At 68.5% G+C, this 57671-nt stretch carries 48 protein-coding genes, 3 rRNA genes and 1 pseudogene (1 of these 52 running past the window's edge); 12 read left to right on the top strand and 40 right to left on the bottom strand.

What is annotated here, in order from left to right; genetic code table 11:
* Positions 1–1266, bottom strand: partial view of a citramalate synthase gene (gene cimA / locus ACSDQ9_RS00260; RefSeq protein WP_435142424.1) — the 5' portion only. 318 nt of this gene lie to the left of the window's left edge; 1266 of the gene's 1584 nt are visible here — the first part of the coding sequence; its start codon is at positions 1264–1266; its stop codon lies beyond the left edge, outside the window.
* A gap of 139 nt (positions 1267–1405) precedes the next feature.
* Positions 1406–2506 carry a branched-chain amino acid aminotransferase gene (locus ACSDQ9_RS00255; protein WP_435142423.1) on the bottom strand — a complete coding sequence of 367 codons (1101 nt, stop codon included), beginning with the start codon at positions 2504–2506 and terminating at the stop codon, positions 1406–1408.
* Between the two features lie 78 nt (positions 2507–2584).
* Between ACSDQ9_RS00255 and ACSDQ9_RS00250 the strand changes: the two genes are divergently transcribed.
* The 3 genes from ACSDQ9_RS00250 (at position 2585) to ACSDQ9_RS00240 (ending at position 6240) form a co-directional block, all read left to right on the top strand.
* Positions 2585–3637: a 3-isopropylmalate dehydrogenase gene (locus tag ACSDQ9_RS00250; RefSeq protein ID WP_435142422.1), complete on the top strand. Its 1053-nt coding sequence runs from the start codon at positions 2585–2587 to the stop codon at positions 3635–3637.
* Between the two features lie 210 nt (positions 3638–3847).
* Positions 3848–4813 (top strand): alpha/beta hydrolase, encoded by a 966-nt coding sequence (locus ACSDQ9_RS00245; RefSeq protein ID WP_435142420.1) that lies wholly within the window; start codon positions 3848–3850, stop codon positions 4811–4813.
* Positions 4814–5007: 194 nt separating this feature from the next.
* Positions 5008–6240, top strand: a complete 1233-nt coding sequence (locus ACSDQ9_RS00240; protein WP_435142418.1) for a S1C family serine protease — start codon at positions 5008–5010, stop codon at positions 6238–6240.
* 90 nt (positions 6241–6330) lie between these two features.
* Here ACSDQ9_RS00240 and ACSDQ9_RS00235 read toward each other — a convergent pair whose 3' ends face one another.
* From ACSDQ9_RS00235 to ACSDQ9_RS00225, 3 genes are read right to left on the bottom strand one after another with little or no spacing between them, the layout of a single operon-like run.
* Positions 6331–7845, bottom strand: a complete 1515-nt coding sequence (locus ACSDQ9_RS00235) for a flotillin family protein (protein WP_435142416.1) — start codon at positions 7843–7845, stop codon at positions 6331–6333.
* Positions 7846–7860: 15 nt separating this feature from the next.
* On the bottom strand, positions 7861–8391 hold the full coding sequence (locus ACSDQ9_RS00230; protein ID WP_435142414.1) for a hypothetical protein: 531 nt from the start codon (positions 8389–8391) through the stop codon (positions 7861–7863).
* A 57-nt stretch (positions 8392–8448) separates the two neighbouring features.
* On the bottom strand, positions 8449–9306 hold the full coding sequence (locus ACSDQ9_RS00225) for a serine/threonine-protein kinase (RefSeq protein WP_435142412.1): 858 nt from the start codon (positions 9304–9306) through the stop codon (positions 8449–8451).
* Between the two features lie 198 nt (positions 9307–9504).
* Here ACSDQ9_RS00225 and ACSDQ9_RS00220 point away from each other — a divergent pair, with 198 nt between their 5' ends.
* On the top strand, positions 9505–9759 hold the full coding sequence (locus tag ACSDQ9_RS00220; RefSeq protein ID WP_435142758.1) for a CBS domain-containing protein: 255 nt from the start codon (positions 9505–9507) through the stop codon (positions 9757–9759).
* Between the two features lie 157 nt (positions 9760–9916).
* Here ACSDQ9_RS00220 and ilvC read toward each other — a convergent pair whose 3' ends face one another.
* The 3 genes from ilvC to ACSDQ9_RS00205 form a co-directional block, all read right to left on the bottom strand.
* Positions 9917–10948, bottom strand: a complete 1032-nt coding sequence (gene ilvC, locus ACSDQ9_RS00215) for a ketol-acid reductoisomerase (protein ID WP_435142411.1) — start codon at positions 10946–10948, stop codon at positions 9917–9919.
* A gap of 87 nt (positions 10949–11035) precedes the next feature.
* Positions 11036–11572, bottom strand: a complete 537-nt coding sequence (gene ilvN, locus ACSDQ9_RS00210) for an acetolactate synthase small subunit (RefSeq protein WP_435142409.1) — start codon at positions 11570–11572, stop codon at positions 11036–11038.
* A complete protein-coding gene (locus ACSDQ9_RS00205) occupies positions 11569–13287 on the bottom strand; it encodes an acetolactate synthase large subunit (protein WP_435142407.1) in 1719 nt (572 codons plus the stop codon). The genes ilvN and ACSDQ9_RS00205 overlap by 4 nt, the downstream gene beginning before the upstream one ends.
* 481 nt (positions 13288–13768) lie before the next feature.
* Here ACSDQ9_RS00205 and ACSDQ9_RS00200 point away from each other — a divergent pair, with 481 nt between their 5' ends.
* The 3 genes from ACSDQ9_RS00200 to ACSDQ9_RS00190 all read left to right on the top strand — a co-directional run bounded on the left by ACSDQ9_RS00200 (position 13769) and on the right by ACSDQ9_RS00190 (position 17583).
* Positions 13769–14338 (top strand): hypothetical protein, encoded by a 570-nt coding sequence (locus ACSDQ9_RS00200; protein ID WP_435142405.1) that lies wholly within the window; start codon positions 13769–13771, stop codon positions 14336–14338.
* A 169-nt stretch (positions 14339–14507) separates the two neighbouring features.
* A complete protein-coding gene (gene ilvD / locus ACSDQ9_RS00195; RefSeq protein ID WP_435142403.1) occupies positions 14508–16352 on the top strand; it encodes a dihydroxy-acid dehydratase in 1845 nt (614 codons plus the stop codon).
* Between the two features lie 172 nt (positions 16353–16524).
* Positions 16525–17583: a TerC family protein gene (locus tag ACSDQ9_RS00190; RefSeq protein ID WP_435142401.1), complete on the top strand. Its 1059-nt coding sequence runs from the start codon at positions 16525–16527 to the stop codon at positions 17581–17583.
* On the opposite strand, the gene ACSDQ9_RS00185 is transcribed toward ACSDQ9_RS00190, so the two are convergent.
* Genes ACSDQ9_RS00185 through hisH form a run of 5 tightly spaced genes read right to left on the bottom strand, consistent with a single transcriptional unit; the run spans position 17567 to position 21362 of the window.
* Positions 17567–18613 (bottom strand): sialidase family protein, encoded by a 1047-nt coding sequence (locus ACSDQ9_RS00185; RefSeq protein ID WP_435142399.1) that lies wholly within the window; start codon positions 18611–18613, stop codon positions 17567–17569. The two genes, ACSDQ9_RS00190 and ACSDQ9_RS00185, sit on opposite strands and share 17 nt — an antisense overlap.
* Before the next feature lie 7 nt (positions 18614–18620).
* Positions 18621–19004, bottom strand: a complete 384-nt coding sequence (locus tag ACSDQ9_RS00180) for an HIT family protein (protein ID WP_435142397.1) — start codon at positions 19002–19004, stop codon at positions 18621–18623.
* Positions 19001–19951, bottom strand: coding sequence for a 2-hydroxyacid dehydrogenase (locus ACSDQ9_RS00175; RefSeq protein WP_435142395.1), 951 nt, complete (start codon positions 19949–19951; stop codon positions 19001–19003). Before ACSDQ9_RS00175 ends, ACSDQ9_RS00180 begins: the two co-directional genes overlap by 4 nt.
* Positions 19948–20745, bottom strand: coding sequence for an imidazole glycerol phosphate synthase subunit HisF (gene hisF, locus ACSDQ9_RS00170; RefSeq protein ID WP_435142393.1), 798 nt, complete (start codon positions 20743–20745; stop codon positions 19948–19950). The genes ACSDQ9_RS00175 and hisF overlap by 4 nt, the downstream gene beginning before the upstream one ends.
* Positions 20742–21362, bottom strand: coding sequence for an imidazole glycerol phosphate synthase subunit HisH (hisH, locus tag ACSDQ9_RS00165; protein WP_435142391.1), 621 nt, complete (start codon positions 21360–21362; stop codon positions 20742–20744). Before hisH ends, hisF begins: the two co-directional genes overlap by 4 nt.
* A gap of 108 nt (positions 21363–21470) precedes the next feature.
* Here hisH and ACSDQ9_RS00160 point away from each other — a divergent pair, with 108 nt between their 5' ends.
* Complete coding sequence (locus ACSDQ9_RS00160) at positions 21471–22970, top strand: TldD/PmbA family protein (RefSeq protein ID WP_435142390.1); 1500 nt, start codon at positions 21471–21473, stop codon at positions 22968–22970.
* Entirely contained in the window at positions 22970–24397 is a 1428-nt protein-coding gene (locus ACSDQ9_RS00155) for a metallopeptidase TldD-related protein (protein ID WP_435142388.1), read from the top strand. The genes ACSDQ9_RS00160 and ACSDQ9_RS00155 overlap by 1 nt, the downstream gene beginning before the upstream one ends.
* Here ACSDQ9_RS00155 and ACSDQ9_RS00150 read toward each other — a convergent pair.
* The 8 genes and pseudogenes from ACSDQ9_RS00150 to ACSDQ9_RS00115 all read right to left on the bottom strand — a co-directional run bounded on the left by ACSDQ9_RS00150 (position 24391) and on the right by ACSDQ9_RS00115 (position 33547).
* Positions 24391–25578: an MFS transporter gene (locus tag ACSDQ9_RS00150; protein WP_435142386.1), complete on the bottom strand. Its 1188-nt coding sequence runs from the start codon at positions 25576–25578 to the stop codon at positions 24391–24393. The two genes, ACSDQ9_RS00155 and ACSDQ9_RS00150, sit on opposite strands and share 7 nt — an antisense overlap.
* Positions 25575–26240, bottom strand: a complete 666-nt coding sequence (locus tag ACSDQ9_RS00145) for a GntR family transcriptional regulator (protein ID WP_435142385.1) — start codon at positions 26238–26240, stop codon at positions 25575–25577. Before ACSDQ9_RS00145 ends, ACSDQ9_RS00150 begins: the two co-directional genes overlap by 4 nt.
* 201 nt (positions 26241–26441) lie before the next feature.
* Positions 26442–29231: a DEAD/DEAH box helicase gene (locus tag ACSDQ9_RS00140; protein ID WP_435142756.1), complete on the bottom strand. Its 2790-nt coding sequence runs from the start codon at positions 29229–29231 to the stop codon at positions 26442–26444.
* 8 nt (positions 29232–29239) lie between these two features.
* A complete protein-coding gene (locus tag ACSDQ9_RS00135) occupies positions 29240–30226 on the bottom strand; it encodes a diacylglycerol/lipid kinase family protein (RefSeq protein WP_435142383.1) in 987 nt (328 codons plus the stop codon).
* Between the two features lie 48 nt (positions 30227–30274).
* On the bottom strand, positions 30275–31150 hold the full coding sequence (gene tatC, locus ACSDQ9_RS00130) for a twin-arginine translocase subunit TatC (protein ID WP_435142381.1): 876 nt from the start codon (positions 31148–31150) through the stop codon (positions 30275–30277).
* Positions 31151–31266: 116 nt separating this feature from the next.
* Positions 31267–31473: pseudogene (gene tatA, locus ACSDQ9_RS00125) on the bottom strand (twin-arginine translocase TatA/TatE family subunit); the annotation flags it as partial.
* Between the two features lie 131 nt (positions 31474–31604).
* Positions 31605–32549, bottom strand: coding sequence for a helix-turn-helix transcriptional regulator (locus ACSDQ9_RS00120; protein WP_435142379.1), 945 nt, complete (start codon positions 32547–32549; stop codon positions 31605–31607).
* The gene (locus ACSDQ9_RS00115) at positions 32546–33547 is read right to left on the bottom strand and encodes a helix-turn-helix transcriptional regulator (protein WP_435142377.1); all 1002 of its coding nucleotides are present in this window, start codon (positions 33545–33547) and stop codon (positions 32546–32548) included. Before ACSDQ9_RS00115 ends, ACSDQ9_RS00120 begins: the two co-directional genes overlap by 4 nt.
* Positions 33548–33596: 49 nt before the next feature.
* Between ACSDQ9_RS00115 and gluQRS the strand changes: the two genes are divergently transcribed.
* A complete protein-coding gene (gene gluQRS, locus ACSDQ9_RS00110; protein ID WP_435142376.1) occupies positions 33597–34457 on the top strand; it encodes a tRNA glutamyl-Q(34) synthetase GluQRS in 861 nt (286 codons plus the stop codon).
* A gap of 50 nt (positions 34458–34507) precedes the next feature.
* On the opposite strand, the gene ACSDQ9_RS00105 is transcribed toward gluQRS, so the two are convergent.
* From ACSDQ9_RS00105 to ACSDQ9_RS00060, 10 genes are all read right to left on the bottom strand, one after another.
* Positions 34508–35563 (bottom strand): FKBP-type peptidyl-prolyl cis-trans isomerase, encoded by a 1056-nt coding sequence (locus ACSDQ9_RS00105; RefSeq protein WP_435142375.1) that lies wholly within the window; start codon positions 35561–35563, stop codon positions 34508–34510.
* 58 nt (positions 35564–35621) lie between these two features.
* A complete protein-coding gene (locus ACSDQ9_RS00100) occupies positions 35622–37082 on the bottom strand; it encodes a proteasome accessory factor PafA2 family protein (RefSeq protein ID WP_435142373.1) in 1461 nt (486 codons plus the stop codon).
* A 9-nt stretch (positions 37083–37091) separates the two neighbouring features.
* Positions 37092–37874, bottom strand: a complete 783-nt coding sequence (locus tag ACSDQ9_RS00095; protein WP_435142371.1) for a pseudouridine synthase — start codon at positions 37872–37874, stop codon at positions 37092–37094.
* On the bottom strand, positions 37867–38529 hold the full coding sequence (gene scpB, locus ACSDQ9_RS00090; RefSeq protein ID WP_435142369.1) for an SMC-Scp complex subunit ScpB: 663 nt from the start codon (positions 38527–38529) through the stop codon (positions 37867–37869). The genes ACSDQ9_RS00095 and scpB overlap by 8 nt, the downstream gene beginning before the upstream one ends.
* Positions 38526–39368 carry a segregation and condensation protein A gene (locus tag ACSDQ9_RS00085; RefSeq protein ID WP_435142367.1) on the bottom strand — a complete coding sequence of 281 codons (843 nt, stop codon included), beginning with the start codon at positions 39366–39368 and terminating at the stop codon, positions 38526–38528. Before ACSDQ9_RS00085 ends, scpB begins: the two co-directional genes overlap by 4 nt.
* The gene (locus ACSDQ9_RS00080) at positions 39365–39718 is read right to left on the bottom strand and encodes a hypothetical protein (RefSeq protein WP_435142366.1); all 354 of its coding nucleotides are present in this window, start codon (positions 39716–39718) and stop codon (positions 39365–39367) included. The genes ACSDQ9_RS00085 and ACSDQ9_RS00080 overlap by 4 nt, the downstream gene beginning before the upstream one ends.
* Positions 39703–40620, bottom strand: a complete 918-nt coding sequence (locus ACSDQ9_RS00075) for a ParA family protein (RefSeq protein ID WP_435142365.1) — start codon at positions 40618–40620, stop codon at positions 39703–39705. Before ACSDQ9_RS00075 ends, ACSDQ9_RS00080 begins: the two co-directional genes overlap by 16 nt.
* 102 nt (positions 40621–40722) lie before the next feature.
* Complete coding sequence (gene xerD, locus ACSDQ9_RS00070; protein WP_435142363.1) at positions 40723–41643, bottom strand: site-specific tyrosine recombinase XerD; 921 nt, start codon at positions 41641–41643, stop codon at positions 40723–40725.
* Between the two features lie 37 nt (positions 41644–41680).
* Positions 41681–42334: an NUDIX domain-containing protein gene (locus ACSDQ9_RS00065; protein ID WP_435142361.1), complete on the bottom strand. Its 654-nt coding sequence runs from the start codon at positions 42332–42334 to the stop codon at positions 41681–41683.
* Positions 42331–44034: a CTP synthase gene (locus ACSDQ9_RS00060; protein WP_435142360.1), complete on the bottom strand. Its 1704-nt coding sequence runs from the start codon at positions 44032–44034 to the stop codon at positions 42331–42333. The genes ACSDQ9_RS00065 and ACSDQ9_RS00060 overlap by 4 nt, the downstream gene beginning before the upstream one ends.
* Positions 44035–44201: 167 nt before the next feature.
* Between ACSDQ9_RS00060 and ACSDQ9_RS00055 the strand changes: the two genes are divergently transcribed.
* Positions 44202–45263 (top strand): ATP-dependent DNA ligase, encoded by a 1062-nt coding sequence (locus ACSDQ9_RS00055; RefSeq protein WP_435142359.1) that lies wholly within the window; start codon positions 44202–44204, stop codon positions 45261–45263.
* Positions 45264–45314: 51 nt separating this feature from the next.
* Here ACSDQ9_RS00055 and recN read toward each other — a convergent pair whose 3' ends face one another.
* The 9 genes from recN to ACSDQ9_RS00010 all read right to left on the bottom strand — a co-directional run bounded on the left by recN (position 45315) and on the right by ACSDQ9_RS00010 (position 57401).
* Entirely contained in the window at positions 45315–47000 is a 1686-nt protein-coding gene (gene recN, locus ACSDQ9_RS00050) for a DNA repair protein RecN (protein WP_435142357.1), read from the bottom strand.
* Positions 47000–47911, bottom strand: a complete 912-nt coding sequence (locus ACSDQ9_RS00045; RefSeq protein WP_435142754.1) for an NAD kinase — start codon at positions 47909–47911, stop codon at positions 47000–47002. The genes recN and ACSDQ9_RS00045 overlap by 1 nt, the downstream gene beginning before the upstream one ends.
* A 20-nt stretch (positions 47912–47931) precedes the next feature.
* Complete coding sequence (locus ACSDQ9_RS00040; protein ID WP_435142355.1) at positions 47932–48678, bottom strand: TlyA family RNA methyltransferase; 747 nt, start codon at positions 48676–48678, stop codon at positions 47932–47934.
* Positions 48675–48878 (bottom strand): hypothetical protein, encoded by a 204-nt coding sequence (locus ACSDQ9_RS00035; protein WP_435142354.1) that lies wholly within the window; start codon positions 48876–48878, stop codon positions 48675–48677. Before ACSDQ9_RS00035 ends, ACSDQ9_RS00040 begins: the two co-directional genes overlap by 4 nt.
* Entirely contained in the window at positions 48875–49870 is a 996-nt protein-coding gene (locus ACSDQ9_RS00030) for an HAD-IIA family hydrolase (RefSeq protein WP_435142353.1), read from the bottom strand. The genes ACSDQ9_RS00035 and ACSDQ9_RS00030 overlap by 4 nt, the downstream gene beginning before the upstream one ends.
* Positions 49867–51615, bottom strand: a complete 1749-nt coding sequence (locus tag ACSDQ9_RS00025) for a tetratricopeptide repeat protein (RefSeq protein WP_435142351.1) — start codon at positions 51613–51615, stop codon at positions 49867–49869. Before ACSDQ9_RS00025 ends, ACSDQ9_RS00030 begins: the two co-directional genes overlap by 4 nt.
* Before the next feature lie 589 nt (positions 51616–52204).
* A 5S ribosomal RNA gene (gene rrf, locus ACSDQ9_RS00020) occupies positions 52205–52321 on the bottom strand.
* Between the two features lie 109 nt (positions 52322–52430).
* Positions 52431–55529: ribosomal RNA gene (locus ACSDQ9_RS00015) — 23S ribosomal RNA — on the bottom strand.
* 356 nt (positions 55530–55885) lie between these two features.
* Positions 55886–57401 (bottom strand): 16S ribosomal RNA (locus ACSDQ9_RS00010).
* Together the 16S, 23S and 5S rRNA genes form the textbook arrangement of a ribosomal RNA operon.
* Positions 57402–57426: 25 nt before the next feature.
* Here ACSDQ9_RS00010 and ACSDQ9_RS00005 point away from each other — a divergent pair.
* The coding region (locus ACSDQ9_RS00005) for a hypothetical protein (RefSeq protein ID WP_435142350.1) at positions 57427–57671 on the top strand (245 nt) is incomplete at its 3' end.

Below are 57671 nucleotides of genomic sequence, written 5' to 3'. Positions count from 1 at the left end.
GGACGAGTCGCCGGGCGTGTTCAGGGCGGCGTGCCGAGTGGCGACCTCCCAGGCACCCACCTCGAAGGGCTTGTCGAGCGTGCCGAGGATGTCGCGCATCAGCAGCTCGAAGCTGGCGTCGGAGGCCTCGTAGGAGTAGCCGTTGGCCTCACGGTCCTTGACCACCTCGGCCACCCGGGCGGCGGTGTCACGGTCGGGCAGGTCGAAGCCCAACTGCTCGGCCTTGATCTGAATGTTGGCGCGACCCGACATGTCTGAGATCAGCATGCGCATGTCGTTGCCGACCAGGGCGGGGTCGATGTGCTGGTACAGGTTGGGGTCGACGCGGATCGCCGACGCGTGCAACCCCGCCTTGTGGGCGAAGGACGAGTGGCCCACGTAGGGCTGGCGGGCATGCGGAGCCTGGTTGGCGATCTCGGCGATCGCGTGGCTGATGTGGGTGAGCGACTCGAGCCCTCGTCCGCCCAGGGGCTCCCAGCCGTACTTGAGCTGCAGGTTCGCCACCACGGTGGTGAGGTCGGCGTTGCCGGTGCGCTCGCCGTAGCCGTTGATGGTGCCCTGCACGTGCATGGCACCGGCCTCGACGGCGGCCATCGAGTTGGCCACCGCGCAGCCCGTGTCGTTGTGGCAGTGGATGCCCAGGTCGACGCCGATCGCGGCCGCCGACGAGACCACGTCACCCATCCAGCTGGGTAGCATGCCGCCGTTGGTGTCGCAGAGCACGACCACCTCGGCCCCCGCCTCGGCGGCGGCCCGCACGACCTCGAGCGAGTAGGCCTCGTTGCGGCGGAAGCCGTCGAAGAAGTGCTCGCAGTCGACGAAGACGCGCTTGCCCTCGTTGACCAGGTGCGAGACGGTGTCGCGCACCATGGCCAGGTTCTCGTCCAACGTGGTGCGCAGGGCCTGCTCGACGTGGCGATCGTGCGACTTGGCGACCAGGCAGATGTGCGAGGTCTGGGCGTCGCGCAGGGCGGCCACCAGCGGGTCGTCCGCGGCCTTGCCACCCGGCCGACGCGTCGATCCGAAGGCCACCAGGGTGGCCGAGCGCAGGTTCAGCTGTTCGGCGGCTGCCGCGAAGAAGGCGGTGTCGTTCGGGTTGGCGCCGGGCCAGCCGCCCTCGATGTGGGTGACCCCCAGCTCGTCGAGCAGGGCGGCGATGCGCAGCTTGTCCGACACCGTGAGCCGCAGGCCCTCCTGCTGGGCGCCGTCGCGCAGCGTGGTGTCGTAGATGTGCAGGCTCTCGGGGGCGACGGGGGTGAGCGTCACTGGTCAACTCCTGTGCGGGACTCCGAAGCCCCAGGGGATCCGGGGCAGGGTTCCATCGTGAGACCTGTGCAGGACGACGCGTGCGCGGTTCCACGCTTCGATACGGAACCGTAGGTTGGCGGCTCGCGGCCTGCCCCACTCAGGCCAGCCGGTGCAACCAGCCGTGGGTGTCGGCGGCTCGTCCGTACTGGATGTCGACCAGCCGCTGACGGATCCGCAGCGACACCGAGTCTGCACCCGGCTCGCCCACCTCGACCTGGTCGTGCTCCGAGCGGATCGCGCGGATGGGGGTGATCACGGCGGCCGTGCCGCAGGCGAAGATCTCGGTGAAGGCGCCCGACTCGACCCCCTTCACCACCTCGACCCAGCTGACCGGGCGCTCCACGGGGGTGAGGCCGAGGTCGGCGCCCACCTGCAGCACCGACGACCGAGTGACTCCCTCGAGGATCGTGCCGGAGGTCTCGGGGGTGATCAGCTCGCCGTTGCTGCTGACCAGCACGATGTTCATGCCGCCGAGTTCCTCGAGCCACTTGTGCTGGACGGCGTCGAGGAAGAGCACCTGGGAGCACCCGTGCTCGGCAGCCTTCGTCTGGGCCTGCAGCGAGGCCGCGTAGTTGCCGCCACACTTGGCCGCACCGGTGCCGCCGGGAGCGGCGCGCGAGAACTCGTCCTCGAGCCAGATGTCGACGGGCTTCACGCCGCTGGTGAAGTACGGCCCGACGGGCGAGGCGATCACCAGGTGGGTGACCTGCTTGGCCGCGCGCACGCCCAGGTATGCCTCGCGCGCGAACATGAACGGACGAAGGTACAGGCTCTGCTCGGCCTGACCCGAGGCGGGGTCACCGGGATGCGGCACCCACCGTTCGTCCAGACGGACGAGGGCCTCGATCGACGCGATGAAGTCCTCGGCCGGCAGGGTCGGCAATTGCAGCCGGGTGGCCGACCGGGCGTAGCGGGCGGCGTTGGCCTCGGGCCGGAAGGTCCACACCGAGCCGTCGGCGTGCCGGTAGGCCTTCATGCCCTCGAAGATCTCCTGGGCGTAGTGCAGCACCGCCGCGGCGGGGTCGAGCTGGAGCGGCCCGTACGGCACCACGGCCGGGTCGTGCCAGCCCTGGTCGGCGGACCACTCGATGCGAGCCATGTGATCGGTGAAGTAGACCCCGAAGCCGGGATCGGCGTGCACCTCGGCGATGCGGGCGGCATCGGTGAACGTGGCATCGGCGGGCAGCGTGAACTCCATGGACGCAACTTATCCGCTCCCCGCCCGGGTGGTGGAATCGGCGCCGGGCTTGCCGTGACGCTGGTTACAGTCACCGCCATGACAGCAACCATCGCCGTGATCGGCGGAGACTACATCGGCCCGGAGGTGACGGCCGAGGCGCTCAAGGTGCTGAAGGCCACCGTCGGGGAGTCCACCTTCTCGTTCGTCGACTACGACCTGGGCGCCGAGGCCTGGAAGCGCACCGGCGAGGTGCTGCCCGACTCGGCCCTCGAGGAGCTCAAGCAGGTCGATGCGATCGTGCTCGGCGCTGTCGGTGCGCACCCCGGCGACCAGCAGATTCCCTCGGGACTGCTCGAGCGCGGGCTGCTGCTGAAGCTGCGCTTCGCGCTCGACCACGCGGTCAACCTGCGCCCCTCGAAGCTGTACCCCGGCGTGCCGTCGCCGCTCGCCGACTCGGTGATCGCCGGCAAGACCGTCGACTTCGTCGTCGTGCGTGAGGGCACCGAGGGGTTGTACTGCGGCAACGGTGGCGCCGTGCGCGTGGGCACCCCCCAGGAACTGGCCACCGAGGTGAGCGTCAACACCGCCTTCGGGGTCGAGCGGGTCGTCCGCGACGCCTTCGAGCGCGCCACCCGCCGCCGCAACCACGTCACCCTGCTGCACAAGCACAACGTGCTGGTGAACGCCGGCAAGCTCTGGAACCGCGTGTTCACCGAGGTCGCCGCCGAGTACCCGCAGGTCGAGACCGACTACCAGCACATCGACGCCGCCATGATCCACCTGACGACCAACCCCTCGCGGTTCGACGTCATCGTCACCGACAACCTGTTCGGCGACATCGTCACCGACCTGGCGGGAGCGGTCACCGGCGGCATCGGTCTGGCGGCCAGCGCCAACATCAATCCGACGCGCGAGTACCCCTCGATGTTCGAGCCCGTGCACGGCTCGGCGCCCGACATCGCCGGCACCGGCAAGGCCGACCCGACGGCCGCGATCTCGTCGATGGCCCTGCTGCTCGACCACCTCGGGCGCGCCGACGACGCCGCCCGGATCGTGGCGGCCGTCGAGACCGACATCGCGGGGCGCGCCGGCAAGCAGCGGGTCACGCAGCAGATCGGCGACGACATCGCCGCCCTGGTGGCCGGCTGAGGCGGGGTTGCCGCGGTCCACGGCACCGCGCCCTGTCGTTTCCGCGTTGCGCGTGCCGTGCCGTGGCGAAAAGTGTGTGAAATGCGCACCCGAAACGGGGTTCGTTCCCCAGATGGGACTCGAACCCCCGTTCGGGTGCGCATTTCGCACACCTGGGAGCAGAGGTCAGCGCCAACCCCGGTGACCGCTCGGGAGATCTAGGCTGGCCCCATGCCTTTGGACGAACTGTTCGCCGCCCGCGTCGCCGAAGCCGAGGCCCTCGGCGCCGATGCCAGCCAGGCCGACATCGATGCGGTGATGGCGCGCCCCTACGGCGCCCGCGAGTCCGACGAGGTCGTGGTGCACCACCAGACGGTGGCAGGCCCGCACGGTGAGATTCCCGTGCGCATCTACCGCGCCACACCCACCGACGCGGCCTCGACCACCGGAGCGCCCGGACTGGTCTGGTGTCACGGCGGCGCCTTCATGCACGGCGATCTCGACATGCCGGAGGCCGACGAGGTCAGTCGGGGCATCGCCTCACGCACGCAGGGAGTCGTGGTCTCGGTCGACTACCGCCTGACCGGGGCACCCACCCCGCCCGCCGCACCGCCGCTGCCCGAACAGATCTCAAACCAGTACCCGGTGGCCCATGACGACGTGCACGCCGTCTGGTCGTGGGTGGTCGAGCACGCGGCCGACCTGGGCATCGACCCGGCTCGGTTGGCCATCGGTGGCGCATCGGCGGGGGCGAACCTGATCGCGGGGGTGGTCGTCCGGTTGCGCGACGAGGGCGGCCCACTCCCCCACGTCTGGCTGCCCATCTACCCCGTCGTGCACGCGCGACCCGTGCCCCTCTCGGACGACCTGGCCGCCGACCTCGGGGTGTTCTCCTCGGGCTTCGACGACGGCACTCTCGGTTTCATCGGCGCGGTCTACGGCGCCACCCCGGACGACCCCTACGGCTACATCGGCGAGCGGGACGATCTGGGCGGTCTGCCCCGGTGCCTGATCGTGAATGACCAGTACGACGAACTGCGCGCCTCGGGTGAACGCCTCGCCGAGCAGCTCGTGGCGGCCGGCGTGGACGTGGTGATGCTGACCGCGGTCGGCATGAAGCACGGCCACCTGAATCTGGTCGGTCACCCCAGGACGAAGCAGACGTTGGACGACATGGCGGCCGCCATCCTCAGCTGAGCGGCGCCTCGCCCGGCAGCCCGAGGTCTCGACACAGTCGCTTCGCTCCCTACTCGACCGACGGCATGACGGCATGCCGGCACCACCCCACGTCACAGGCGACCTGTGGGTGGCTCACAGGAAGCACACAGTCCCGGGGAGTTGATTCGTCGGTGAGAGGCAGACCGCCCCACACCGAACCCCCGGAGGTTGTGATGAGCACCCAGCAGTACCCCAACTACGTGGCCATCCCCCAGCAGCACCAGCCGGTGCAGCCGCCGGTGAAGAAGCGCCGAGGGGTCGCCTCGTTCATGGCGGTCGCCGTGCTGGCCGCCGGTATCGGGGGTGGCACCGCCTGGACGGCGGATCGCTACCTGACGCCCTCGTCCGCCACCTCGATCACCCAGGTCGCCGGCACCTCCAGCACCGTGACCAAGGTGGTGCAGGGCAACTCGTCCAACCCCGACTGGTCGCAGACCGCCGCTGCCGCGTCGACGTCGGTCGTGTCGATCACCGTGACGAGCGGACGATCGGGCGCCGAGGGCACAGGCGTCATCTGGGACGCCTCGGGTCACATCGTCACCAACAACCATGTCGTGTCGGGGCTGGGCACCGGCGCGACCATCACGGTGCAGTTCGGCAACGCCACCTACGACGCCACCGTGGTGGGCACCGACGCGTCGTCCGACCTGGCCGTCATCAAGATCGCCTCGCTGCCGAAGGGTGCGCAGCCGATCACGGTGGCCGACTCCGACAAGGTCACGGTCGGGCAGGCGGTGATGGCGATCGGCAACCCGCTGGGCCTCAGCGACACCGTCACCACGGGCATCGTTTCCGCGCTGAATCGTCCGGTCGTCACCAGCGGTGAGTCGACCACGCCGGGCTCGCAGGCCGACCCCGTCTACACCAACGCGATCCAGACCTCGGCGCCCATCAACCCGGGCAACTCCGGTGGCGCGCTGGTGAACGCCAATGGCGAACTGGTCGGCATCAACTCCGCGATCGCCACGTTGTCGAGCAGTTCGGCCTCGAGCCAGTCCGGCAGCATCGGCATCGGGTTCGCGATCCCGTCCAACGACGTCGCGCAGGTGGTGAAGCAGTTGATCGCCACGGGTTCGGCCGACCACGCCTACCTGGGGCTGTCGTCCACGGACGGTTCCGCGACCGCCGCCGGGGTGACGCTGGAGGGCGCGCGCGTCACCTCCGTGGCCAGCGGCACTCCCGCCGCCGACGCCGGACTGCAGGCCGGTGACGTGATCACGGCCGTCAACCAGGTGGCCGTGACGTCGTCCGACTCGTTGGTGGCGCAGATTCGCTCGGCCGCGGTCGGCGAAAAGGTCACCCTGACGGTGGTGCGCAACGGCGCCACCAGCACCCTCACCGCGACCCTGGTGGCCGCCCCCAAGACCGAGAGCACCGGCAGCCAACCGCAGGTCGGGGGCCGCTGACAGGTGCTCTCGTCCACGTGACACTCGCAGGAAAACGTCCGACCCCCATGAATCTTCATGGGGGTCGGACGTTTGCGTGCGAGTCTGCGGTCAGGCCTGGGGCTCGTCCGCCTTCTGGCTGGCGACCACGGCGTCGTCGGAGTACTTCGAGAGCAGCTTCGACAGGTCGACACCGGTGGTGTTCTTGATCAGCTCCATGGTCTGCACCACGTTGTTGGTCACCTGCTTCGGCACGGCTCCCGCGCCGTCGGTCGAGATCACCGTCAGCTTGTCGATGCCGGCCATCGGGGCGGCGACCTTCTCGGCGACCTGCGGCAGCACCTCGACGAGCATCTGCAGCACGGCGGCCTCGTTGTAGCGGGCGAAGGCGTCGGCGCGCTTGTTCATCGCGGCGGCCTCGGCCTCACCGACGGCCAACACGCTGGCGGCCTGCGCCTCACCCTCGGCGCGCACGGCGTCGGCCTCTGCGATACGGCGGGCCTTCTCGGCCTCACCGCGACGGGCACCCTCGATCGCCTCGGCCTCGGCCAGTGCGGCACGGCGGGACTTGTCGCCCTCACCGGTCAGGCGAGCGGTCTCGGCCTCGGCCTCGGCATTGGCGATCGCGGTGGCCTTGCTGGCGGCGGCCTGCGAGATCGAGGCAGCGCGACGGGCCTCGGCCTCGGTCTCGATGCGGTACCGCTCGGCGTCGGCCGGCTTGCGCACCTCGGTGTCGAGCTGGCGCTCCTTCAGCGCTGCCTGCCGGACAGCCACCTTCTCCTGCTCGGTGAGGATGGCCTGGTCGCGGTCGGCCTGGGCCAGCGGACCCGACGCGGCGGCGCGCGCCTGGGCGGCATCGGTCTCGGCCTTGATCTCGGACTGCTTCAGCGCCAGCTCACGCTGGGCGATGGCGATCTGCTGCTCGGCGGCGATGCGGGCCTGCTCGGCCTCCTGCCGCGCCGCCGACTCTGCGATGGCCGCGACCTGCTGCACCTTGGCGGCCTCGGGTCGTCCGAGGTCGGAGAGGTAGGTGCCGTCGTCGGTGATGTCCTGGATCTGGAAGGTGTCGAGCACCAGTCCCTGGCCGGTGAGGGACGATTCGGACTCATCTGCGACGCGCTGGGCGAAGGCCGCCCGGTCTCGAATGATCTGCTCGACGGTCAGCGGGCCGACGATGGAACGCAGCGAACCCGCGAGGGTCTCCTGGGTGAACGTCTCGATCTCGTCCTGCTGGGAGAGGAAGCGCTGGGCCGCGGCGCGGATGGAGTCCTCGTTGCCGCCCACCTTCACGATGGCGACACCGTCGAGGTTCAGCTTGATGCCCTGGCCGGAGACGGCGCCCCGAATCTGCACCATGATGCGACGGCTCGACAGGTCGAGGGTGTGCAGGCGCTGGACGAAGGGCCACACGAACACGCCACCACCCATCACGACCTTCTGGCCCGACAGGTCGGTCGACAGGGTGCCGGTCTCGGGGTTGCGCACCTCCTTGCCCTTGCGGCCGGTGACGATGAAGGCCTCGTTGGGGCCGGCCACGCGGTAGCGGCTGACGATCAGCAGCGCGGCGATGATGACCACCACCACCGCTGCTGCGATGCCGATGGCCAAGGGTGAGATGTCGGGCATGGGGACTCCTGTCCGTCAGGGGTTGTCGTGCGGGGCTGGGGCGTCGAGTTCGCGGGTGGAACGCACCTCGACGGCCGTCGCTGAAAGGACGCCGGCGACCCACACCGGCGTTCCCTGCGGCAGCGCCTCGTCGGAGCGAGCGTTGTACTTCAGCGGGTGACCGGCGGCGTTGACGCGCACCTCGCCGTATCCACCCGCGGGGATGTCGGAGATCACGGTGGCACTCAGGCCGACCAGCGATGACGTGTTCAGCGACCCTGTCGGGTCGGGGCGGCCGAGGGCCCGGGTCAGTCGTCCGAGCGCATAACCGACGACGAGACCGGCGACGATGCCGACCATGGTCGCGAGCCAGAGGCGGCCCGTGGCGGCGTGCACGCCCCAACCGACAAAACCGAAGACCCCCAGGAAGGCAGCGAGGGCGGCCGTCGACACGAGGTCGGAGTCGAGCAGTCCACCGAGGTGATCGCCGATGTGGAAGAAGTCGCCCAGCACCAGCGAGAGCACGAGAATCGCGGCGCCGACCACGCCCACCACCAAGAACACCATCTGACTGCCTTCCGCTGTCCCGAGGCTATCGGGTGGGCGGCTCAGAACCCAGCCAGCTCAAGACCCACCCAAGTCCGGCCCGATCCAGTCGGTCAGCAGCTCGGCGGCGGTGGCGTGACGCCCCGCCCGGTTGGCGCTGCGGGCGCGATGGCACACGTCGAATCGCCGCTGGTCGGCCTCCCAGTCCCCGCGGGCCTTGGTGTCGCTGTCGCCCAGCAACGCGTGCGCCAGCGAGCCCAGCGTGAACACGGTGGTGCGTTCGTCCAGTGCGGCGCCCAGGGTGAACTCCTCGGGGGCCATGAACCTGGTCGACCCCCACATGCGGCCCATGGTGTTGGTCAGGGGTGCACGTTGATACATGTCGACGTCACACAGCACCAGGCGGGCCGGGTCGGCTCCGAGGTCGACCATCACGCTGCCGTCGTAGAGATCGACGCACTGCCAGCCACGGTCGGCCGCCTGCACGTGGAACTCGATGATGCGGGTCACCAGGTCGACGCGTTGCGCCACCGGCAGGGCGCGGACCTCGGCGGCTCGTCCGTACTGTCGCCCGAGCGGCACCGCGTCGGTCCAGTCGAAGACGAGCAGGTGGCCGGGCTCACCGTCGGGGGTCAGCCCCGCGTCACGCCGCTCCCTCAACCGGACGAGGCTCGGGTGCGCCAACGCCTCGAAGACCTCCCCGGCATGGCGGAGGCGGGCCACGGCGTCGGCGATCGTCCCCTCGTACTCGGTGGTGGCGGCCCCGGCGTACTTGCCGAAGAGCCGCTCCCCGGTCGAAGTGGTCACCCCCAGACACAGGTTGCCCGAGTCCTGCTCGTCGAAGACGGCGAACACGGTGCCCAGGTCGGCGACCCACGACAGGTCGCAGGGCTGGCGCAGGCGCACGGGACAACCGTCGAGGTGGTGCACGATCACTCGGTCACGCTAGCCGAGACGTGCTGGCCGAGGCACCCGATGGCCGAGCCCCCGCCAGCCGAACCCCTCCGCAGACTCGCACGAAAACGTGCGACCCCCAGGAAAATTCCTGGGGGCCGCACGTTTTGGTGCCGGTTTGCCCGGCAGCCAGCAACTGAGGCGCGCCTCGCGGGTTAGGGTCGAAACAGCAGAACCGATCTGGTCGTCAAGGGGCTCGCCGCCGGGCTCGACGTCGACAAGGAGACCGTCGAGGAATGCTGCAGCCACCACCTCGTGTCGGTGGCACCCGATGCCTCGTCCGACGAGGTCGCCCAGGCTCTGGCCGGCAACCAACTGCGCCGACTGCTGGTGGTCGAGGGCGACCAGGTCGTGGGCATCATCAGTCAGGCCGACCTGGCACGCCAGTTGTCGAACGCGGCGACCGGAGACGTGGTCGAGGCCATCAGTCGCTGACCGTCGTCGCTCGCCACAGACTCACACGAAAACGTGCGACCCCCAGGAATCTTCCTGGGGGTCGCACGTTTTGGTGCCGGTTTGTGCCGAATGCGGCGTGGCGCCCGACGGCGATGCTCTGCGGGCTGCTGGGACCAAGCCCCACCCGCAGCTGGGATCAGCGGGCGGCGGTGCCCTCGGTGTAGTCCGAGTCGGACGACTTGACCCACGCCATCAGCTTGCGCAGTTCACGACCGGTCTCCTCGATCGGGTGCTTCTCGCCGGCCTCACGGAACGCCTTGAACTCGGGAGCGCCCGCGTCCTGGTCGTCGATGAAGCGCTTCGCGAAGGCGCCGTTCTGCACGTCGGTCAGCACGGCCTTCATGTTCTCCTTGACCCGGGCGTCGATGACGCGGGGGCCCGAGACGTAGTCACCGAACTCGGCGGTGTCCGAGACCGACCAGCGCTGCTTGGCGATGCCGCCCTCGTACATCAGGTCGACGATCAGCTTGAGCTCGTGCAGGCACTCGAAGTAGGCCACCTCGGGCTGGTACCCGGCCTCGACGAGGGTCTCGAACCCGGCCTGCACCAGCGCGGAGGCGCCACCACACAGCACCGCCTGCTCGCCGAACAGGTCGGTCTCGGTCTCCTCGGTGAAGGTGGTCTCGATGCCACCCGCGCGCAGGCCACCGATGGCCCGGGCGTACGCCAGCGCGAGCTCGAGGGCCTTGCCCGACTCGTTCTTCTCGACGGCGACCAGCACGGGCACGCCTCGTCCGTCGGCGTACTCGCGGCGCACCAGGTGGCCGGGGCCCTTGGGGGCAACCATGCAGACGTCGACGCCCTCGGGAGCCTCGATGTATCCGAAGCGGATGTTGAAGCCGTGGGCGAAGAACAGGGCGTCACCCTTGGCCAGGTTGGGGGCGATCTCTTCGGCGTAGACCTTGCGCTGCACCTGGTCGGGAACGAGGATCATCACCAGGTCGGCCTCCTCGACGGCCTCGGCGACGCTCACCACGCGCAGGCCGGCAGCCTCCGCCTTATCGCGCGACTTCGAGCCCTCGGCCAGGCCGACGCGCACGTCGACGCCCGAGTCGCGCAGGTTGAGCGCGTGGGCGTGGCCCTGCGAGCCGTAGCCGATCACGGCGACGTGACGGTTCTGGATGAGCGACAGGTCGGCATCGGCGTCGTAGTACATCTTTGCTGCCATGGCAGTGGTTCTCCTCGTGATGTGTGGTTCGTAGATTGTTGCGTGTGAACGGGCGGACGAGGGCCCTCGTCCGCGATCAGGACTCGATCAGCCCTGCTGTTCCTTGTCGCGGCGGATGTCGGAACGGGTGCGATCGGTCATGGCGCGGGAGCCGCGACCCAGGGCCACGTGACCCGAGGTGACGATCTCGAGCACGCCGAAGGGTTCGAGCATCGCCAGCAGTGCCTGGATCTTCTCGTGCGAGCCCGTGGCCTCGATGGTGAGTGACTCGTGGCTGACGTCGACCGCCTTGCCGCGGAACAGGTTGACGGTGTCGACGATCTTGGATCGGTTGTCGATGTCGGAGCGCACCTTCACCAGCACCAGCTGGCGCAGCACCGAGGCCTCGTCGAGTTCGAGCACCTTGTGCACCTCGATGAGCTTGTTGAGCTGCTTGACGATCTGCTCGAGCACGAGCGGGTCCTCAACCTCGGCCACCACCGTCATGCGCGACAGCTCGGGCTTCTCGGTCTGGCCGACGGTGAGCGACTCGATGTTGAAGCCGCGACGCGAGAACAGTCCGGCGATGCGGGCGAGAACGCCCGGCTTGTTGTGAACCAGGACCGAGAGCGTGTGCGAGCTCACAGGACCTCCTCCTCCCAGTCGGGCGCGAGGTCGCGCGCGATCTTGATCTCGTCGTTGCTGGTGCCGGCGGCCACCATCGGCCACACCATGGCGTCCTTGTTGACCACGAACTCGACGACCACGGGGCGGTCATTGATGGCCATGGCCTGATTGATCACGTCGTCGACCTGGTCGGGGGTCTCGGCGCGCAGCCCCACGCACCCCATCGCCTCGGCCAGCTTCACGAAGTCGGGCACCCGCTGGCTGTGCAGTTCGGTGTTCGAGTAGCGCGACTCGTAGAACAGGGTCTGCCACTGGCGCACCATGCCGAGCACCTGGTTGTTGATGACCGCGATCTTGACCGGGATGTCGTTGAGCGCGCAGGTCACCAGTTCCTGGTTGGTCATCTGGAAACAGCCGTCACCGTCGATGCCCCAGACCACCTGGTCGGGGTTGCCGACCTTGGCGCCCATCGCCGCCGGCACGCAGTAGCCCATCGTCCCGGCGCCGCCGGAGTTCAGCCACCTGTCGGGCCGCTCGAAGGGCAACAACTGTGCCGACCACATCTGATGCTGGCCGACGCCGGCGGCCCAGATCGTGTCGGGGCCGGCGATGTCGCCCAGCCGCTTGATCACGTACTGCGGGCTCAGTTCGCCCGTCTCGGGCAGCTCGTAGGCCACGGGGTAGCGCTTCTTCAGGCCCGTGACGTAGGTGACCCATTCCGAGATGTCGGCACAGTCGACCTTGCTGATCTGCTCGTTGAGCTCCTTGAGCACGTTCTTGGCGTCGCCCACGATCGGCACGTCGGCGACCCGGTTCTTCGAGATCTCGGCGGGGTCGATGTCGGCGTGGATGACCTTGGCCTCGGGGGCGAACGTGTCGAGCCGTCCCGTCACCCGGTCGTCGAACCGGGCACCGATGGTGATCAGCAGGTCGGATCGCTGCAACGCACCCACCGCCGAGACAGTGCCGTGCATGCCGGGCATGCCCATTGCCAGTTCGTGGCTGTCAGGGAAGGCACCCCGGGCCATCAGGGTGGTCACCACCGGAATACCGGTCTTCTCGACGAATGCCTTCAGTTCGGACGACGCCTCGGCCCTCACCACACCGCCACCGATGTAGAGCACCGGCCGCTTGGCATCGGCGATCAACTTGACGGCCTGGCGAATCTGCAACACGTGCGGCTTGACCGTGGGCCGGTAGCTGGGGATCTTGACCGCACCCGGCCACACGAACGGCGCCGAGTTCTGCAGGGCATCCTTGGCGATGTCGACCAACACGGGGCCCGGACGACCCGAGGCCGCGATGTGGAAGGCCTCCTTGAGGGCCTGCGGAATGTCCTCGACGCGTGTGACCAGGAAGTTGTGCTTGGTGATCGGCATGGTGATGCCGCGGATGTCTGCCTCCTGGAAGGCATCGGTGCCGATGAAGGCCGAGTGCACCTGACCGGTGATGGCCACGATCGGCACGGAGTCCATGTAGGCGTCGGCCAGTGGCGTGACCAGGTTGGTGGCCCCGGGGCCGGAGGTGGCCATGCACACCCCGACCCGTCCGGTGGAGGCGGCGTAGCCCTCGGCGGCGTGACCGGCACCCTGCTCGTGACGAACGAGGATGTGGCGCACCTTGGAGTCGTAGAGCGGGTCGTAGGCCGGCAGGATCGCGCCGCCGGGGATGCCGAAGATTACGTCGACATCGAGCTTCTCGAGCGAAGCCACCAGCGCCTGCGCGCCGGTCATCTCAGGTGTGTGGTCACCTGCCATGGTGTCTCCCTTTCCTCGGTGCCCGTCGGTGGGCGGGGTGTCGGTGGCCCGGATGGGCCGGTGTGCGTGGATCGTCCCTGACAACAAAAAACCCCCGCTGCCTCCTGGGGCATACGAGGGTGCGCTGAGTCGACTGCTGGTCGGTTCAGCGCTGGTGGAGTACGAGGATCGTGCGCACGGGTTCACCATACCCCGGCGTCCGGTGGCCGGTGGGTTCCCCTCTCGCATCGTGGACGAGGACGTCTGCCCGACCTACAGCGAGGCGAGCCAGCGAGGCGAGGTGGCTGACATCCGCGTCCCCTCCATGATGCCGCGCACCCGCGAGCCGCAATTCAGGGGGGTCGCCCATTTCAGCGTTCAATCACCGCCGTAGCGTTCATCTTGCTACGACACGACGTCGTAGCAAGGGCTGGGACGAAACCCCAGCTCGTCCGCAGATGTTCGAAAGGTCCCTCCCATGAAGCCCACCAAGATCGTCGGAATCATCTCCTTCGTCGCTGGCCTGGTCATGATCGTCGCCGGAGCTGTCACCTGGGGTGTCGTCACCTCGCAGCTCAAGGACGAGCGCATCACCGTCGCTGCCGACGCCGCCCCCGTCATGGGCATCAAGGTCGCTGGCAAGAACGTGGCTGGCCCGATCACCGCCTTCGGTCAGGCCGAGATCATCAAGCACCACGCCACCGCCGGCAGCGACGGCAAGACCTACGCCGAGCTCGGTGCCCTGCAGACCCAGGCCAAGAACAAGGCCAAGGAGCTGGGAGTCGACGACCTCACCAGCACCGACGCCGACGTGGTCGCCAAGATCGAGGCCAGCCCCGAGCTGACCCAGCTGAAGGCTGACCTGGCCAAGTACACCGGCCAGCGCACCACTCAGATGAACGGCGCCTTCCTGCGCACCTCGCTGTTCAGCTCGGTGATCACCTACGGCGTGGCCGCCTTCGTGGTCGGCATGGGCCTCATGAACCTGGTCTACGGCTGGGGCTTCTTCTCGGTGGCCAACCGCAAGGAGCGCGTCGCCGCCGAGTGAGGCGGCTCACCCCACCCCGACACGGGCGGCCCGGAGAGATCCGGGCCGCCCGTTCTGCGTTCTCGTTCGGGGTCCCAGCGCCGAGCTCGGCGGCTCCCAGTGCGGACGAGCCGGGCCCGCCCTCGCCCGACGGCCTAGTCTGGACGGGAGCACTTCTCTGGAGGAACTGATGCCCGAACTGCGTTCCAAGACCACCACCCACGGCCGCAACATGGCCGGCGCCCGCGCGCTGTGGCGTGCCACCGGCATGGGTGACAGCGACTTCGGCAAGCCGATCGTGGCGATCGCGAACTCCTTCACCCAGTTCGTGCCCGGGCACGTGCACCTCAAGGACATGGGGCAGCTCGTCGCCGGTGCCGTCGCCGAGGCCGGGGGCGTCGGCAAGGAGTTCAACACCATCGCCGTCGACGACGGCATCGCCATGGGCCACGCCGGCATGCTCTACTCGCTGCCGTCGCGCGAGATCATCGCCGATGCCGTCGAGTTCATGGTCAACGCGCACTGCGCCGACGCCCTGGTGTGCATCTCGAACTGCGACAAGATCACCCCCGGCATGCTGCTGGCGGCGCTCCGGCTGAACATCCCCACAGTGTTCGTCTCGGGCGGCCCGATGGAGGCCGGCACGGCGGTCATCGACCCCACCACCCAGACCGCGCAGACCCGGCTCGACCTGATCGACGCGATGGTCAAGGCCGTCGACCAGACCGTGCCCGACAACCAGCTCGACACCATCGAGGCGAATGCCTGCCCCACCTGTGGATCGTGCTCCGGCATGTTCACCGCCAACTCGATGAACTGCCTGACCGAGGTGCTGGGTCTGTCGTTGCCGGGCAACGGCTCGACCCTGGCCACTGCTGCCCAGCGCAAGGGCTTGTTCGAGAACGCGGGACGACTGGTCGTCGATCTGGCCAAGCGATACTACGACGGTGACGACGATTCGGTGCTGCCCCGCTCGATCGCCAGCAAGGCCGCGTTCGAGAACGCGATGACCGTCGACATCGCCATGGGCGGCTCGACCAACACCGTGCTGCACCTGCTCGCCGCCGCCCACGAGGCCGGGGTCGACTTCACCCAGCCCGACATCGACCACCTGTCGCGGCACACGCCCTGCATCTGCAAGGTGGCGCCGAACACGCACAACTACTACATGGAAGACGTGCACCGGGCCGGCGGCATCCCCGCCATCATGGGCGAACTCTTCCGCGGTGGCCTGCTGAACAACGACGTGCACGCCGTGCACTCCCCCAGCCTGCAGGCCTGGATGGACGACTGGGACCTGCGCGGGGGCAAGGCCTCTGATGACGCGATGGACCTGTGGTACGCCGCCCCCGGTGGCGTCCGGACGACCCAGGCCTTCTCGTCGACCAACCGCTGGTCGAGTCTGGACACCGACTCCGAGTCCGGCTGCATTCGCTCGGTGGAGCACGCCTACACCGCCGACGGTGGCCTGGCCGTGCTCTACGGCAACCTGGCCGAGGACGGCTGCATCGTCAAAACCGCTGGCGTGCCCGAGGACCAGTGGGTCTTCCGGGGCACCGCCAAGGTCTCCGAGTCGCAGGACGAGGCCGTCGAGCAGATCCTGGGCGGCAAGATCGTGGCCGGTGACGTGGTCGTCGTGCGTTACGAGGGACCCAAGGGCGGGCCCGGCATGCAGGAGATGCTCTACCCCACCTCGTACCTCAAGGGTGTCGGTCTGGGCCCGAAGTGTGCCCTGATCACCGACGGACGATTCTCGGGTGGCTCGTCCGGGTTGTCGCTCGGGCACATCTCGCCCGAGGCGGCCGCCGGGGGCACCATCGGCCTGGTCGAGGACGGGGACATCATCGAGATCTCCATCCCCGACCGACGCATTCACCTGGACGTGCCCGACGACGTGCTGGCCGAGCGCCGCGCGCGCCGCCAGGCGACGGGCTGGAAGCCCGCCAACCGCCAGCGCGAGGTCTCGCAGGCGCTGAAGATCTTCGCGAAGTTCGCCCAGTCGGCCGACAAGGGGGCCGCCCGCGTCGTCGACTGACACGCTCGCGCGATTTCGCGGTTCTCGGGGCCGTCGGTTACCGTGATACCCGAGGGGAGTACTTCACCAAGCCTCCGCCGGTCACTACGGATGGTCATCCATCTTCGGCGCGAGCACCCGAGACCCTCGGGTGAAGGAGACCTCAGACCCATCGAGATCTGAGGACATTCCCATGCCCCCTGCACTGCTGCCCCTCGAGGGCCTGACCAGCATCGGTTCCCCCGCCCTGTGGGGCTGGACGATCGCCGGCATCATCGCCCTGTTCGCCCTCGACTTCCTGATCACCCGCAAGCCACACGAGGTCTCCATGAAGGAGGCCATCGGCTGGTCGGTGTTCTACGTCGCCCTGCCGCTGCTCTTCGGCGTGTTCCTGTGGACCCGCTACGGCGGCGGCACCGGACTGGACTACTACACCGGCTACCTGGTCGAGAAGTCGTTGTCGGTCGACAACCTGTTCGTCTTCATGATGATCCTCGCCGGCTTTGCGGTGCCGAAGGCCCTGCAGCAGCGCGTGCTGCTGATCGGTGTCGCTGGGGCTCTGGTGCTGCGCGCCATCTTCATCGCCGTCGGCGCCACCCTGATCCAGTCGTTCGCGATCACGTTCCTGTTCTTCGGCCTGATCCTGGTGGCGACCGCCGTCAAGGTCTGGCGCGACGCCCAACAGGGCCACCAGGACACCGACGTCTCCCAGATGGCCGTGGTCAAGCTGATCAACCGGTTCTGGCCCGTCGCCGCTGACTACCACGGCACCAGGATGACGATCTCCGAGGGCGGACGCCGCGTGCTCACCCCGCTGGCCGTGGTCACGCTGGCCATTCTCGGCACCGACATCTTGTTCGCCATCGACTCCGTGCCCGCCGTCTACGGCATCACCGGCGACCCGTACCTGGTGTTCGCCACCAACGCCTTCGCCCTGCTGGGGCTGCGGGCGCTGTACTTCGTGCTGGAAGGTGTGCTGTCGAAGCTGGTGCACCTCAGCTACGGGCTCGCGATCATCCTCGCCTTCATCGGCGTCAAGCTCGTGCTCCACTGGGCCCACGGCGTGTGGCCCGGGGTGCCCACGGTGCCGACCACCTGGTCGCTGGTCGTGATCGTGGGGGTGCTCGCGATCACCACCATCACCAGCCTGATCGCCTCGCGCGGATCGTCCGAACCTCTCCCGCTCGAGGGCCAGCACGACAGGTCTGGGAACGACGAGCCCGACCATGACGAGGTCAGCGTCGAACGGTGACCATCCGCAGGTCGTCGCAGTGGCCGCCCTCCCAGACGATCAGCAGCGATCCGTCGGGGAGCGCGGCGGCCACCGAGTAGGCCGCCGGATCATCGGTGACGGTCACCGGCTCCGACCAGGTGACCCCATCGTCGTCGGAGAACCTCAGCACGATGCCGACGCGCCGGTTGGGGTGCTTCACCAGCGTGCTGACCACGGTCTCGCCCCACAAGGCCAGGCCACCGTTGCACGCCGGGTCGCTCAGTGCTTGGTCGGGCAGCGCCGGCGAGAAGGTCGTTCCACCGTCGGACGAACGGGCCGTCCGGCGCAGCGGCGTGGCTCGTGAGTGCAGCAGCACCTCGCCCGACGCGAGCCCGAGCAGCTTCGTCTCGTCGCAGTCGGGCCCGACCCGCTCACCGAGGGTCCAGGTGTCACCGTGGTCGTCGGAGATCGCGGCGGCGGTGAAGTGCTCGCCGGTTTCGGCGCTGCGCATCACCAGGGGCTGCAGGAGTCGTCCGTCGTGCGGTCCCCCCGTGACCACCGCCCCGTTGCCGGACGAGGCGAACATGCCCCCGATGTCGGCAGGCTTGAGCGCGCGGGTCAGCTCCCGATGGGTCCAGGTGAGTCCCTCGTCGTCGGAGGTCGAGCACCACAGTTCCTGCCCGCGACCGTCGGGGCCAGCTTCGGCGTCCCAGAAACTGCGATCGCCGGCGCCGACGTACCAGCAGAAGACACGCCCGGTCGCGGGGTCGACCGTGAGGCTGGGGTCGCCGTAGCCGCGCGGGTGACCGTCATCCGCCCGGTCGACGTGTGGCCTGACCAGGCGCGGTTCGCTCCATCCGTGCCCGAGGTCGTCGCTGTGGCGCACCACGATGTCGATGGGTCCGGGCAGGTCGTGGTTGTGGCTGGGGCGAACGTCGTGCGCCAGCAGGATGCGCCCCGAGGCCAGCACGGCCACCGCTGGGATGCGCACGCGGGGGTGGGGGTCGGCCGACCCGGGGTGCGGGTCGCCCGCGCGAACGATCACGGTCTCCTCGGAGAGCTGCAGCATGGTGTCTTCAGGTGGTGAGCCGGGTCCTGATCTCTTCGGCATCCGCCGCGGGTGCCGAACCGGGAGCGTAGCGCGGCACCAGGTGCACGTGCAGGTGGAAGACCTCCTGGCCCGCCGCGGCCCCCGAGTTGATCTGGGCGTTGATCCCGCTGGCTGCGAGGCGCTCGGTGATCGTGCGGGCGACCGCGGTGACCGCCTCCGCGATCAGCGGCAGACCCGCCGGCTCACTGGTGAGATCGTCGGTGTGAACGACCGGCACCACCAGCGTGTGGCCGGGCGACTTCGGTGACAGGTCGAGGAAGGCGACGGCCCGCTCGTCGCGGTACACCTCCCGGGCGGGAATCTCGCCCGAGACGATGCGGCAGAACAAGCAGTCGCTGGCCGCGGTCACGCCCTGGCCTCTCGCACGACGTTCTCGAGCGGTTCGCCGGCGGCCCAGCGGGCGATCTGCGCGCGCAGCAAGTGGTCGCGACGAGGGTTGAAGGCGTTGGTGTAGCCGCCCACGTGGGGGCTGATCAGCACGTTCGGGGACGACCACAGCGGGTGGTCGGCGGGCAACGGCTCGGGGTCGGTCACGTCGAGGGCCGCGTGCAGTCGACCGGACGAGACCTCGGCCACGAGAGCGTCGGTGTCGATGATGGCCCCTCGTCCGACATTGACGACCATCGCCCCGTCGGGCAGGTGAGCCAGCATGGCGGCGTCGAACAGCCCGCGGGTGTCGTCGGTGAGCGGCAGGATGATGATGGCGACGTCGGTCTCGGCGAGCACCTGCGGCAGGTTCTCGATGGGCTCGACGCCGTCGCGGGCCGAGCGGGCCACCTTGCGGATCACGGTGGGTTCGAACGGCGCCACCCGTGCCTCGATGGCCTTGCCGATGTGCCCGTACCCGATGATCGTCACCCGGCGGTAGGCCAGGCCGGTGGCCCACTCCCCCTGCCAGGTGCCGGTGGTCTGGTTGCGGGCGTAGTCGTCGAGGTGGCGAGCGTGGGCGAGGGTGAGGGCCACGGCCAACTCGGCGGTGGCGGAGTCGTGCACACCGGCCGCGTTGCACAGGGGCACGCCCACCGGCAGCTCGGGCACGTTGTCGTAGCCGGCGCTCTGCATCTGCACCACCTCGAGGGCGGTCAGCTCGTCCGGTCGGTGGATCACGCCGCCGCCCGACATGTACGGCACCACGAGGAAGTTCACCTCCGACAGCGGCCCGGGTGGGGTGTCGGCGTCGGTGTAGGCGCGGTAGGTGACGCCGTCGTGCACACCGAGGATGCGGGTCGCCTCCTCGGCCTCGTAGGGAACCCAGGCAATGCGGGAGGGGGCGACTGCGGCGGTGGGCTGACTCATGCGGTGACTCCTTCGAGGTGGGGGCGGCGGACCTCGATGCCCGCGGCCGCGAGGTCGTCCTTCAAGGTGGGAATGGGTACCTGGCCCGAGTGGAAGACCGAGGCGGCCAGCGCGGCGTCGACATCGGCCTCGCGGAAGACGTCGACGAAGTGGCCGATGGCCCCGGCGCCGCCCGAGGCGACCAGGGGCACGTGGCAGACCGAACGTGCGGCGGTGAGTTGCTCGAGGTCATAGCCCGACTTCACACCGTCGGAGCCCATGCAGTTGAGCACGATCTCACCGGCACCCAGCTGCTGCACCCGGGTGATCCAGTCGAGCGTCGTGGTCTCGAGCGCGCGGGTGGCGTCGGGGTTTCCGGTGAACTGGCGGATGCGCCACTGGCCGTCGGGGTCGCGCAGGGAGTCGACGCCCACCACCACGCACTGCACCCCGAAGGCCTCGGCCAGTTCGGTGATCAGCTCGGGGCGCTGGGTGGCGGGGGTGTTGATCGAGATCTTGTCGGCTCCGGCGTGCAACACGGCCCGCGCCTGGTCGACGGACGAGATGCCGCCCGCGACGCAGAAGGGAATGTCGATGGCGCGGGCCACCCGGCGCACCCAGTCGATGTCGACCGCACGCCCTTGCGGGGAGGCGGTGATGTCGTAGAAGACCAGTTCGTCGGCGCCCTCGACGCGGTAGCGGTCGGCCAGCTCGACGATGTCGCCCATGTCGACGTGGTCGCGGAACTGGGTGCCCTTCACGACGCGCCCGTCGCGCACGTCGAGGCAGGGAATGATGCGGCGGGCCACGCTCATGCGGCCACCTCCTCGAGCAGGGTCGGCGCCAGGAAGTTGGCGAGCAGCCGCGATCCGACGCCGGCGGACTTCTCGGGGTGGAACTGACAACCCCACACGTCACCGCGGCGGACGACGGCGGCGAACCGCGTGCCGTGCTCGGAGGCGGCCAGCGTGTCGTCGCTCACCGCGGCCGCATACGAGTGGACGAAGTAGGCCCGCTCCCCCGTCGACAGACCCGCCAGGATCGGGTCGTCGGCCAGCAGCTCGAGGGTGTTCCAGCCCATGTGGGGAATGCGCACGTGCTCGCTGCCGGGCAGCTTGGCGACCACCCCGGGCAGGAAGCCGAGCAGGTCGACGCCACCATCTTCTTCGGAGTGCTCGAACAGCAGCTGGGCGCCCACACAGACCCCGAGCATCGGCACCCTCACCTCGCGGAGCACGCCGATCAGGTCGAGTTCGCGCAGGCGCGTCATTGCGGCCCCGGCGGCACCGACCCCGGGCAGGATCACCCGGTCGGCAGCAAGGATCTCGGCGGGGTCGGCGGTCAGCCGGGCCGTGCCACCGAGGCGTTCCACGGCGTCGGCGACCGAACCGATGTTCGTGCCACCGGAGTCAACGAGAGCGACTTGCACCATGGGGTCAGCCTAGCCAGCGCGGGCTGGTCGTCCGTCTGGTGCCCACCTCGGCGATGACCGCCACAAAGGTGCGGAAGTGAACCCCGGCCGCCCACTAGGTTGGTGCCCATGACCGAGCTCGACCCCACGTTCACCTCGCTCCCCCTCGACGCGCTGGCCGATGCCGCTCTCACCCGGGCCAAGGAGTTGGGTGCCAGCCACGCCGACGTGCGCATCGAACGCCACCGCACCGCCATCACTCGTCTGCGTGACGCCCGCCTGACCGGGTCGAGTGATTCGGTCGATCTGGGCCTGAGCATCAGGGTCATCCACCGCGGCTCGTGGGGATTCGCCGCCGGGATCACGCTCACCACCGAGGCCGCGCGCACCCTGGCCGAGCAGGCCGTGGCCATCGCCCAGGTGAGCGCGCCGCTCAACCCGCGCGAGGTCGACCTCGCCGACGAACCCGTGCACACGGGCACGTGGATCTCGGCCTACGACGTCAATCCGTTCGACGTGCCCGAGCGCGAGCGCCTCGCCCGCCTGCTCGAACTCTCGGAGGCGCTCGGTGGTCAGGCCGGAGTCAGCCACACCCAGTCGTCGCTGATGGCGGTGCAGGAGAACACCTTCTTCGCCAATCTGGCGGGCACCCGCACCCGCCAGCAGCGGGTGCGGGTGCACCCGGAGTTCACCGCCACCAACGTGTCCGATTCCGGCTTCTCGTCGATGCGGACGATCGCACCCCCCGCTGGCCGCGGCTGGGAATACCTCACCGGCACCGGATGGGACTTCGACGCCGAGATCGCCGGCATGGGTGAGCACCTGGCCGCCAACGTGCGCGCCGCGTCGGTGAAGGCCGGGCCGACCGACCTGGTGATCGACCCCAGCAACCTGTTCCTGACGATCCACGAATCGGTCGCCCACGGCACCGAGCTCGACCGGGCGCTGGGCTACGAGGCCGCCTACGCCGGCACCTCGTTCGCCACCTTCGACCAGTTGGGCACACTCCAATACGGCTCCGAGGTGATGAACGTCACCGGTGACCGGATCACCGAGCACGGGCTCGCGACCGTCGGCTGGGACGACGAGGGTGTGGCCGCCCAGTCCTTCGACATCATCCGCGACGGGGTGCTCGTCGGGTACCAGCTCAACCGGCAGATGGCGCTCGAGAAGGGCCTGGGACGATCCAACGGCTGCGCGTTCGCCGACTCGGCCGGGCACATTCCCCTGCAACGCATGCCCAACGTCTCGCTGCAGCCGGGCACCGACAACCTCAGCCTCGACGACCTGATCGGCCGGGTCGAGAACGGGCTCTACGTGGTCGGCGACAAGTCCTGGTCGATCGACATGCAGCGGTTCAACTTCCAGTTCACGGGGCAGCGCTTCCTGGTGATCAAGAACGGCAAGCTGACCGGCGAACAGGTGCGAGACGCCGCCTACCAGGGAACCACGACCGAGTTCTGGGGTTCGATGGAGGCCGTCGGCGGCCCCGACACCTACCTGCTGGCCGGGGCCTTCAACTGCGGCAAGGGCCAACCCGGCCAGGTCGCCGCCGTTTCCCACGGCGCGCCAGCCTGCCTCTTCCGAGGCGTCAACGTGCTGAACACCGTCGAGGAAGGACAGGCCTGATGACCACCACTCCCGCTCCCACCCCGTCGGACTGGATCGAGCAGGCCCTGACCGCCGCCGCGGACCTGCCCGGAGCCGAGGCCGGCTGCGTGGTGATCGTCCGCGAGACCACCAGCGCCAACCTGCGCTGGGCCAACAACGCGCTCACCACCAACGGCCAGATGCACACCCGCACCGCCCAAGTGGTGGCCCTGGCGAACCTCGCCGCCGGTGGCGTGGCCTCGGGCTGCCTCGACGCGCCGGTCACCTCGGCCGACGAGGTGGTCGCGCTCGTCCGCCGGGCCGCCGATCTGGCCGCCTCGGGCACCCCGGACGACGACGCCGCACCCCTGTTCGACGGCGGCCGCGATGACGACTTCACCGCTGCGGCCGCCCCTGGCGGCATCGCGGCGTTCACCGAGCTCGCCTCGGGGTTGGGTCGCTCGTTCGACGAGGCCGGCGACCATCACCTCTTCTTCGGCTTCGCCGAGCACGCCGTCACCACGGTCTGGCTGGGCAGCACCGCAGGCACGCGCCGGCGTGCGGTCGAGCGCATGGGTCGACTCGAACTGAACGCCAAGCACCCCGACCTGATCGGGTCGGCCTGGGTCGGACGAGCAACCCCCGACTTCACCGACATCGACATCGCGGCCCTGACGGCCGAGGTGCTGGAGCGACTGAGCTGGTGCGAGAACCGCATCGACCTTCCCGCCGGCCGCTACGAGACTATCCTGCCCGGCGGCGCCCTGGCAGATCTGCTGATCTACGCCTACTGGACGATGTCGGGCCGCGATGCCCGCGAGGGCAGCACCGTGTTCTCGGCGCCCGACGGCACCACCCGGGTCGGGGAACAGCTGGCGACGTTGCCGATCTCGATGTGGTCCGACCCGGCCGCGGCCAGGCTCGAGCGGGCCCCGTTCGCGATCACGGGCTCGTCCGAGGCTGGTCTGATGTCGGTGCACGACAACGGCGTGCCGGTCGGTCGGCAGACGTGGTTGGACGAGGGCCGACTGGCGACGCTGATCGAGACCAGGGCCGAGCTGGCCGCCACGGGTGCCGCGGGTGAGGATCGTCCGCTGCCGTGGCCGACCGACAACCTGATCGTCGACGCTGGCGGCACCGCGACCCTGGACGAGCTGGTGGCCTCGACCCAGCGGGGACTGCTGCTCACCTGCCTGTGGTACATCCGGGAGGTCGATCCCGAGACGCTGCTGCTCACCGGGCTGACCCGCGACGGCGTCTACCTCGTCGAGGACGGCAAGGTGACCGGCATGGTGAACAACTTCCGATGGAACGAGTCGCCGGTCGACCTATTGCGGCGCATCACCGAGGTGGGCGTGTCGGAACAGGTGCTCTGCCGTGAGTGGAATGACTGGTTCACGCTCACGCAGATGCCGCCGGTGAGGGTGCCGGGGTTCAACATGTCGACGGTCTCGAAGGCCTACTGAGGGGTCGAAGGCCCGCTGACCAGCAGCCAACACCCGCCGCAGACCACCGCGACGACCGCCAGCGAGGCCCCGTAGCCGACCCACGGCAGCAGGGCCGCCAGCAGGGTGGGCAGCAGGAACCCCGCGTAGGCCAGTGCGTAGTAGACCCCGGTCAAGCCCGCCAGATCGGTGGGTCCGGCGATGCGTTGGACGATGGTCAACCCCGCCACGACCGTGATGCCATAGGCGACCCCGAGAATCACGGCCACCGCGAGCGCGAAGGTCGGGCTGGCGATCACCGCCGCCACCACGGCCAGCACCATGCCCACCGTCATCAGCCCGAGCCCCACCAACAGAGCGCGCCCGCTGGTGGCCCGCTCGATGCGCCACACCGACGGCTGCACCAGCGCCCCTGAGCCCAGCGTCAGCACCGTCAGCACGGTGGCGTACAGGGTGTTCCACTGCCCCAGCTCCGACGACACGATCGCCGGCATGATCGCGTAGGCCACCCCGGCAGCCCCGAAGACCCACGGAGCCGCCGGCACCACCACCGTGGTGAACGTGCGATGCCCGGCGGCAGGCACGCGCAGGTCGCGCCACCAGGCCCCACTGGCCCGCCGTTGAGTGGAGAGGCTCTCGGGCGCCCTCACCACCCCGGCGATCGACACAACGCACAGTCCGAGGTGCACGAGGAACGGCAATCGGGTGGGGTCGGGAGCCCACTGCGCCAGGACGCCGGTGACCAGCGCCCCCAGGGTGAACCCGACCGTGAGGGTCAACGAGGGACGACGGGCCCCCGCGCCCACGCCGGCATCGTGCTCGAAGGGCGGGCTGGAGAGTTCCTTCATCCAGCTCGATCCGACGCTCATCGCCACGCCGACACCGACACCGGCGAGTGCCCGACCCAGGCAGAGCACCAGGAACGAGTGCAGTCCGACCGCCAGCAGCAGGTTCCCGACGGCGCTGGCCACCAGTCCCGCCAGCATGACGGGCCGTCGTCCGTGCTGGTCCGACAGGCTGGCCGCGACCAGCAGGCCAGGAATCAGCCCGAAGACGTAGGTGCCCAGAAGCAGGTTGGCCTGCCACGGGGCGTAGTGGCCGACCTGCTCGTAGAGGTGCAGCAGCGGTGTGAAGTGGTTGCCGCCCCAGGCCATCATGAACGCCGCCGGCGCGACGAACACCCACGGCTTCGGACGGCTCACCGGGCCTGTCCAGCCAGGCCGTGCCCGAAGGCGACGTGGCGCTCCAGCAACGTCTCGAAGGCGGACGAGTCGCCCGCCGCGACCAGCTCGGCGAGTCGCGCGTGCTCATCGCAGAAGACGGTGGCGGCACGGGGATTCCCGGTGACGGCGTGGTGGATCAGGCGGGCGAACCGCGGGCCCAGCGTCGCCATCAACTCGTCGACCACGGCATTGCCGCCCGCGCCGATGATGCCCAGATGGAAGGTCACGTCGAGGTCGGCGAAGGTCGAGATGTCGCCGCGCTCGAGGGCCTCGCGCTGGGCCGCCACCACCTCTGCCAGGCGGGTAACGAGGGCGGGGCGTTCGTCCGCCACGGTCTCGACGGCTCGGCACTCGACCATCACCCGCACGTCGAGCAGGTCCCGGCGCTCCTCGGGTGTGACGGTTGTCACGAGCGCCCCCTTCTTGGGCACGAGGCGAACCAGTCCCCAGCGAGACAACTGCACCATCGCCTCCCGCGCAGGAGTGCGGCTGGCCCCCCAGGGTTCGGCGATGCCGGCCTCGGTCACCCATTCCCCCGCACCCAGGCGGCCGTCGACGATCCGTTCGGCGGTGGCGGCGGCGATGCGGGCGGCGACCGGGCCGGTGTCGGGGGTCGCGTGCCAGGGCAGGAAGGAGTTCACGTGCTCATGCTAGCTGATGTATGCATCTACGCATACATCTATCCAGCCGGCCAACCCAAACACCGACCCCCGAACGCGACTTGGCTTCAGTTGTCGCACATGGCTTCGCTCCAGAACCGAAGCCAAGTGCCGCAACTGAAGCCAAGTCGGCTGGAGGTGGGCATGAGGGGCTGGCCAGGCGGGGGCGCGACTGAGGAAGCCTCAGTCCTCGTCGGGGTCGAACTCGATGACCCCGCGACGCATCAACTCCACGATCTGACGCGCCCGTCGGCGAACCTCGCCCGGGCCGGCAGCGTCGGCCACCTGTCCGGCCATGTCGATCACCTGCCGCACCCAGCGGACGAAGTCACCCGCCGGCAGGCCCGTGGCCTCGAGCACGTCGCCGAGCTCGGCCCCTCTGGCCCACGCATGCGCAGCCTCGGCAAAGCCGATGTCGGGGTCCTTGGCCCGGTCGAGCCGGTTGTCACGCTCCACCAACGAGACCCGACGCCAGACCTCCCGCACCCGGTGCTGGGCTGCCTCCGAGGCACGATCGGGCATCCGGGCAACCTTCGTGGCCTCCCGCCGTGACTCATACACCAGGGACGAGAGCACCGCGGCCAGCTGCGGCGCATCCAGATCGTCGAACACCGAGTCGCGCAGGCATTCCGCGGTCACCAGGTCGAGCTCGGAATAGATGCGCGCCAGCCGCTTGCCGTCGGCCGTGACCACGTCGGGGTCGTCCGCATCGAGGTAGCCCAGCGACGTGAGCACGGTGCAGATGCGGTCGAACTTCGCGGCAATGGTCGCCGTTCGCCTTGCGATCCGCGCCTCCGACGTGGCGAGATCGCGTTCCAGCCGCAGCGCCTGTTCGGCGTGGCGGGCGTGGGCCTCCCGCTCGGGGCACCCGTGGCAGGGGTGCTCCTTGAGCCGCAGCCGCAGCACGGCGATCTCCGCGGCGATCTCCTCGTCCCGCTCCGGCCGCACGCGCGGCGGCGGCACCGGCTCGAGCGTGCGCACCCGGTCGAGCAGCGCTGAGGCCAGCGCCTTGCGAGCCGAGGCGACGCGCGGGTCGAACTTCTTCGGGATCCGCACCTTGCCGACCGCGGTCGTGGGCTGCGGGAAGTCCTTGAGCGAGAGCCGGGTGAGCTCTCGTCCCTCGGTCATCACCAGCGGCGTCGGGTCGGACCCCTTGGCGCGCCCCGGGTCGACCACCACGGCCCAACCGGCGTGTCGCCCACCCGTGACCCAGATCAGGTCGCCGGACTCCAGCCGGAAGAGCGAGTCGACCGACTCGGCGCGCAGGTCGGTCTTCCGATTCCGCGCCGACTCGGATTCCAGCTGCCCGATCTGGTCGCGGATGCGCGCGTACTCCAGGAAGTCCCCCCGCTCGCAGGCCGCCGCCTCGAGGTGAGAGGTGATCTGCTGCTGGGTGCGCTCGACCTCGCGGGCGATCCCGACGACGTTGCGGTCGGTCTGGAACTGGGCGAAGCTCTGTTCGAGCAGCACCCTGGCCTTGGCCCGTCCGAGTCGACCCACCATGTTGACGGCCATGTTGTAGGTCGGCGAGAACGACGACCGCAGCGGGTACGTGCGCCGCGAGGCCAGACCGGCGACCGCCCGGGGGTCGAGCCCCGGCTGCCAGAGCACCACGGCATGGCCCTCGACATCGATGCCGCGGCGTCCGGCTCGTCCGGTCAACTGGGTGTACTCCCCCGGCGTGATGTCGACGTGGGCCTGTCCGTTGTACTTGACCAGCTTTTCGAGGACGACGGTGCGCGCCGGCATGTTGATGCCCAGGGCCAGGGTCTCGGTGGCGAAGACGACCTTGATCAGCCCGGCCGCGAATCCCTCCTCGACCACCGCCTTGAAGGCGGGCAGGATGCCGGCGTGGTGCGCCGCGATTCCCCGCGACAAGGCCTCGGCGAAGACGTCGAACTCCAGCGCCCGCAGGTCGTCGGCGGGCATGCCGCCCACGTGCCGCTCGCAGATCTCGCGCAGTTGTCGGGCCTCGCGCGCGCTGGTCAGCCGCACGTTCGAGTGCAGCAGCTGCCGCACTGCCGTGTCGCAGCCCTGTCTGGAGAAGATGAAACAGATGGCCGGCAACAGGTCGGCCGCCGCGAGCGCCTCGACCATGCCGTCGCGCCGGGGGGTGAGCCGGCGTTGCGAGTCGGACGAATGCCGCCCATGGGCCGCGCCACCGTAGGAGCCTGAGCCATAACCGGCCTGGCGTTTGCCCTTGCCGGAGCGGCCTCGAGGGCGACGGGAGTCGTCCCTGACGGCGCGCGCCTCCTGCTTGGAGACCGACAGCAGCTCGGGGTTGACCTCCGGCGGTCGGGCCGACGGCAGGGCCACCGCGGTGGGGGCGTCACCGTCGAACAGGTCGTGCAGGCGACGGCCCACCATCACGTGCTGGTACAGCGGCACCGGGCGACGCTCCGACAGCACCACGTCGACCCGCCCGCGCACTTCGTCGAGCCAGTCGCCGAACTCCTCGGCGTTCGAGACGGTCGCCGACAGCGACACCACCTGCACCGAGGGAGCCAGCCCGAGAATGACCTCTTCCCACACCGCTCCGCGGAAACGGTCGGCCAGGTAGTGCACCTCGTCCATCACCACATAGCCAAGGTTGGCCAGGGTGGGCGAGTCGGCGTAGATCATGTTGCGCAGCACCTCGGTGGTCATCACGACCACCTGCGCCTCGCCATTGATGCTGGTGTCGCCCGTGAGCAGGCCGACCCGCTCGGAGCCGTAGCGATCCTCGAGATCGTGGAACTTCTGGTTCGACAGCGCCTTGATCGGGGTGGTGTAGAAGCATTTGGTGCCGCGCTGCACCGCGCAGAACACCGCGAACTCCCCCACCACCGTCTTGCCCGCGCCGGTGGGTGCGGCGACCAGCACCCCGGCGCCCGCCTCCACCCGGGCGCACGCCTCGAGCTGGTACTCGTCCAGCTCGAAGTCGTAGTCGGCCACGAACTGGCTCAGCAGCGGCCCCCTGGCCACCTCGACCATGGGTTCTCTCACGCCCGTCTCCCCCCTGCGGAACCATCGGACGACGTGCCCGGCACGATCAGCCGGAGAGCCCCCTGCACGCTGCGCACGGCGACCGGGGTGCGCCCCAGCAGTTCGCCGTCACCGTCGGCGATCATCGAGGGCTCCGTGCGGATGCGCACCGACCGCGCCCGCAGCGTCTCGACGGCCGGGTGCTTGACGAAGCCGCCGTCATACATGCGCGGCAGCAACCTCAACAGCAGGCCCCGCGAGACGGGGTGCACGATGGTGACGTCGAGTTCGCCGTCGTGCAGGTCGGCGCGCGGCGCCACCTTCATGCCGCCACCGAAGTAGGCCCCGTTGCAGACGGTGGCGAACATCGCATCGAGAGTGCGGTGTTCGCCGTCGATCTCTAGCTCGTAGGCGATCGGCGAGAACCGCGCCAGTTCGCGCAGCGCGGTCACCCCGTAGGTGAGCCCTCCCAGCTTCAACGCGCTGTTCGACGCCCCCTGGCTGACCACCGCCTCGTAACCGGTGCACACCGAGCAGCCCACCCAGCGGCGCTCGGCCCGGTCGACCAGGTCGCCGGTGACCTCGTTGAGGTCGATGCTGTCGATGTGACGGGCGACGATGGTCTGGATCGCCCCCCGCAGGCTCACCGGCAGGCCGGCCGAGCGGCAGAAGTCGTTGCCGGTGCCCGCGGGAATGATGCCCAACGGCACGTCGCTGGTCGCGGCCGCGTTGACGCCCAGATGCGCCATGCCATCACCACCCATCACCACCAGGGTGTCGTGGGAGGGCCTTCCGTCGGACGAGGGCCGCGCCGCCGAGACGGCCTGGATCGTCCGCAGACGGGCATCGTCGAAACTGGTGGCCTGGTGCACGCGCAGGTGCATGTCGGGCAGGGCGGCGAGCAGCGACGCGCACACCTTGGGCAACACCCGCCCGGCGCGCCCGCGGCCCGCCTTCGGGTTCACCACCAAGGTGATCGTCGGGCCGTCGTAGCGGTTGAACACAGCTGAGATTGTTCCAGCATTTCCGGTGGCAGCGCGCCACCGGTGCGGTCAGTCGATCGAGATCTTCGACTCGTCGAGCACGACCTCGCCGGAGGCGGCGGCCTTCTCGGCGCGACGCCGGTCGTTCACCGTGCAGATGCCCACGCTGACGAAGAACATTGCGACCATCGGGATCGACAGGGCCAGCATCGAGAACGGGTCGACCGACGGGGTCGCGATGGCCCCGAACAGGAAGCAGCCGAAGATCGACAGGTTGCGGTACTTGTTCAGGGTGGCGGCCTTGAGCACACCCAGCATGTTCAGTGCGACCACGACGACCGGCAGCAGGAAGCTCAACCCGAAGACCAACAGCATGCGCATCAGGAAGGCCAGGAACTCCGAGAGCTCGTTCAGGTTCTGCACGCCAGCCGGGTTGAAGTTCATCAGCACGGCGAAACCCTTGGGGCTGATCCAGTAACCGAGGGCGACACCCGCCAGGAACAGCGGGATGGCCGCGCCCAGGAAGCGCACGGCGTACTTCTTCTCGTTGGCCAGCAGGCCAGGCAGGATGAACGCCCACAACTGGTAGAGCCAGATGGGGCAGCTGAGGATCAGGCCGGCGACGCCGCCGATCTTCAGCATGAGCATGAATCCGCCGGTGATGCCCTCGACGGTGAAGGACACGTTCGCGGCGTTCTCGGGATGGGCTGCCTTGTAGATGCGCTCGGCCTCGAAGGCGGGCTGCAGCATGAAGGCGAACAGGTACTTGTAGAAGGCCATCGACAGGCCCATCAGCACCACCACGCCGATGCCCGAGATCATCACGCGATAGCGGAACTCCTTGAGGTGGTCGACCAGCGCCATGGTGCCGTCCTCCGTCTTGGGAGGAGGCGTGAGCCAGCCAAGGTTGAGCTTGGGCTTCTTGGGCTCCGTGGTGGTCGTCATGGCGCGGTCGACGTCTCGTCAGGGAATCAGAACGGTCAGTTCTGCTTCGGCTGCTCGACCACCTCGGCGTCGACCACGGGGGCCTGCTGGGTGGTGGGAGCCTGGGTGGTGGGGGGCGTCACGACCTGATTGGCGGGGTCGAGCTCGGCCTTCTCGGATTCCTTCTTCTTGTCGGCGTCCCGCAGCCCCTGGGTCTCTTCCTTGAACTCCCGGATCGCGCGGCCGGTTCCCTTGCCGATGCCTGCGAGGCGGCTGCCACCGAACAGCAACAGGGCCACCACGAGGATGATCAGCAGTTCGGGCCATCCCAGTCCAAAGGGCATGTCAGTCTCTCTTCTTCCGGTGCGGCGGAGGCTCCGCTGCACTCTTGGTTCATGCTACGTCGGGGGAACAACGGCCGCTCCCCCGGCACGCCTGCACGTTACACGGGTGTGACCAACGCGACGACCGCCGTTCAGCCGATCGCGTCGTAGAGGTCGAGCCCGGTCCGCGCCGTCTCGCGCGCAGCCACGGCCGCCTCGGGCGGGTCGACGACCTCCACACCGTTACCCAACTGCAACAGTCGCAGGGCAAGCCAGCCCTCGTCCACCACCTGGAAGGTGGCCCGCACGCGGCCGTCGTCCAAGGCGGTGACGTCGTCGACGGGGTCGTACTCGGTCACCCACCGCGCCCGAGGGGCCAAGGTCAGGGTGACCTGGTGGCCCTGGTCGGCCGAGAACCAGCCCGACCCGAGCTCCGGCAACGGCCCGTGCTCGCCGATCGGTTCGTCCCGGGTGACCACCTCGACGATGCGGTCGAGCCGGTAGGTGCGCCAGTCGTCCCGATCGATCGAGAACCCACGCAGGTAGGCGAAACCGTCGCGCACGACCACCTCGACCGGATCGACCTCGGGAGTGCTGGTGGCGCCGCGACTGAGCCCGTCATAGCTCAGGCTGACGCGTCGTCCGGCCGCGATCGCGTCGGCCAGGGCCGCCCGAATCTGGTCGGAACCCGACGAGAGCTGCACCGCCACCGCCCCGGACCCGCCCGAGACGGCCTCCATCTTCGCCAGCGTGCTGGCTACCACGGCCTGCTGTTCCGTCGGGACGATCGGCTGCAGGGCGACCAGGGCGACCCGCAGGGCCATCGCCTCACCCTGGTGGAAGCGCTGCGGGCGGCGCACGTCCTGACCGTTGAGCACGACGATCGGCTCGCCCTCCTCGATGGCCTCCATGTTGAAGTCGAACTGCTGGCCCGGCTGATTGTTGGGCCCGCAGAACCAGAGCACCTTCAGGTCCCTGATGATCTGGGCCTCGGTGGTGCCGTAGTGCTCGGCCACTTCGGCAGCCGTCACCCCGGGGTTGGCCTGCACGTAGGGCACGAGGGTCAGCAGCCGCCCCAGCTGGTCGGTGGATTTCATCGGACGACCTCCCGCTCGGTCTGGTGGGTGCCCGGTTCGACCCCGGCATCGGCGAGGGCGCGCAGGTGGTCGACCACGGCCCGGCGAAGGTCGGCCGGTTGCAGCACCACCGCATGCGCGCACACCGAGGCGGCCTCCCCCACCATGTCGCTGTGCCGGTTGTAGGGCACCCGCCAGCACGCGAACCCTGCGGGCAGCGGCACCGGCGACTCGACCCGCTGCCCACGGCGGGTGAACCTGGGCGCGTGGCCCTCGCGGACCGCCAGCAGGGCCACATCCGTGTCTTCGCCCGGCGCCAGCGAGGCCAGCGCCTGCTGGGGGTCGTGGTCGGCCGGCACCGTGTAGGCCTCGGGGCGGCCCACGGCCTTCGGCGGCGAGGAGATGCGCGCCACCTTGAAGCAGCGGGTGGCCCCCCGGGTCTGGTCGTGGCCGATCAGGTACCAGGACCCGTTGCGGTACGGCAGAGACCAGCCCTCGACCCGGCGCGGCTCCGCGCCGCCGCGGTAGGTGAACTCGACCACCTGGCGGCTGGTGACGGCGTCGAACAACGCCTCAAAACTGGGCTCGCGCGCGCCGAGCACCGGCCGGAACGGCAGGCCCGACGTGCCCGGCTCGATGCGGGCCCCGGCGGCGCGCAGCTTGGCCAGCGCCATCACCGTGGGGCCCGAGGCACCGGTCTCGTCCCACACGTGGGCGGCCACGCCGAGCACGGCGGCCTCCTCCTCGGTGAACTCCACCGGTGGCAGCTCGTAGTCGGAGCGCTCCATCAGGTAGCTGTCGGGGGTCGACCACTCGTCGGTGCCCTTCAGGGTGCGAATCTCGATGCCGAGGGCCCGCAGGTCGTCCTTGTCTCGCTCGAAGGTGCGTTCCAGGCCGCTGCCGCTCAACTCGGCGTAGCCGTCGACCCCGGCGAAGATCTCGCGCTTGGTCAGCGGTCGCCCGCTCGACAGCAACAGGAACGCCAGGTTGACCAGCCGTTCCGACTTCTTCGCCGACATGCTCCCGAGCCTCCGTACGCGTGCGTGACCTGCACGAGACACTACCGGGGTGAGTGGTCGATTCGCGCCCAGCCCCACCGCCGAGTTGCACCTGGGCAATGTGCGCACGGCCGTGTTGTCGCAGCGGTTCGCGGACGAGGCCGGTCTCCAGCACCTGATTCGCGTGGAAGACCTCGACCAGCAGCGGGTGGCGGCGGCCCGCGGTGTGGCCGAGCGGCAGTTGGCCGACCTGGCGGCGTTCGGGGTGCGCTCCGATGCCGACGTGGTGTGGCAGTCCGATCGCCTCGACCTCTACCGGGACGCGCTCGCGCGGGTGGAGACCTATCCCTGCTTCTGCAGCCGACGCGACATCGCCGAGGCGTCCCAGGCCCCCCATGACGGCTTCCGCGCCTACCCGGGAACCTGCTCGCGCCTCACCGAGGCCGAGCGCGCCTGGCGGGCCCGGGATCGTCCGGCGGCCCTGCGCGTGCGAGCCGACGGGGCCACGCACACCGTGCACGACCGGTTCGCGGGGGCCGTGACCGGCATCGTCGACGACTTCGTGGTGGAGCGCAACGACGGCACGCCCGCCTACAACCTGGCCGTGGTGGTCGACGACGGGCTGCAGGGCGTCACCCAGGTGACCCGCGGCCGCGACCTGCTCGACTCGGCGCCCAGGCAGGCGTGGCTGGCAACCCGGCTGGGGTTCGCTCAGCCCAGCTACGTGCACGTGGGGCTCGCGGTCAACGCCGACGGGCGTCGGCTCGCGAAGCGCGACGGGGCGGTGACGCTGGGGCAGCTCGTCGAGACCGGACGAGCGCCGGATCGCCCCGCCGCCGTCGAGCTGGTGCGCGGCTGGATCGAACCGACCCTGGCCGATCCGGCCGCGGACTGGACGGTGCTACCCCAGGTGAGCTCCCCCCAGACCTGACCGGCTCACTGGCAATCGGCTCACTGGCAGTCGGCTCACTGGCAGTCGGCTCACTGGGAGGCTGATGCGAACAGGATGTCGATCACGTAGACCAGCGTGGCCCCGGCGGGCACCGACGGGGTGGCGTTGCCCTTGGGGTAGGCGTCGGCCGGCACGGCAACCACCATCACCCGCGAGCCGACGGTCTTGCCGACCAGTTGGCTCTTCCAGGCGGGGATCAGGCTCGACAGCGGGCCCGAGGCGGCGCCGGTCGACCAGGTCTGGGCGACGACGTCGCCGGTGTCCCAGTTGACGCAGGTGTACTGCACCTGCACGGCGTCGGTGGCGGCGACGGCTCGACCGGCGCCCTTGATGAGCACGGCGCTGGTGGTCTTGTCGGGCTTGGCGGCCGAGCCGATGGTGATCGTGGGGGCCTTGTCGCCATTGTCGGTGACGGTGGGGAACCCGGCGGGGGCGGTGGCGGTGCCGGTCACCTTCGCCAACGACGTGCCGAGGATGTCGACGACGAAGACCAGCGCGTCGCCCTTCTCGATGCCGATGTCGGGGTTGCCGTCGGCGTAGCCGTCCTTGGAGGGCATCAGGATGAGCACCCGGTCGCCGACCTTCTTGCCCTCGAGGCCCTTCTGGAAGCCGGCCACGACCTGCCCCAGCGAGAACGAGGCGGCCGCGCCCTTGCTGAACGACTCGTCGAAGCTCTTGCCGGTGCGGGCATTCAGGCCGACGTAGTGCACCTCGACCAGGCCGTCCTTGGCGACGGTGGCGCCCGTGCCCGCCACCAACGCCTTCGACTGGGTCTCGGCCGAGGTCAGCGGCCACGGCGCGAGCACGGCGGGCAGCTTGCCGAAGGCTCCGTTGACCTTGATGGCGTCGAGATTGGCCAGCACCGTGGGCTTCACGGTTGGCGTGGCGCTCGCCGAGCCCGTCGGGGTGGAGCTCGCGGAACCGGTCGGCACGACGGAGGCGCCACTGGGAGCCGGGTCGGCGGACGAGTCGGAACAGCCCGCCAACGCCCCGGCGGCGGCGGCCAGCGAGGACAGCCCCACGGTTCGCCGGGAGATGAGGCTGCGTCGGACGGTCGAGGAGGCAGTCAGTTCGGGTCGGTGCACCCGGCCAGCGTACCGGGCCGGATCGCCCGCCCCGTAACGCGGGGCGTTCGGGTGTGGCTCAGGAGATCGTGAACGTCGAGGAGCGTCCGGCGCGCGGTTCGCTCGCCATGCGGTCGATCAGTCGCTCGACTCGTGGGTCCTCGGCCGCCAGCGGATCGGGGCAGATCACGTTGCCCTGGTCGAGGTCACGGCAGTTGAAGCTCATCCAGTCGACGGTGTGGCTGCGCTCATGACGCTGGGCCGCGCTGATCAGCGCACCCCGCAGGTGGGCCCGGGTGGTCGAGGGCGGACGATCCACCGCCGCGTCGATGACGCCGGCCTCGACCCGGGTGGCGACCTGCCCGGCCTCCTCGAGTCGCCCGAACAGCCCCTGCCCGGGCCGAATGTCGTGGAAGGCGAGGTCGAGCTGGGCCGACCGCGCGGGGTCGGGGGCGCCGCCCCGGCGTTGGCGATCGCGGGTCAGCAGGCGCAGCTTGATGGCCCAGTCGATGTCGTGGTGGATCAGGTCGAGGCGACCGTCGGCCACGGCCGTGATCACCCGACGCCAGTCGTCGACGGCGCGGACGAGCCAGGCCTCGTCCGCGGTGTACCGCTCGGCAACCGCCAGACAGTCCTCGAGCAGGGCGAGGGGGCTGGCGGTGCCGCCGTCGGCGAGGTCGAGGCTCACCCGGCCGGTCAGGTCGCGGGCGGTGTCACGGATGGCCTGGCCGGGATCGGCCAGGGCGAGCGACGCGAAGTGGTGACCCTCTTCGACGGCGCGCACCATCAGTTCGGTGGCGGCGACCCGCAGCGCCAGCGTCGGCTGCGCGAGGTTCGAGTCGCCGACGATCACGTGCAGCCGACGGTGCACCTGCGGATCGGCATGCGGTTCGTCCCGGGTGTTGATCATCGGGCGCGACCGGGTGGTGGTCGACGACAACGGGTCCCACATGTGGGCGGCCCGTTGACTCAGCCAGAACTCGCCGGCCGCCTCACCCGAGCGGACGAAGGTACCCGCCCCGCACAGCAACTGGCGCACCACCAGGAACGGGGTCAGTGCGGCCGAGAACGCCCGCAGGGTGGTGTCGCGCCGCACCTGGTAGTTCTCGTGGCTGCCGTAGGAGTTGCCGTGCGAATCAAGGTTGTTCTTGAACAACCGCACCCGGCCGACCACGCCCTCAGCTGCCATCATCGCGAGCGCCCGGTCGGCCAACCGGTTCATCACGGCATCGCCGGCCCGGTCGTGGGCCACCAGGTCGTCGATCCGGTCGCACTCGGCGGTGGCGTACTCGGGATGCGACCCGACGTCGAGATACATCCGCCCGCCGTTGCGCAGGAACACGTTGGTGGTGGCGTTCACCGTCGTCACCGGCCGGAACAGCTGCCGGGCGGCCTCGTCGGCCCCCAGCCGTCGCCAGCCAGCGAGCTCGGCGGTGGGTGCCTGCTGTACCTCGACCTGCAGGCCGTACTCGGTCTCGAGCCCGCGCACGCGCCGCGGCATGAAGCCGCAGCCCGTCGTGTTCGGCTCAGCCGACCCCATGCACGACCCTCACATCTCGACGAGGTCGAGCAGCCCACCGAGTTCGTCGCGGCTCAGGTCACGCATCTCACCCTGCCGCAGGCTGCCCAGACGCACGGGCCCGATGGCCTGACGCGAGAGCTTGATCACCGGGTGACCCACCGAATCCATCATGCGGCGCACGATGCGGTTGCGACCCTCGTGCAGGGTGATCGCCACCAGCGACCGCGACTCGGCGCGACTGACCAGCTTCACCCGATCGGGCTTGACCGGGCCGTCGTCCAGCCGCAGCCCCTTCTCGAGGCGGCGCAGCACCTTGTTGTCGAGCAGTCCCTCGACCTCGGCGAGATAGGTCTTGGGCACGTGGTACTTCGGGTGCGCCATGCGGTGGGCGAACTCACCGTCGTTGGTCAGCAGGATGAGGCCCTCGGTGTCGGTGTCGAGTCGGCCGACGTGGAACAGCCGCTCGTGGCGACGCTTCTCGCCCAGGTAGTCACTCAGGGACGGGCGGCCCTCGGGGTCGTCCATCGTCGAGACGACGCCGCGCGGCTTGTTGAACACCAGGTATTGGTGCCGCCGGGGCGGTGGGATGCGGGCTCCGTCGACGCGAATGGTGTCGCGTTCGGGATTGACGCGGGTGCCGAGCTCGACCACCACCTGCCCGTTGACCTCGACGCGCCCGTCGCTGATCAGCTCCTCGGAGGCGCGCCGGGAGGCGATGCCGGCCTGGGCGAGCACCTTCTGCAGGCGGATCTCCTGCTCGGTCTCGTCCGGCTCCCCGGCCGTGTCGATCGGCGGGTCTGTCTCAGTCATCACTGTCTCCCGTGGGGGTCTCAAGGGTGTCGGCACCAGTGTCCTCGGGGTACACCGCTCGCGCCAACTCCTCCTCCAACGCGCTGGCGTCGGGCAGGTGCGGTGCCAGTTCCGGCAGGTCGGCCAACGACTCCAGCCCCATGCGTTCGGCGAAGTGGTCGGTGGTGGTGAGCAGTCCCGCACCGCGCTGCCCCGACTCGCCGGTCGGGGCGGCCTCGGCGACCAGTCCCCGGGCGAGCAGGGTGCGCACGACCCCGTCGACGTTCACCCCACGGACGGCCGAGACCCGGGAGCGCGCGATGGGTTGCAGGTAGGCGATCACGGCCAGCGTCTCGAGAGCGGCCTGCGAGAGCCGCGAATGCTGCCCCTCGAGCACCCAGGCGCTGATCAGGTCGGCATGCTCGGCGCGGGTCCAGAACCGCCAGCCCCCGGCCAGCCGACGCAGGTCGATCCCCCGCCGGTGCTCGTCGTAGAAGGCGGCGATCTCGAGCAGGGTGCGTTCGACGTCGTCGACGGGTGCCTGGGTGGCCTCGGCGAGTTCGGTCGCGGTCATGGCCTCGGTGGCCATCAGCAGCAGCGCCTCGAGGGCGCCGGTCAGGCCTTCACTCTTCTGGGCCTCACCGTCGTGGGCTCCGGGGTCGGTGGTCTCGCTCATGGCGTCTCCTCGGTCGCGGGCGGCTGGTCGAACTCGTCGGAGATCTCGAGGGTGGATTCCTCGTCCCCCGTCCAGCGGATGGTCAACTCCCCCAGCGCGGTCAACTGCTCGAAGGCGATCACGTGCTCGCGGAACAACTCCAGGAGCGACAGGAATCTGGCGACCGTGGTCAGCCGGTCGGCGTCGGCGACCAGTTCCCGGAAGGTCAGCACCCTCTTGGCACGCAATCGGGCGACGACCAACTGGGCCTGCTCCTGCACGCTGACGGTGTTCTGGTGCAGGTGTTCGAGCCCGACCGTGGCGGCTGGCACGGGGGTGAGGGCGCGGGCGGCGGCCTCGGCGAGTCGCTCAGGGCTGGGTAACGTCACCTCGGGCAGCAGGGCGGCGAAGCGCGGCTCCAATCCACCCGGACGAGCGAACCGTCGCGCCTGCTCCCCCAGCCGGTCTGCGAACAGGGCCGAGACGATCTTGAACGCCCGGTACTGCAGGAGTCGGGCGAACAGCAGGTCGCGGGCCTCGAGCAGGGCCAGGTCTTCCTCGTCGTCGACCTCACCCTGGGGCAGCAGGCGCGCGGCCTTGAGGTCGAGCAGGGTGGCGGCCACCAGCAGGAACGAGCTGGTCTGCTCCAGATCCCATCCCTTGCCGCCCGCCTTGACGTGGGCGATGAACTCATCGGTGACCCTCGACAGGGCGACCTCGGTGACGTCGAGCTTGTGCTTGCTGATCAACTGCAGCAGCAGGTCGAAGGGCCCCTCGAAGTTGTCCAGGTGCAGCGTGAAACCACCGGTGCTGAGGGTCTCGTCGGCGACCGGCTGCCCGACTGCCGCTGCGGGGCTCATTCGCCGGCCAGTCGCCTGACCAGCTCGGAGTCGGCGCCGTCGGCGGCGAGGCCACTCAGGGCCATGGCGATGGCGGTGCGCACCAGCTTGCCGCGGTCGGCCACCACGCCCTGCGCACGCAGGTCGAGCCGCGCCCGCTCGAGGGCGATCAGTTCGTCCGATGACACGTAGACGGTGATCTTCTCGTCGTGGCGCACGCGCCCCGTCGCTGCCGGAGCGGCCCCGGTGGGCCCGGTGGGCTCGGTGGGCTGGGACGGTTCCGCGTCCGGTGTGGTGCGCGACCGACGGGGTCGTGGGTCGGTGGGGCGGAACAGTTCGTTCGCCCCGGGCAGGTTCACGCGCCGGGGCATCGGGCGAGCACCTCGCGGGCCAGGGAACGGTAGGCCGTCGCGCCGGGCGACGACGAGGCATAGGTGGTGATCGGTTCGCCGGCGACGGTGGTCTCGGGGAACTTCACGGTGCGCCGGATGACGGTGTGGAAGACCTTGTCGCCGAAGGCGTCGACGACGCGCTCGAGCACCTCGCGACTGTGCAGGGTGCGGGCGTCGTACATGGTGCCGACGATGCCCAGGATGTCGAGGTCGGGGTTGAGGCGGTCCTGCACCTTGCCGATGGTGTCGGTCAGCAGGGCCACGCCGCGCAGCGCGAAGAACTCACACTCCAGCGGAATGATGGCCTTGTCGGAGGCGGTCAGCGCGTTCACGGTGAGCAGACCCAGCGACGGCGCGCAGTCGATGAGAATGATGTCGTAGTCGGGCTTGGCCTTCTCGAGCACCCGCAGCAGGGTCTGCTCGCGGGCCACCTCACTGACCAGCTGCACCTCGGCCGCCGACAGGTCGATGTTCGACGGCAGAATGTCGAGACCCTCGACGGTGGTGGGCTGAATGACGTCATGAATGTCGAGCCGGCGAGACATCAACAGGTTGTAGATGCTGGTCTCGAGCGTGTGCGGGTTGACCCCGAGCCCCACCGACAACGATCCCTGCGGGTCGAAGTCGACCAGCAGCACCCGACGACCGGTCTCGACGAGCGCCGCGCCCAGATTGATGGTGGTGGTGGTCTTGCCGACCCCGCCCTTCTGGTTGGTCATGGCGATCACCAGCGCCTGCCCGCCGGCACGCTCGGGAGCGCTCACCTCGGGCAGGGTTGGCCAGGGACGACCCGTGGGCCCCATCTCGCCGGCCGACACCTGCTCGGACTCGAGCCCGGTCGTCGGCTGCTGGACGGTGAACAACGCTTCGGAGTCGCTCAACCTCGTCACCTCTCTGTCAGACGTCAGTGGGGCCCGCCGGCCGGTGGCACCTCGGGACCTGATCAGCGCGAGCCTAGCCGTGATGAGGCGCGCTCGCTCGGCTCAGCCGCGCGGATGCGCCGTCCGGTGCACCTCGCGCAGGTGGTCGACGGTGACCATCGTGTAGATCTGCGTGGTCGTCACCGAGGCGTGGCCGAGCAGTTCCTGCACCACCCGCACGTCGGCTCCCCCGTCGAGCAGATGGGTGGCGAAGGAGTGGCGCAGCGAGTGCGGGCTCACCTCGATGCCCAGTTTCGCGGACGAGGCGTGTCGCTGTAGCACGGCCCACGCAGACTGGCGCGACACCCTCGCTCCCCGGCTGTTCAGCAGCAACGCCGGGCTGGGCGTCGCCGCTTTCGCCGACCAGACCGGACGACCCCGCACCAGCCACGCCTCGACGGCCCGGCGGGCGTACTGCCCCAGCGGCACCACCCGTTCCTTGCTGCCCTTGCCGAACAGGCGCAGCCCGTTGGCGGGGTCGGCGAGGGTGCGCTGCACGTCGTCGACGTCGAGTCCGCACACCTCCGAGATGCGCGCCCCGGTGCCGTAGAGCAGCTCGAGCAGGGCGGCATCGCGCAGGCCGTCGACCTCGGCGGTGTCGGGCTGGTCGAGCAGGCGCTGCACCTGGTCGATGGTCAGCGCCTTGGGCAGGCGTCGTCCCAGCCGCGGCGGCGCGACGTCGGCGGCCGGGTTGTCGGTGGTGATGCCGTCGGCGACCCCGAACGCGTGCAGCGTGCGGACGGCGACCACGGATCGTCCGACCGAGGCGGGCGCCAACGGCTGACGGCCGCCGTGCCCGTCGGCCAGGGCGCGGGCGAACTCGCTGACATCAGTCGCAGTGATCTCGTCGGGAGCCGCGATACCGCGCTCGGCGAGGAAGGTCAGATACCGCTCGAGGTCGCGGCGGTAGCTGGTGAGGGTGTTGGCCGACAGGCCCCGCTCGACCCGCAGGTGGTCGAGGTACCCCCGCACGAACCGGGTCAACGCGGGGCTCGCCTCGCGGGCTGGGACAGGCGTGGGCTCAGGCGCGCTCACGGTGCTGCCCGGCATGGATCGCCCGCACCGGCCACGGGCTGTCGGCGTCACGGAGCTCTCGTCCGGTCGCGCGGGCGGCGGCCAGCGCCATCACGCCGGCCACCAGCAGCGGCGACTGCAGCCGACCGGCGAGCACGCCGTCGACCACGTCGTCGAACGCCTCCCACCCGGGAGTCATGTGGGCCTCCTCGTCGGCGAGCACGAACCCGTCGGGACGAGGCGCCTCCCGCAGGTCGGTCGCCAGGAACACCCGCGCCGACTCCTCCGAGCCGCCGGGGCTGGTGGCCACGTCGACCAGCACGCGCCAGGTGTCGGCCGCCAGACCCACCTCTTCGGCCAGTTCACGCTGGGCGGCGAGCAGCGGGGGCTCGTCCGCCACATCGAGCAGCCCGGCGGGTGGTTCGACCAGCACCATGCCGACCGGATGGCGGTACTGGCGCACGACGGCGATCCGGTCGCGGTCGTCGACGGCGATGATGCCGACGGCCCCGGGGTGGGTGAGGTACTGCCTGCGGAAGGGTTCGCCGCCGTCGGGGGCGGCCAGCTCGTCCTCGACGAACGTGCACACCCGCCCCCGTCCGAGCACGCGGTGGCCCGTGACGGGCCACGCCTCGGCGCGGTCGGCGAGGGGCTCGCTCATGCCTGCTCAGTGGTGTCGGGAGCCTGCTCGTCGGTGCTGTCGCCGTGGTCGCCCGGCTCCTGATCGACGGGCAGCCGCTCGGCCAGCTTGCGCTTGAGAGCCGCCTCGACCAGTCCCTGGAACAGGGGGTGCGGACGAGTGGGCCGCGACTTCAGCTCGGGGTGGGCCTGGGTGGCCACGTAGAACGGGTGCACCGACGTGGGCAACTCGACGAACTCCACGAGGTTGCGGTCGGGCGACAGTCCGGAGAACACCAGCCCGGCGGCCTCCAGCTGCTCGCGGTAGGCGTTGTTCACCTCGTAGCGGTGGCGGTGGCGCTCCTCGACCCGGCTCTTCCCGTACAACCGCGAGACCAGCGATCCGCGCTTCAGCTCGGCCGGGTACGACCCCAGGCGCATCGAGCCGCCCAGGTCACCCCCGCCATCGACGATCGACTGCTGCTCGGCCATGGTGGCGATGACAGGGTGTTCGGTGGCCGGATCGAACTCGCTGGAGGCGGCGTCGGCGATGCCGGCCACGTTGCGGGCGGCCTCGATCACCATGCACTGCAGACCCAGGCAGAGCCCCAGCGTCGGAATCTGGTTCTCGCGAGCGAACTTCAGTGCGCCCAGCTTGCCCTCGACGCCGCGGATGCCGAAACCTCCGGGCACGCAGACGCCGTCGACGTCGCCCAGCTGGGCCTCGGCCCCCTCGGGGGTCTCGCAGGTGTCGGAGGCGACCCAGCGCACGTTCACCTTGGCACGGTTGCCGAAGCCGCCGGCGCGCAGGGCCTCGGTGACCGACAGGTAGGCATCGGGCAGGTCGATGTACTTGCCGACCAGGGCGATGGTGACCTCGTCGGTCGGGTGGTGCACCCGGTCCAGCAGATCGTCCCAACGCTTCCAGTCGACGTCGCGGAAGCTGAGGTCGAGGCGGCGCACCAGGTAGGCATCGAGCCCCTCGTCGTGCAGCACCCGCGGAATGTTGTAGATCGAGGGGGCGTCAATGCAGGCGACCACGGCCTCTTCGTCGACGTCGCAGCTCATGGCGATCTTGCGCTTGATGCCCTCGCCGAGCTCGCGATTGGCGCGGCACACGATGGCGTCGGGCTGGATGCCCACCTGGCGCAACGCCGCCACCGAGTGCTGGGTGGGCTTGGTCTTCATCTCCCCCGACGGACCGATGTAGGGCACCAACGAGACGTGCAGGTAGAAGACGTTCTCGCGACCGATCTCGTGACGCACCACGCGGGCCGCCTCAAGGAAGGGCAGCGACTCGATGTCACCGACCGTGCCACCGATCTCGTGGATGACCACGTCGACGCCCTTGCCGCCCATGGCGAGCATCGAGTCCTTGATCTCGTTGGTGATGTGCGGAATCACCTGCACCGTGTCGCCCAGGTAGTCACCGCGACGCTCCTTGGCGATCACCGACGAGTACACCTTGCCGGTGGTGACGTTGGCGTCGGCGGTCAGGTTGACGTCGAGGAAGCGCTCGTAGTGGCCGATGTCGAGGTCGGTCTCGGCGCCGTCCTCGGTGACGAACACCTCGCCGTGCTGGAAGGGGTTCATGGTGCCCGGATCGACGTTGAGGTACGGATCCAGCTTCTGCATGGTGACCTTCAGACCACGCGCCACGAGCAGGCTGCCCAGGCTGGAGGCCGTCAATCCCTTGCCGAGCGAAGACACCACTCCGCCGGTCACGAACACGTGCTTGGTCATTTTCGCGCTGCCCACGGACTCCCATCTTAGGGTGCAAACGCTCCCGCGCCGACCAATCGGGGCGCACTCGCCTGCCGCTGTCGGCGGGTGTGGGTTTGCTCACACCGCACGACCGCCCGGTCGTCCGGGACGACACGCCGGTCGCCGGGCCTGCCATGATGGGGGGCATGCGACTGGCCATCGACCTGCCCATCGCGCCGATGCTGGCGCGGCTGATCGATGACATCCCGCCCGCGGACTCGGTTCTGGGTGGATACGCGTACGAACCCAAGTGGGACGGATTCCGCTGCATCATCCTGCGCGACGGCGACCAGATCGAACTGATCAGCCGCATGAACAAGCAACTGACTCGCTACTTCCCCGAGGTGGTCGAACGGGTGCGGGTCAGCCTGCCCGAGCGGTGTGTCGTCGATGCCGAGATCATCGTCCGCACCGGGCCCGCCGGCCGGCAGCGACTCGACTGGGACGCCCTGTCGGCGCGCGTGCACCCGGCGCTGAAGCGCATTCATCGGTTGAGCCGCTCGACCCCCGCCGAGTTGGTCTGTTTCGACCTGTTGGCCCTGGACGACGCCAGTCTGCTCGACCTGCCCTACGACACCCGCCGCGAGCTGCTCGAGGGCCTGTTCGGTGGCGTCGACCCGGCCGAGGGTGTGCACCTCACCACGGTCACCCATGACGCCGAACTGGCGCGCGAGTGGTTCCACACCTTCGAGGGCGCGGGGCTGGACGGCGTGATGGTGAAGCAGCGTCAGGGCGTCTACGAACCCGGACGACGCAGCATGCTCAAGGTGAAGCACGCCCGCACCGCCGAGGCCGTCGTGGTGGGCTATCGGCGCCACGCCCGCGGTCACGGGGTCGGTTCGCTGCTGCTCGGCATGTACGACGAGCGCGGTGAACTGGTCAACGTGGGTGGCATCGGCGCCCTCTCCGACCGGATGCGAGAGGTGCTCGCGGACGAACTCGATCCGCTGCGGGCGCCCGAGGGTGAGGGGCTCATCCTGCCGCCCAGCAATGCCCGCAACCGGCTCGGCCCCTGGGACCACGGTGCCTTCATCGCGCTGCGCCCCGAGTTGGTCGTCGAGGTCTCGTTCGACCAGTTGGAGGGACGACGGTTCCGTCACGCCGTCACGCTGGTGCGCTTCCGCCCCGATCGCGAACCGCGCTCGTGCACGCTCGACCAGGTCGACGTGGCCTCGGCCTACGACCTGGGGCATCTGCTGGGCAGCTGACGACTGGTCTTCTGAGCCGACGATGTCTGCGGGTGATGTCAGCGGGCAATGTCAGCGTGCGGCCTCGGCCAGCAGGTCGCGGGCGTGGGCCAGGGCCGAGGAGGCCTCCTCGAGACCACCCATCATGCGGGCCAGTTCGCGCAGGCGCTGGTCGCCGGTGACCTCGGCAACGTCGGAGCTGGTCACCTGACCGTCCGAGGCCTTGCGCACCACCAGGTGTCGGTCAGCGAAGGCTGCCACCTGCGCCAGATGGGTGACGACGACGACCTGTGAGCGGGTGGCGAGGGCTGCGAGTCGTCGTCCGATCTCGAGCCCCACGGCGCCACCGACGCCCGCGTCGACCTCGTCGAAGACGAAGGTGTGGCCGGCCTCGTCCGAGGCCAGCACCACCTCGAGGGCCAGCCGCACGCGGGAGAGTTCACCGCCCGAGGCCGTTCTGGCGAGCGGAGCGAGGGCCGACCCGGGGTTGGCCGAGAAGGTCAGCTGCACCTGGTCGCGGCCGTGGGCGTGCAGGTCGGCGGTCTCGATGATCTCGAAGCAGAGTCGGGCGTGCGGCATGGCCAGGGCCGCCAGCTCGGTCTGCACGAGGTCGGCGAGGGTGGTGGCCCGTGCGCGGCGGGCGGCCGTGAGGCGGGCGGCCCGTTCGTCCAACTGGTCGGTGAGGGTGGCAATCCGCTCGGTGAGCTCGGCCGCGCGACCGTCGGAGTCCTCGAGCCCGAGCAGTCGGATCGCCTGCTGGCGCGACCACTCGATCACCTCGTCGACCGTCGAGCCGTACTTGCGGGTCAGCCGGGCCAGGTCGGCCTGGCGCGCGACGACGCGTTCCAGTTCGGCGGGGTCGGCCTGCAGGTCGGCCAGATAGCCCGAGACGTCGGCGGCCAACTCGTTGAGCGCACCGGCCACCTCGACGCCGCGGGCGAACAGGTCGGCGGCCGCCGGGTCGAGATCGGCCAACTGGGCGAGACCCTTGCGGGCCTCACCGGTCAGCGCGACGGCCGCCGGTTGGTCGTCGGAGTACTCGTCACCCGACAGCGCCAGCTGCACCCGGTGGGCGAGGGCACGCAGGTCGTCAGTGGCCTGCAGCCGCTGGAACTGGGCGGCCAGCGCCACATCCTCCCCCGCTTGCGGCGCCACCTGTTCGATCTCGTCGAGCCCGAATCGCAACAGGTCGGCCTCGCGGGCCCGCTCCTGGGCGTGGGTGGTGAGTTCGGTGAGTTCGGTCTGCAGGGCCCGTCGCTCGGCGAACAGGCGCTGGTGCTCGGCGAGGGCGCGCAGGTGGTCGCCACCGCAGGCCCGGTCGAGTACCTCGCGTTGCCGGTCGGACGAGCCGAGCCTGACCTGTTCCGACTGGCCGTGAATGGTGGCGAGCTCCGCGGTCACCTCCGCCAACGCGGCCACCGTTGACTGGGCGCCGCCGAGGAAGGCCCGGGATCGTCCCTGCTCGGTGATCTGGCGGGCCACCAGCAGTTCATCCCCGTCGAGCTCGGCGCCGACCTCGTCGAGTCGGGCCGCGTCGAGTGTGTCGCCGGGCACGAAGCGGCCCTCGACCACGGCGCGCGGCGACCCCCGACGCACCAGCCCCGCGTCGCCGCGACCACCCAGCAGCAGGCCGAGCCCGGTGGTGACCATGGTCTTGCCGGCGCCGGTCTCACCGGTGAGAGCGGTCAGTCCCGGGGCGAGCTCGAGGGTGGCGTCGTCGATCACCCCCAGCGCGCTCAGGTGCAGCTCGCGCAACATCAGTCGGCGTCCGATGAGGTCTCGATGGGGGCGTCCTTCATGTTGCGCCAGCCCTCGACCCGTAGCCCGAACTTGCGCACGAGTCGGTCGGCGAAGGGCTGTTCCGAGAGGCGGGCGATCAACAGGTCATCGGGGCCGCGCACCACCGCGACGCGGTTGCCCGGCGCGATGTCGGCGGAGCGGCGCCCGTCGCACCAGACGACCGCCGTCGAGTTGAGTTGGGGCATCAAGGTGAGGTCGACGTGTGCGCGCGGGCTGATCACCAGGGGCCGGGCGAACAGGGCGTGGGCCGAGAGCGGCACCACGATCAGCGCCTCCACGTCGGGCCACATCACCGGCCCCCCGGCCGAGAAGGCATAGGCAGTCGATCCGGTGGGAGTGCTGACGAGCACGCCGTCGCAGCCCCATTGGGAGAGCCGGCGACCGTCGATGGTGGCCAGCACCTCGACCATGCGCTCGCGGGAGGCCTTCTCGAGCGAGACCTCGTTGACGGCGAAGGACTGCCACAGCTCGCGGTCGTCCTCCCCGAAGACGGTCACCTGCAGGGTGACACGCTCCTCGACCTCGTAGTGCCGCTCGACCACCTGCTGGGCCAGCGAGGTGACGTCCGAGGGTTCGAGTTCGGCCAGGAAGCCCACATGCCCCAGGTTGACTCCCAGCAGCGGCACGTGGCGGGGCAGGGCCCACTCGCCGGCGCGGAGGATCGTCCCGTCGCCCCCGAACACGACGACGACCTCGGCCTCGTCGGGCTCGGGTCGGTCGGCGAGGCGCGCACGGGCCTCATCCGACAGCGAGTCGAGCAGAATCCCGAGGTGATCGGCGGGCACCCAGACGTCGACGTCGCCGGCATGGGTGGCCTCGATGAACTCGGCGGCCATGGTGGGCGCGTCCGGATGGGTCGGGTGCACCATCACCACCAGCGTGCGCTGCGTCACGTTGTCTCCTCGCCGCTCGAGTGGGAGTCGTGGCTCCACCTTAGCCAGAACTCCTGATTGCCGTTCTCACCCGTGAGCGGGCTGGCAAACGGGTCGCTCACACGCCACCCGAGCGAGCGGACGAGGTCGCCGACCTGGGCGACGGCATCGGCGGCCGCCCGCGGATCCTTGACCACACCGCGGTGGTCGAGGCCTCGCCTGCCCACCTCGAACTGCGGTTTGACCAGCACCAGCGCCTGCCCGCCCGGGTGCAGCACCGAGAGCAACGGTTCGGCGAGCAGGGTGACGCTGATGAAGCTGACGTCGCAGACCACCAGGTCGACCGGTTCGCCGAGGGTGTCGGGGCGAAGGTCGCGCAGGTTGAACCCCTCGCGCACCACGACCCGGGGGTCGCGACGCACCTCGTCGGCCAGTTGACCGTGGCCGACATCGACGGCGTGCACGCGCTCAGCCCCGCGGGCCAGACAGACCTGGGTGAAGCCGCCGGTGGAGGCGCCAGCGTCGAGCACCACCGGCCCGGGGGTGACCCCGAACTCGTCGAGGGCACCGATCAGTTTGTGCGCGGCTCGGCCCACCCAGGGGTCGGTGTCGACCACCAGGTCGGTGACGTCGTCGGGCACCTCGACACCCGGACGGGTGACCGGCTGGCCGTTCAGGCTCACCCGGCCGGCGCGGATCAGGTGTTGCGCGGCCGATCGGCTGCGGGCAAGCCCGCGGGCGGCGATCAGCTGGTCGATTCTCATGAACCGGGACGCAGGCCCGGGATCGGCGTCTGAACTCCCCCACGGGACTGCTCCAGCACCGACGCCAACACCTCGTGCACCTGCGCGAGCTGGTCGTGGTGCTCGGCCGGCGGGTGGTCGTCGAGCGAGCCGAACTCGGCCAGGGCGGCGTCGATCAGGCGGTTGCCGGTGACCGGTGGTGTGTTGGGCTCGGGGGTCATGGCACCAGGTCCAGACGCTCGAGTGCGTCGCTGCCGTCGGCCCCTCGCCAGACGAGGGACAGGGTGGCCCACAGGGCGTCCAACTGCTCATCGAGGGTCGATCCGGGCGCGTCGAGTCGCACGCGACCGTCCACCAGCAAGGCCGTTGCTCGTCCGCAGGTGACGGACTCGTCGGAGCCGGTGAGCGGGCGTGGCGCCTCGAGCAGGGCGCGCAGGTCGTGCCCGAGGTGGGTGGGGCGGTGGCGTTCGTCCGCTGCCGCGAGGTCGGCCTTGCCGTGGGCCCCGGTGAACACGAACAGCGAGTCGATGCCCCCGGCGTTCGCGCCCTCGATGTCGGTGTCGAGGCGGTCGCCGACGAAGATCGGACGATGCGCCCCCAGCCGGGTCACCGTCTCGTGCATGAGGGGGGTGCAGGGCTTGCCGGCGACCACCGGATCGGTGTCGACGGCGGCCCGGACGACCGCGATCTGCGAACCGGCGCCCGGCACCAGCCCCAGATCGGTGGGGCGGGTGGCGTCGGTGTTGCTGGCATACCAGCGGGCCCCCCGCTGGATGGCGAAGCAGGCAGCGTCCAGCCGTGCCTGGGTCATGGTCGGGTCGTAGCCCTGCACCACCGCGGCGGGCTGGGTGCGCCAGTCGTCGGTCACGGTGAGCCCGACGGCGGCGACCTCGTCGGCCAGCGCCTGGGTGCCCACCACCAGCACGGACGACCCGGCAGCCAGGTCGTCGGCCATCAACCGGGCGACGGCCTGTGCGCTCGTGACGACGTCATCGAGCCGGGCTTCGACGCCGAGTTCCTGCAGGTGGTCGACCACGTGCTGCGGCGAGCGGGCGGCGTTGTTGGTCACGAACCCGATGCGGACTCCGCGGTCACGCAGGGCGGCGACACCCTCGGCCGCCCCCGGGACGGCCTGCGGGCCCAGGTAGATGACTCCGTCGAGGTCGAACAGGGCCGCGTCGTATCCATCGATCAGGGTCACGGGGTCGGTCACTGCTCGTTGTCGCTCTCGCGGTCCGAGCCGTCAGTGTCCTCGGTGTCGTCGTCCTCGGTGTCGTCGTCCTCGGTGTCGTCGTCCTCGGTGTCGTCGAGCTCGGCTTCGGTGTCGCTGTCCTCGGTGTCGTCGAGCTCGGCTTCGGTGTCGCTGTCCTCGGTGTCGGGCTCAACCTCGTTGGGCTCGTCCTCGGAGTCGTCGAACGCCACCACATCGATGCCGTCGTCGCGCCGCGCACTGGACGCCCCCAACTCGCGCAGGCGATCGCCGACCTCGAGCTCGTTGTCGGTGTCGAGGCGTTCGGCCTGGCCGAGCAGCTCGATGGCTTCGGCGGTGTGGCCGTCCTTCTCGTAGAGATCGGCCAGGGCGAATCGCAGGCGAGCCTGGGTCAGCTTGCTGCCACGACGCGAACCGATCGCCTGCCGCAGCACCCGGATGCCCTCGGCCCGCTGGTCGAGATCATCGCGCGCGCCGGCCTCGACCATCACCATCTCGAGCCAGCTGTCGGCGTCGAGCTTGGCCGAGGCGGCCTTTCTGGCGAGGTTGAGCGCTTCGCGCGGGCGGCCCAAGGCGCGCTCGCAGTCGGCCAGCACGGGCAGGAACTCGTCGGATCCGGTCATGCGGTGCAGGGCTCGGTACTCGGTCAGCGCCGTCGACCAGTCGCCGGCGGCGTAGGCGACCTCGGCGGTGGCTTCGCGCACGATGGGGAGCCGAGCGGCGCGGCGGCGCGCCGCGTGGGCGTGGGCCAGGGCCAGCTCGGGATCGGTGTCGATCAGCTCGCCGGCCGCCTGCAGGTGGGCGCCGACGATCTTCGCGAGATCCTGGGGAAGGCCGCGCAGCTCGGCCCGCACCTGCCGGGGCAGCAACTTCGGATCGTGGTCCTCGGGCACCGGCGGTTCGTCCGCTCGCTTCGACAGGCCCGGACGAATCGCCCGCTCCTGCTCACGCACCTGCTCGCGCGTCAGTTCGTCCTCGCCGCGACCGCGACGCTGGTTGGGGTTGCGGTCGTGCGTGCGGGGTCCGTTGAACGACGGACGACGGGCGCCCATCCCGGAGCGGCGATCGTCCCGGTCCCCACCGGAGCGAGAGTCGCCGTCGCGGTTGAACGGACGACGGTCATCCCGGCCACGGCTGTCACGGTCATCACGGTTGTAGGGGCGACGGTCATCGCGGCCACGGCTGTCACGGTCGTCACGGTTGTAGGGACGACGCTCGCCCGAGCCACCCCGATCGTCCCGATTGAAGGGGCGACGCTCGCCCGAGCCACCCCGATCGTCCCGATTGAACGGACGACGGTCATCCCGGCCGCCACGATCGTCACGGTTGAAGGGACGACGCTCGCCCGAGCCACCCCGATCGTCCCGATTGAAGGGGCGACGCTCGACCGAGCCACCCCGATCGTCGCGATTGAACGGGCGACGCTCGACCGAGCCACCCCGATCGTCCCGATTGAACGGACGACGCTCGCCCGAGCCACCCCGATCGTCCCGATTGAACGGACGACGCTCGCCCGAGCCACTCCGATCGTCACGGCCACGATCGTCACGGCCACGATCATCCCGACCATAGGGGCGCCGCTGACCGCCGTTGAACCCCGACGAACCCGATCGACCGCCGGCGCTTCCACCGCGGGAGCCGCCGGCTCCTCCCCGTGAGCCACCGGATCGTCCGGGCCCGGAGGATGTGCGGTCGCCCCAGGGACGACGGGAACCCTCGCGGGGCTGATCGGGCTGGGAGTCACTCATGAGGACCATCTTCTCGCAGTCGTCCGACCGCGGGCAAAAGAACAGCCGTTGTTCCCCGCAGAGCGATCCCTGGAGGCCTTGCGCACACCCGCCGCTGGAGCCACGACGAGCCATCACGCCGGCCGCCGCCCCAGAACGGCCACCCGCTCAGGACGACCAACCGCCCACGACGACCCCCAACCTCGGACGAACCGCCCCTGGCGACCCAGCCCGCAGATCGCCTTTGCCGCCCGAACGTGCATCTGCCGCCGTTGCAACAAGGGCAAACACACCGAACAAGGGCAAATACGATTCGCGCACACCCGCCGCAGGAGCAACGCCGAGCCATCACGCCGGCCGCCGCCCCAGAACGACCAACCGCCCAGGACGACCAACCGCCCAGGACGACCAACCGCCCAGGACGACCCGCAACCTCGGACGAACCGCCCCTGGCGACCCAGCCCGCAGATCGCCTTTGCCTCCCGAACGTGCAGCTGCCGCCGTTGCAACAAGGGCAAACACACCCAACGAGGGCAAACGCACCCATCGGCAGGCAAACACCCCTGAAATGAGTACACCCCCCTGACCCGAAGGTCAGGGGGGTGTGTAAGTCCGGCGGCGTCCTACTCTCCCACAGGGTCCCCCCTGCAGTACCATCGGCGCTGAAAGGCTTAACTTCCGGGTTCGGAATGGAACCGGGTGTTTCCCTTTCGCCATGGCCACCGAAACATCAAGGAGATGCTCCAGGCACCAGACAACCATATGCATGTTGTAACTGGTTCCCGACCGTATCTCGGGAACCACACAGTGGACGCGTAGCATCTTTGTAGAAGATATGAGACAAGCCCTCGGCCTATTAGTATCGGTCAGCTCCATGCCTTGCAGCACTTCCACATCCGACCTATCACCCGGTGGTCTGCCGGGGGCCTTACCAGATTAAATCTGTGGGAACCCTCATCTTGAAGCGTGCTTCCCGCTTAGATGCTTTCAGCGGTTATCACTTCCCAACGTAGCCAACCAGCCGTGCTCTTGGCAGAACAACTGGCACACCAGAGGTTAGTCCGTCCCGGTCCTCTCGTACTAAGGACAGCTCTTCTCAAGATTCCTACGCGCGCAGCGGATAGGGACCGAACTGTCTCACGACGTTCTAAACCCAGCTCGCGTGCCGCTTTAATGGGCGAACAGCCCAACCCTTGGGACCGACTCCAGCCCCAGGATGCGACGAGCCGACATCGAGGTGCCAAACCATGCCGTCGCTGTGAGCGCTCGGGCAAGATCAGCCTGTTATCCCCGGGGTACCTTTTATCCGTTGAGTGACGGCGCTTCCACAAGCCACCGCCAGATCACTAGTCCCGACTTTCGTCCCTGCTCGAGATGTCTCTCTCACAGTCAAGCTCCCTTGTGCACTTACACTCGCCACCTGATTACCAACCAGGCTGAGGGAACCTTTGGGCGCCTCCGTTACCTTTTGGGAGGCGACCGCCCCAGTCAAACTACCCATCAGGCACTGTCCCTGATCCAGATAATGGACCTAAGTTAGATATCCAGAGCGACCAGAGTGGTATTTCAACGTTGACTCCCCAACCACTGGCGTGGCTGCTTCACAGTCTCCCACCTATCCTACACAAGTCGCACCGAACACCAATACCAAACTGTAGTAAAGGTCCCGGGGTCTTTCCGTCCTGCTGCGCGTAACGAGCATCTTTACTCGTAATGCAATTTCGCCGAGTTCGTGGTGGAGACAGCGCCCAAGTCGTTACTCCATTCGTGCAGGTCGGAACTTACCCGACAAGGAATTTCGCTACCTTAGGATGGTTATAGTTACCACCGCCGTTTACTGGGGCTTAAGTTCAGTGCTTCGCGTAAGCTGACACTTCCCGTTAACCTTCCAGCACCGGGCAGGAGTCAGTCCGTATACATCGTCTTTCGACTTGGCACGGACCTGTGTTTTTAGTAAACAGTCGCTTGGGCCTGGTCTCTGCGACCTTCAAGGCTTCAGGAGTCAATCCCTACACCCATCCGGTCCCCCTTATCCCGAAGTTACGGGGGTATTTTGCCGAGTTCCTTCACCACGATTATCTCGATCGCCTTGGTATTCTCTACCTATCCACCTGTGTCGGTTTGGGGTACGGGCGGCTCATACGTCGCTCACGAAGCTTTTCTAGGCAGCATAGGATCACCCACTCTTGGAAACGAATTCCAATCACGACGTCACGTCTCAGGCACATGAGGAGCGGATTTACCTACCCCTCGCCCTACACGCTTGTCCCGGCATACCAGTCACCGGGATGGGCTACCTTCCTGCGTCCCTCCGCAGCTTGCCTACTACAAGTTCGGATCGCAGAGTCAGTGGCATCGATCCGAAGACCTCAACCACCTTCCGTGCTTAGCATCACCTGATTCAGCATGGGCCGTACTTCGCCGGTACGGGAATATCAACCCGTTGTCCATCGACTACGCCTGTCGGCCTCGCCTTAGGTCCCGACTCACCCAGGGCAGATTAGCTTGACCCTGGAACCCTTGGATATTCGGCGGACGGGTTTCTCACCCGTCATTCGCTACTCATGCCTGCATTCTCACTCGTGTGCACTCCACGACTGGGTCACCCCGCCGCTTCACCGCGCACACGACGCTCCCCTACCCATCCACACACCTGGACCACAAAGGCCAAGTACACGCGTGAATGCCATAGCTTCGGCGGATAACTTGAGCCCCGCTAAATTGTCGGCGCAGAATCACTTGACCAGTGAGCTATTACGCACTCTTTCAAGGGTGGCTGCTTCCAAGCCAACCTCCTGGTTGTCTCCGCAACTCCACATCCTTTTCCACTTAGTTATCGCTTAGGGGCCTTAGCTGATGATCTGGGCTGTTTCCCTCTCGACTATGAAGCTTATCCCCCACAGTCTCACTGCTGCGCTCTCACTTGCCGGCATTCGGAGTTTGGTTGATTTCGGTAAGCTGTTGGGCCCCCTAGACCATCCAGTGCTCTACCTCCGACAAGAAACACGCAACGCTGCACCTATATGCATTTCGGGGAGAACCAGCTATCACGTAGTTTGATTGGCCTTTCACCCCTATCCACAGCTCATCCCCTCGGTTTTCAACCCAAGTGGGTTCGGGCCTCCACGACGTCTTACCGTCGCTTCACCCTGGCCATGGATAGATCACTACGCTTCGGGTCTAGAGCATGCGACTCAACGCCCTGTTCGGACTTGCTTTCGCTACGGCTCCCCCACACGGGTTAACCTCGCCACATACCACTAACTCGCAGGCTCATTCTTCAAAAGGCACGCCGTCACCCCGCAGGGCTCCGACGGATTGTATGCGATCGGTTTCAGGTACTATTTCACTCCCCTCCCGGGGTACTTTTCACCTTTCCCTCACGGTACTTGTCCGCTATCGGTCACCAAGGAGTATTTAGGCTTAACGGGTGGTCCCGCCAGATTCACGCGGAATTTCAAGAGTTCCGCGTTACTTGGGATAACACTCACGAGTGAACAGCTTACGTCTACAGGAGTCTTACCCTCTACGCTCTACCTTCCCAGGTAGTTCAACTTCACCATTCATTTCTTACTCGCCGCCGGGTCAACAGCCCCGACCAAATGCTCCCACAACCCCGCACATGCAACGCCTGTCAGCTATCACACACATACGGTTTGGCCTCTTCCGCTTTCGCTCGCCACTACTCACGGAATCACGGTTGTTTTCTTTTCCTGTGGGTACTGAGATGTTTCACTTCCCCACGTTCCCTCCAACTGCCCTATATATTCAGGCAGAGGTTGCCGGACATGACTCCGGTATTTCAAGGTTTCCCTATTCGGAAATCCCAGGATCAAAGCTCGTTTACCAGCTCCCCAGGGCTTATCGCAGGTTACAACGTCCTTCATCGGCTCTTGGTGCCTAGGCATCCACCGATCGCACTTAGTAGCTTGTCAAAAAATATATCTACAAAGATGCTCGCGTCCACTGTGCAGTTCTCAAAATACGGGCGAGCCCGGAAACCCACCACCCACCAAGGGCAGCAGACCCACCGGTCCGCAAGGAAATCACGCCGCAACAGCGACCGACCCCTCAAAACCCAACAGCGTGCTCCACACCCGCCACCCACACCAACACCCACGTTCCACTCCCCCACACAACCGTGCAGAAGCTGTACTTGCCGGCGCCACCATGAGCAGCAGACTTGCCAGTGATCCACCAAACAGCCTTGCCAGCCCAGGGACACTCGCCCCAGCACCAACAAATGGACCAACACCACCACCAGGGCAGCATCAGCCAAAAGGCTCCTTAGAAAGGAGGTGATCCAGCCGCACCTTCCGGTACGGCTACCTTGTTACGACTTAGTCCTAATTACCAGCCCCACCTTCGACGGCTCCCCCCACAAGGGTTGGGCCACCGGCTTCGGGTGTTGCCGACTTTCATGACTTGACGGGCGGTGTGTACAAGCCCCGGGAACGTATTCACCGCAGCGTTGCTGATCTGCGATTACTAGCGACTCCGACTTCATGGGGTCGAGTTGCAGACCCCAATCCGAACTGAGACAGGCTTTTTGGGATTCGCTCAACCTTGCGGTATCGCAGCCCTTTGTACCTGCCATTGTAGCATGTTTCAAGCCCTGGACATAAGGGGCATGATGACTTGACCTCATCCCCACCTTCCTCCGAGTTGGCCCCGGCGGTCTCCATTGAGTCCCCGGCATTACCCGCTGGCAACAATGGACGAGGGTTGCGCTCGTTGCGGGACTTAACCCAACATCTCACGACACGAGCTGACGACAGCCATGCACCACCTGTATACCGACCAAAAAGGGGCACCTGTCTCCAGATGTTTCCGGTATATGTCAAACCCAGGTAAGGTTCTTCGCGTTGCATCGAATTAATGAACATGCTCCGCCGCTTGTGCGGGGCCCCGTCAATTCCTTTGAGTTTTAGCCTTGCGGCCGTACTCCCCAGGCGGGGTACTTAATGCGTTAGCTGCGGCACGGAGAACGTGGAAGTCCCCCACACCTAGTACCCACCGTTTACGGCGTGGACTACCAGGGTATCTAAGCCTGTTTGCTCCCCACGCTTTCGCTTCTCAGCGTCAGGAAATGCCCAGAGAACCGCCTTCGCCACCGGTGTTCCTCCTGATATCTGCGCATTCCACCGCTCCACCAGGAATTCCATTCTCCCCTGCATCCCTCAAGTCTGCCCGTATCGAAAGCACGCTCAGGGTTGAGCCCTGAGTTTTCACTTCCGACGCAACAAACCGCCTACAAGCTCTTTACGCCCAATAATTCCGGACAACGCTCGCACCCTACGTATCACCGCGGCTGCTGGCACGTAGTTGGCCGGTGCTTCTTCTCCTACTACCGTCACTTGCGCTTCGTCATAGGTGAAAGCGGTTTACAACCCGAAGGCCGTCATCCCGCACGCGGCGTTGCTGCATCAGACTTCCGTCCATTGTGCAATATTCCCCACTGCTGCCTCCCGTAGGAGTCTGGGCCGTATCTCAGTCCCAGTGTGGCCGGTCGCCCTCTCAGGCCGGCTACCCGTCGAAGCCTTGGTGAGCCACTACCTCACCAACAAGCTGATAGGCCGCGAGTCCATCCCAAACCGCCGGAGCTTTCCAACCCCCACCATGCGACAGGGGCTCATATCCGGTATTAGCAGCTGTTTCCAACTGTTATCCCAAAGTTCAGGGCAGGTTACTCACGTGTTACTCACCCGTTCGCCGCTCGTGTACCCCGAAGGGCCTTACCGCTCGACTTGCATGTGTTAAGCACGCCGCCAGCGTTCGTCCTGAGCCAGGATCAAACTCTCCGTTGAAAAATATCAACCACCCCCAAAAAGGGTGATCAAGAGTTCAAATCCTGACAAAGAATCCAAAAACTGGATCAATCATCATTCATCAAAGGAATCTCCACCCAACCAAACAACCCACCCACAAAAGGCAGACCATCCAGCCAGGCACGAGACAAAAATTGTCATTACTTCACTGACTTTAAAAAAGCACGCTGTTGAGTTCTCAAGATTCGGGCGCGTCCCGCGCATCCGGCCTTTCGACCATCCGCTTGGGGCAACTCGTGAAACTTTAGT

The organism is Aestuariimicrobium soli (genome assembly GCF_051192575.1).
In the GTDB taxonomy this organism is placed as follows: domain Bacteria; phylum Actinomycetota; class Actinomycetes; order Propionibacteriales; family Propionibacteriaceae; genus Aestuariimicrobium; species Aestuariimicrobium soli.
Note: the sequence above shows the minus strand (reverse complement) of the source record. Positions and strands in the feature narration are given on the sequence as shown.

Excerpts from the sequence above, each read along its gene's own strand:
- ACSDQ9_RS00255 (WP_435142423.1), bottom strand. The coding sequence starts at position 2,506 with ATGGAGTTCACGCTGCCCGCCGATGCCACGTTCACCGATGCCGCCCGC.
- ACSDQ9_RS00250 (WP_435142422.1), top strand. The coding sequence starts at position 2,585 with ATGACAGCAACCATCGCCGTGATCGGCGGAGACTACATCGGCCCGGAG.
- ACSDQ9_RS00245 (WP_435142420.1), top strand. The coding sequence starts at position 3,848 with ATGCCTTTGGACGAACTGTTCGCCGCCCGCGTCGCCGAAGCCGAGGCC.
- ACSDQ9_RS00240 (WP_435142418.1), top strand. The coding sequence starts at position 5,008 with ATGAGCACCCAGCAGTACCCCAACTACGTGGCCATCCCCCAGCAGCAC.
- ACSDQ9_RS00235 (WP_435142416.1), bottom strand. The coding sequence starts at position 7,845 with ATGCCCGACATCTCACCCTTGGCCATCGGCATCGCAGCAGCGGTGGTG.
- ACSDQ9_RS00230 (WP_435142414.1), bottom strand. The coding sequence starts at position 8,391 with ATGGTGTTCTTGGTGGTGGGCGTGGTCGGCGCCGCGATTCTCGTGCTC.
- ilvC (WP_435142411.1), bottom strand. The coding sequence starts at position 10,948 with ATGGCAGCAAAGATGTACTACGACGCCGATGCCGACCTGTCGCTCATC.
- ACSDQ9_RS00205 (WP_435142407.1), bottom strand. The coding sequence starts at position 13,287 with ATGACCGGCGCGCAGGCGCTGGTGGCTTCGCTCGAGAAGCTCGATGTC.
- ACSDQ9_RS00200 (WP_435142405.1), top strand. The coding sequence starts at position 13,769 with ATGAAGCCCACCAAGATCGTCGGAATCATCTCCTTCGTCGCTGGCCTG.
- ilvD (WP_435142403.1), top strand. The coding sequence starts at position 14,508 with ATGCCCGAACTGCGTTCCAAGACCACCACCCACGGCCGCAACATGGCC.
- ACSDQ9_RS00190 (WP_435142401.1), top strand. The coding sequence starts at position 16,525 with ATGCCCCCTGCACTGCTGCCCCTCGAGGGCCTGACCAGCATCGGTTCC.
- ACSDQ9_RS00185 (WP_435142399.1), bottom strand. The coding sequence starts at position 18,613 with ATGCTGCAGCTCTCCGAGGAGACCGTGATCGTTCGCGCGGGCGACCCG.
- ACSDQ9_RS00175 (WP_435142395.1), bottom strand. The coding sequence starts at position 19,951 with ATGAGTCAGCCCACCGCCGCAGTCGCCCCCTCCCGCATTGCCTGGGTT.
- hisF (WP_435142393.1), bottom strand. The coding sequence starts at position 20,745 with ATGAGCGTGGCCCGCCGCATCATTCCCTGCCTCGACGTGCGCGACGGG.
- hisH (WP_435142391.1), bottom strand. The coding sequence starts at position 21,362 with ATGGTGCAAGTCGCTCTCGTTGACTCCGGTGGCACGAACATCGGTTCG.
- ACSDQ9_RS00160 (WP_435142390.1), top strand. The coding sequence starts at position 21,471 with ATGACCGAGCTCGACCCCACGTTCACCTCGCTCCCCCTCGACGCGCTG.
- ACSDQ9_RS00155 (WP_435142388.1), top strand. The coding sequence starts at position 22,970 with ATGACCACCACTCCCGCTCCCACCCCGTCGGACTGGATCGAGCAGGCC.
- ACSDQ9_RS00140 (WP_435142756.1), bottom strand. The coding sequence starts at position 29,231 with ATGGTCGAGGTGGCCAGGGGGCCGCTGCTGAGCCAGTTCGTGGCCGAC.
- tatC (WP_435142381.1), bottom strand. The coding sequence starts at position 31,150 with ATGACGACCACCACGGAGCCCAAGAAGCCCAAGCTCAACCTTGGCTGG.
- ACSDQ9_RS00120 (WP_435142379.1), bottom strand. The coding sequence starts at position 32,549 with ATGAAATCCACCGACCAGCTGGGGCGGCTGCTGACCCTCGTGCCCTAC.
- ACSDQ9_RS00115 (WP_435142377.1), bottom strand. The coding sequence starts at position 33,547 with ATGTCGGCGAAGAAGTCGGAACGGCTGGTCAACCTGGCGTTCCTGTTG.
- ACSDQ9_RS00100 (WP_435142373.1), bottom strand. The coding sequence starts at position 37,082 with ATGGGGTCGGCTGAGCCGAACACGACGGGCTGCGGCTTCATGCCGCGG.
- ACSDQ9_RS00095 (WP_435142371.1), bottom strand. The coding sequence starts at position 37,874 with ATGACTGAGACAGACCCGCCGATCGACACGGCCGGGGAGCCGGACGAG.
- scpB (WP_435142369.1), bottom strand. The coding sequence starts at position 38,529 with ATGAGCGAGACCACCGACCCCGGAGCCCACGACGGTGAGGCCCAGAAG.
- ACSDQ9_RS00085 (WP_435142367.1), bottom strand. The coding sequence starts at position 39,368 with ATGAGCCCCGCAGCGGCAGTCGGGCAGCCGGTCGCCGACGAGACCCTC.
- ACSDQ9_RS00080 (WP_435142366.1), bottom strand. The coding sequence starts at position 39,718 with ATGCCCCGGCGCGTGAACCTGCCCGGGGCGAACGAACTGTTCCGCCCC.
- ACSDQ9_RS00065 (WP_435142361.1), bottom strand. The coding sequence starts at position 42,334 with ATGAGCGAGCCCCTCGCCGACCGCGCCGAGGCGTGGCCCGTCACGGGC.
- ACSDQ9_RS00060 (WP_435142360.1), bottom strand. The coding sequence starts at position 44,034 with ATGACCAAGCACGTGTTCGTGACCGGCGGAGTGGTGTCTTCGCTCGGC.
- ACSDQ9_RS00055 (WP_435142359.1), top strand. The coding sequence starts at position 44,202 with ATGCGACTGGCCATCGACCTGCCCATCGCGCCGATGCTGGCGCGGCTG.
- recN (WP_435142357.1), bottom strand. The coding sequence starts at position 47,000 with ATGTTGCGCGAGCTGCACCTGAGCGCGCTGGGGGTGATCGACGACGCC.
- ACSDQ9_RS00045 (WP_435142754.1), bottom strand. The coding sequence starts at position 47,911 with ATGGTGCACCCGACCCATCCGGACGCGCCCACCATGGCCGCCGAGTTC.
- ACSDQ9_RS00040 (WP_435142355.1), bottom strand. The coding sequence starts at position 48,678 with ATGAGAATCGACCAGCTGATCGCCGCCCGCGGGCTTGCCCGCAGCCGA.
- ACSDQ9_RS00035 (WP_435142354.1), bottom strand. The coding sequence starts at position 48,878 with ATGACCCCCGAGCCCAACACACCACCGGTCACCGGCAACCGCCTGATC.
- ACSDQ9_RS00025 (WP_435142351.1), bottom strand. The coding sequence starts at position 51,615 with ATGAGTGACTCCCAGCCCGATCAGCCCCGCGAGGGTTCCCGTCGTCCC.